We start from the raw sequence: 57,671 nt of genomic DNA, 5'->3' as shown, positions 1-57,671 counted from the left end.
CATCAACTTCTTTGCTTGTATTAGTCAATAAATTTCCTTCTTCATCAAAGTATTTTAAATCTTCTTTATACACTTCAATAACAATTTCTTTAGAATCATTTATATTTTTATCATATGATTTTACTTGGAATGTTCCTAAATTATTTTCTACTGTGTATATGATTTCTGAACCTAGTGGCTCCACGTTTAATACATTTGCCATAAAAAATAGAGAGTCTTCTCTACTAGGATGATTTACTATGTGGGAGTCTTCTGGTCTAAAACCAACAAATTTTATTTTTTCATCACTAGTTTCATAATATTTTTTTGCTTGCTCATCTAAAGTTATGATGTTCATAGGAGGTGATCCTATAAATTTAGCTGTGAAAATGTTTGATGGATTTTTATAAACTTCTTCTGGAGTAGTATCTTGCATAACCTCTCCACCATTCATAACAATAATTTGTGTTCCCATACTCATAGCTTCAACTTGATCATGGGTTACGTAAATAAATGTTGTTCCTAATCTTTCGTGAATTTTCTTAAGTTCAGTTCTCATTTGTACTCTAAGCTTAGCATCAAGGTTTGAAAGTGGCTCATCCAAAATAAATATATCTGGTTTTTTTACCATAGCACGTGCTAGGGCTACTCTTTGTCTTTGACCACCAGATAGGTTAGATGGGCGTCTATCCATATATTCATCTAGTGAAACTATTTGACTAATTTCTCTGATAAGTCTTTCTCTTTCTTCTTTTGGTACTTTATTATTTATAAGTCCAAATTCGATATTTTCACGAACGGTCATAGTTGGATAAAGTGCATAGTTTTGAAAAACCATAGCAACTTTTCTATCTCCAGGAGCTACATTATTTACTAATCTATCTCCTATATAAATATTTCCATCTGTGATATCTTCAAGCCCTGCTATCATTCTTAGAGTAGTAGACTTTCCACATCCTGATGGACCTACAAAAACAGCAAAAGCTCCATCAGGGATGTATAGTGATACATCCCTGACAGAATAGTTTTCATTGCCTTCATATTTTTTATATATGTTTTCTAATTTTACACTCGCCATTATTTATCCTAACTAAAATGACAATATAGATTGTGCTTGATTTTGTAAGTTGTCATAAATTTGATCAACATCAGCACCTTGTGTTGTTGTGTTTGTAACACCTTCATAAAGCATTTTTTCCATTTCAGGCCATCCTTTAGCAATTGGTCTTGCTTGTGCATGTTCTAATTGGTCAAAAGCTGTTTTATATTGAGGAACTTCTTTGTGAAGTTTTTGAATTTTATCAGTTTCTACTGAAGAATATCTTGTTGGTAGGTATCCTGTATATTCTGAAGCAAACACGTTTTGATCTGTTGCTGTCATAAATTTAAGGAATTTCCAAGCAGCTTCTTGTTTTTCTTTATCAAGACCACTAGTCATAACAATGTTACATCCACCTGTTGGAACTGCATAATGCTTATTGCCAGGTACAAAAGATGTATCAAGTTCAAATCCATTTTCTTTAGCTAATGGTAATAAAGATGATAGGCCTGCAGTAGATGTGAAATATAAAGCAGAGTTTTGGTTTACAAAATCTTGTCTTTGTGTATCACCTGATTGTTCACCTAAAACTACTTTGATTAGATCTTCATCTGCAAGTTCTTGTAAAAATCTAGCTGGTTCTCTTGTTCCTTCTTGATCAAAACCAACTTTACCATCTTTTGCATAGAATCCATCAGATGAATAAACCCAAGCTTCTAAAAACCATGGATCTAGGTTAAATGTCATTGCATATTTATCATTATCTTTATCTCTTAATTTTTTAGCATATTCTTTAAATTCTTTCCAATCTCTAGGACCTTCTGGATCAAGGCCTGCAGCTTTTAGCATATCAACATTTTTGTACATAATTGGTGTTGATCTATAGAAAGGAAGTCCGTAAAGATCTTCATCTATATAAGCTTCATGCATTAAACCTTCATTAAAATCATCAATATTTACTTCATCATCGATAAATGGTGTAAGATTTTCTATCATGCCGCCCTTACCCATTGTGTACATGTTTGCAATTTCAACTTCAAATATTTCTGGAGCATTGTTTGCAGCTTTTGCAGCTTGAGTTTTTGATGAAAGTTCATCATATGAACCTTGGTATGCTGCTTCAACTACAATTTCGTCTTGAGATTCGTTAAATTGTTTTACTAATTCTTCTTTAGATTCGCCGATTTTATCTTTCCATGCATACCAATATGTAAGGTGGATTTTGCCATCATCTGTATTTGCTGATGTTTTATCATCTGAAGTTTTTTCTGCTGGAGCATCACTAGTTTCTTCTGCCTTATCACCTGCATTTTCTGTGTTAGCAGTTTCTGTTTGCGCTGGTTTATTATCTGTAGTAGCGTCATTATTATTCGCACCACAAGCTGTAAAGCCTAGTAACATTGACATTGATAAAGCTAGGCCAAATATTTTTTTTGTATTAAACATACATCCTCCTAAAAGTTTAATGTAGGTACATTTTAATCAGTTTGTATAAAATATATTTATTAAATTTGTAATAGTTTGGTAAATTTTGGCAATTATTTTTTAAATATTTTTTACAAAAATTTCAAAATACTTATAAGATCTTTATAAATAAGCTATCTATTAAATTTATATAAATTTTACAAATACTTAACAAAGAAAAAAGCATACCCTAAGTATGCTAATCTAAAAAATTTTTCACTATATCTGGATAATCGGTTATAAGGCCACTTGGTTTACATGGAAGATATATACTGTAATCATAGTCTGCTTTTCCAAACCAAATATTTAAGCCAATGTTATTTTCAGCAAATTTTTCAGCTATTTCCTTATTCACAACAAAATTCATTGGGTGATAATATTCCATGCCAAGATTTTTTACATATTCCCATGGTTTATGAAGTCTTGATGATTCCAATACTCCACATTTGATATGAGGGGCTATTTCTTTAAATTTTACTAAAGCATTATGATTAAAAGATGATATTATTATTTTTTCATCCAACTTATATTCTTTTATCAAATCATAAACTTTTCCTTCGATACCTGGATAGTCAATTATGGATGTTTTTAGCTCTATATTTGTAATAATGTCCTTGTCTTTAGCAAATTCGAAATATTCTCTAAGGGTTGGGATTTTTTGAACTTCAAAATCTGGAAATAATTTTGAAGCATTTAGTTTTTGTAATTGCTCAAGAGTTTTTTCGCAAACTAAACCATTTCCATCCGTTGTCCTATCTAGTGTTTCATCATGAATTATTACTAAATGACCATCCTTTGACAAATGTACATCAAATTCTATGCCATCCGCACCAGCTTCAATTGCTTTTTCAAATCCTAGCATAGTATTTTCCGGATATTTTCCTTTAAATCCTCTGTGGGCAAAATTTATCATATATTCCTCCTAAATTTTTACATCTATGATACAAAATAAATGTTTTGATTTTATTTTTATTTTGTAAATTATTGCTTACATTATTTTCCACTAAAAAAGGAACTATATTTATAGCCCCTAATAATTTTTATTTATTTATATCTAATGTTTCTTTGTAGTTTATGTAGCCAAATATGTAAATTAACACTGCAACTATATAAAAATAGTTGTGGTCAAAATATGAGCTAACTGATAGACTACCTGATAATTTAAAATCTAGGAAGTATTTTGCTATTAAAGCCATTATCCCAATTATTAATCCTTTTGGTGAATATAAAGTGTCTCGATTCATGAGATCTCCTTATTTCATAAAAACTAATTAGAAACAGTGGTCTGTAGCACCTTTAATTGCCCACCAACCACCGTCGATTGTCTTTTTTAAGTTTTTCACAATGCTAGCTTTCTTCTATCTTTAAATATTACTTTCAAATATGTCTTGGCTAGCCGTTAATTTGTTACCCGATGAAAAGGTATCTAATCATACTTTTAGAAAAAATATAAATATTTTATAAGTTTTGCTAGCAACTTGCTATTATATTTCTCGAATTAATCTGATATAATACCATAAAAGACTCTAAGGAAATACTATGAATACTAATAATAACGAAAAATTAAATACTAACGATGGTTTTACAAGCAAGCTTGGATTTACCCTAGCCTCAATAGGCTCTGCAGTGGGCATGGGCAATATCTGGCGTTTTCCTGTAATGGTTTCGCTATTTGGTGGAATGAGTTTCTTGTTGCCCTATTTTTTATTTGTAATACTAATTGCATCAACTGGAGCTATAGAAGAATTTGCCTTAGGTAGGCTTACTGGATTTGGACCGGTTCATGCATTTTCCTTTGCAACCGCCCAAAGGGGCAAGGAAAAAATTGGTAGAAAATTAGGTTTTATACCTGTCTTGGGATCTCTTGCCTTGGCTATTGGCTATACTGCAGTTATGGGATGGATTTTTAGATACAATTTCTTGGCCATAAATGGTAGTCTTAGTAGTTTTGCCAATGATTTTTCTCTAATTGGAGCTACCTTTGAACAAACTGCTAGCACCTTTGCCAATAATTTTTGGATAATTGTTGCTGGAATTTCCTCAATGATTATAATGTCTTTTGGAATTGCAAGAGGTATTGAAAGAGCAAATAAATTTTTGATGCCACTTTTATTTATATTACTTCTTGGTCTTGCAATTTATATTGGGACAAATCCTGCTGCTAGCAAGGGCTATAAATATATTTTTAACCTTAATTTTAGCAAACTAGCTGATATAAAACTATGGGTTTTTGCTTTTGGTCAGGCATTTTTCTCCCTTTCTATTGCGGGTAATGGTTCTGTGATTTATGGATCATATTTGCCAAAAAATGAGGATATTCCTTCTTCTGCAAAAAACATTGCATTTTTTGACACACTTGCAGCTCTTCTTGCAGCTTTTGTAATAATTCCAGCAATGGCCATTGGAAATGCTGACCTTAACGAAGGCGGCCCAGGACTGATGTTTATTTATTTAGTAAATGTTTTTAATAAGATTGAGGGCGGAAATATTTTGATGATTATATTTTATCTTGCCATACTTTTTGCTGGATTTTCTTCAATTATTAATCTTTATGAAGCACCGGTTGCTTATATCCAAGAAAATTTTGGATGTAGTCGAAAAATGTCAGCATTTCTTATAAATGCTTTTGGTATTGTAGCGGCAATATTTATCCAAGGCATTGTTGGATCTTGGATGGATTTTGTTTCTATAATAATAGCTCCCCTAGGAGCGCTTTTAGCTGGAATAATGTTTTTCTGGATACTTGATAAAAAACTAGCTATTAATGAAGTAAATAAGGGACGTAAAAAGCCTCTTGGAAATTGGTTTTATCCACTTGGAAAATATTTATACTGTGCCTTAAGCTTTCTTGCCCTAGTACTAGGCATAATTTTTGGTGGTATTGGATAAAAATAAGTATGAAAAAAGAGTAGAATTTAATCTACTCTTTTTATTTGCCTACATTATTGCTTTTCTTAAATCTTCTAAAGCTTCACGAGCTACATCCATAGCCTTTTGCATAGCATCTTTATTTGTCATATCAACGCCTGCTTTTTTAAGAACATCAATTGGATATTCACTTTCACCAGCTTTTAGATAATCGAGATATGCTTTTCTATCTTCATCTCTTCCATTTAGGATTTTTTGGCTAAGGGCTACTGCTGACATAAATCCTGTTGCATATTGGAATACATAATAGAACATATAAAAGTGTGGGATTCTTGCCCATTCTGCAGAAATATATTCATCTACTTTAATATCATCACCAAAGTAATCTCGGTTTAAGTCACCGTAAATTTGGTCAAGTTTTGCTGCTGGGATAGGCTCTCCATCTGCAACTAATTTATTTACTTCATGTTCAAATTCTGCAAACATTGTTTGTCTAAATACTGTTGATTTAAATTGGTTTACAAAATAATTCAATAAATATGCAGTTTCTTCTTCGCTTTGGCTATTTTTTAGCATATAATCTAAGAGTAAAAGCTCATTAGTTGTTGATGCAATTTCTGCAAGGAAGATTGAATATGACCCGTAAATATATGGTTGGTTTTTTCTTGTATAGTAGGAGTGCATGGAGTGGCCAAGTTCGTGGGCAATTGTAAATACATCACCAATTGTATTTGTGTGGTTTAACAAAATGTATGGTTGGGTATCGTATGATCCTGAAGAATATGCACCTGATCTTTTCCCCTCATTTGGCATAACATCAAACCATCTTTGTTCAAATCCCTTGCGGGCTACTTCTACGTATTCTTCTCCAAGTGGTTTGATTGCTTCAAGTACTATTTCGCGTGCTTCATCAAATTCGATCTCTCTTTCATAATCTTTTACTAATGGCACATAAATATCATGGAAACCTAGGTCATCTACCCCTAAAAATTCTTTACGAAGGCTAGTGTAGTCTCTGTGGATGTCCATATTTTCGTGAACTATTTCTAGTAGATTATCATAGATTTCTTCATCTAAGTTATTTGCTGAAAGACTCATTTGGCGAGCTGAATTATATTTTCTAAGTTTTGATTCTATATTGTGACTAGTAATTTCCCCGTCAAGTAAGGATGCAGCTGTATTTTCAAATTGTTTATAAACTCCATAATAAGTTTCATAAACCCTACGTCTAAAATCACGGTCCTTATCTTCTTCAAGAGTTGTGAAGTTTGCATCTGATAGAGCAACTTCTTCACCGCCTTTTTCTACAGCTGGGAATTTCATATCAGCATTTGAGAAAACCATATAAGTAGAAACTGGATTTTGACTTAATTTTGAAAAGCTAGCTAGGATTTTTTCTTCATTTTCACTTAGAACATGGTCTTTATTTCTAAATAAGTCTTCAAAATAATGGTCATATGCCTTTAATTCTTCTTTTTCACCTAGCATTTTTTTGATATCTTCATAGTCAGCTGCTAGAATTTCTGGTATAATAAATGATAATTTTTCAGAAATTTCTGCTCCAGCAATAGATGTTGTTTGGCTCATTTGTTGATAAGTGCTATCAGCTGTATTTTCATCTGATTTTAAATGGCCATAAACTCCTGCCTTGTGAAATTTTCTCATTAGATTTTCATAATCTTTTAGAAAATTTAAAAGCGAATCTGCATTTTCAGTGATTTTGCCTTTGTAGTCTGCTAGCTTATCAGTTAGTTCTCTAGCTTGTTTTACCTCACTATAATATTCATCATCACTTGCATAAATTAAAGAGGTATCCCACTTTAATTTTTCATCTATCTCATTTCTTTTCATTATTTTCTCCTTATTTTTCTATATCTATATTCATGCCCATATTTTGAGTACTGTTTGTGGTTCTTGTAACTAGTATGCGATTTTCGCCAGTAATATCTGGTAAATATCCCATATCTATTTCTTTATTTTGATAAAGGCTTGTAAGTGGCCTATATTTTACGCCATAAATATCTAGCATAGACGGTAAATATCTATCTTCTGTATTCATGCGATTTGTTATAGCCTGATTTAAATCACCAGCCACAGCTTGATCAGTGTATTCTACTACATCTCCTAGCCTTTCAACGCTTGGCATAATATTTTCTGTGGAGGCTTTAAATACCAAATAATCCATCAGACTCATAAATTTGTTAAAAAGATAGTATGCGCTATATGTTTCGCCATTATTTATGCTAACTTGGCTAACTAAAAGCATAGGTCCAGACTCAGAGCTTATTTTATCGAAAGTTACAGTTGTATTTATTCCACTTACTCCTGCAACGGGTCCAAATTCTCGTTCGGTAAGTTCATTATTTCTCTTATAAGAAAGTATAGTAGAATAAGCATCCTGCATTTGACTAGAGGGTCTTAGGGAAATACCAAACTGGCTATCACCTATATTTGTATCAATGATATTACCCACTGCATCTTGGGGATTTAAATTTTTACCATTTTTACCAGTACCATATAAATTTATTAAATCCAAATCATCTTCTGATTTTTCTTTTGGACTAGTATTCTCTTCTTCGCCGGCCTTTTGGTAGGTGATTTTTGGCATAGCAACGTTTTTGTCTTCTTTTTTATCAGCATCAGATAGCCCCTTTTCAAAATCAGCTCGTGATTGAAAATCACAAGCTGAAAGTGAAAGTAGAATCGCAAATATTGCAAAAAATTTCTTTTTCATAAGTGTTCTATACCGCCGTCCTTAATCCAATTATTACAAAAAGTATAGACAAGGCCACAAAGGCTGTCACACTTATAACTTGGGTACTTGTAGCCAGGCTACGATTTATAATTGGGAAAACACCCGTTAAAATCACTCCAGCAAGCAAGCCCCCAAGATGGCCAAGCAATCCTACACTAGGACTTAGTAACGAATAAACTATATTTATTGCAATTACTGATAAGAAACTTGCCCCAAAACTAGATAGCATGCTATCTCCCCTGTAATTTAGCATAATACCTAAGGCTAAACCAAAAAGTCCATATAGGGATGTAGAAGCACCTGCGCTAACCGTAGATGGATTTCCAAAAGCAAAACTTACAAGGTTTCCCATAATCCCTGCTAAAATATAGATTATTAAGAAGTTACGACTGCCATAAAGTCCTTCAAAAACTGGTCCTATCTGATACAAAAAGTACATATTAAATAAAATATGTGGTAATCCTATGTGGATAAAGCTAGCTGTAAAAAGTCTCCACCATTGACCATTTGCAATATCACTCTTTACAACAGCACCAAATCTAATTAGATTTGATATATTTTCGCTGCCTCCAGTAAAGGACATAATTACAAATACAATAATATTTACTATAAGTAAGAGACTCGTTACCCTACTTGATCCTAAATTTCTAAAACTATTCATAGTTTTATTATACTTTTTTTTCCCATTTTATCTGCTAAAGTAATTTTGACTAAGGTCTTTAGCCAAGGCTCTTATAGCATCTTTCATCTGGTCGCGGTCAAAATTATCTGAAATGTGATATTCATATATAAAATCAAATTTATCTCTTTGCCCAATTTTTTTTCCATCTTTATCTTCTAAAAATATTATTTTAAGATTTTCCTTATATGATTTGGCTACATTTGCTACATTTATGGAGCTTAGGCCATCAAATTGGTCCACATTTTCTCCTAAGATTAGAAAATCATAGTTTTTTATCATGGTATCAAAATCTATTTTTTCTAAGATAACATCCATAGATTTTGAAATCTTTGTCTTAAAAAATGTGTAAAGAGCCCAGGCAACTCCTCCACCAGAACCAAGGGTCGGCAGATCCAATGGATTTATTCCTAAAGTTTGCTCAATTTTTTCCTTAAAATTCTTAGAGCCCTTGTATAAAAACGCAATGTCTTCGATAGATGCACCCTTTCTGTAAACCCTGCTTTCCAGAAAAGAATTTTCTCCAAACAGTGTCATATCAGTGCTAGTTGCAATAGTAATATCCGCATCAAAAATTCTGTGGTCCATGTTTGAAATATCGATTGTTTCGACATTTACCATATTTTTTGCAATAGGATTTAATTCATTACCTTCATCATCAAAAAATCTAGCACCTAAAGAATAAAGCATACCCATGCCAAGATCATTTGTTGCAGTATCTCCAATTCCTATGTAAAAAGATTTGGCACCTGCATTTAGACCATCTACCAACATTTCACCAAAGCCTAGGGAAGAAGAATTCATCACATCAAGTTCTTCTTTATATAATAATCTTAAACCAGATGACTGGGCCATTTCCATGACTGCATAATTTTCTCTCATGACATATCTTGCAGTTATAACGTCATTTTTGGGATTATGGACATTGACATAATGATAGTCTCCATTTAAAAAAGCCTGCATGGCTTCAACAGTACCCTCTCCTCCATCTAAAAAGGGGATAATATCTGCATTACTTCCCAGTTCTTCTTTAAATATATTTCCAATCTCTATTGAGTTTTCGTAATTTTTTATAGAATCAATTGCTACTAAAATTTTCATCTTCCGCCTTCTTTTCTATTTACTCCTTATAAAATCTTACCCTAAATGCTGTTAAAATAGCATAAATTAAAGCTTTACAAATGATTAGCATATGTTATAATAAACTAGAAAGTTTATACTTTCGCTGTTTAACTCATGGAATCCTAAGGGATTTCACCCATCAAAGGCCATCACGATGTCGTGATGGTTTTTTATTTAACAATTTCTTAGATATATGTTATGATTTTATTAATGATTTGCAAATGGGGTGCTAAATTTAGCTGAGATTATACCCAATAACCTGAACTAGGTAATGCTAGCGGAGGGATTTTTCTCAATTTTTAGCTCCTTATATGGAGGTTCTTATGCAAAATTCTAAAAACTTACGTAAATTTGTCTTACTTGCAATGCTTGTGGCAATTGGTGTAGTTATTTCTCCTATCCTTAGGGTCCATGGCTTTGCTCCCACCCAGCATTTTATAAATGTAGTTTGCTCAGTTTTACTAGGACCAATCTATTCATTAGCATGTGCGACCTTAATTGGTCTTATCCGCATGAGCCTGATGGGGATTTCTCCACTGGCCTTAACAGGTGCAGTTTTTGGAGCCTTTTTATCTGGAGTGCTTTACAATAGATACAAAACTTTTTTATCAGCTTGTATTGGTGAAGTAATAGGTACAGGAATTATCGGGTCTATGATTTCTTTTCCAGTTATGAAATTTATAGCAGGAGATAGCAAGGTGGCCTTATTTACCTTTACACCAAGCTTTATAATTGCAACTATAATCGGATCTTCAGTTGCATATATTTTCTTAAAGGCCCTTGAAAAAAATGGCAGCCTTTCAAAAATGCAGGAGTCATTAAATGATTGAATTTGAAAATATTTTGGACAATATGCATGAAAACACCCACACTATCCATGCTATTGTCAGCCCTCTTGCTTCAAATGATATGGCAAATGTGCTTTTAAGCTTAAACCAAGCGCCATTTTTGGCGGAATATCATAATGAAGTTTATGAAGTAACCCAAAATTCCCATGCACTTTTAATAAATATGGGCACAATAAACGAAAGTAAATTAAAAGGAATCAAGGAATCTTTAAAATCAGCCAAGGAAAATAATATTCCTATCATCCTAGATCCGGTTGGTGCATCTGCAACAAAAGTCAGACTTGAATCTAGCCTTCATTATCTAGAAAATTATCCTATAAAAGTTTTAAAGGGTAATTACAGCGAAATCTATTCCATATACCACAAAAAACTTTCAACCAGAGGTGTTGATTCTAAGACTATCAAAAAAGAAGAGATTGTAAATATTTGTAAAAACTTATCTACTATGTATAACACAATAGTGGTTGCTAGTGGTAAGGAAGATATAGTCTCTGATGGAAATGAAGTTTTGATTTTAAAAAACGGCAGTCCTCTTTTGCCAAAATTAACTGGCACTGGATGCATATTAGGTGGCATTATTGCTGCAGCTTATTCTTTTGATAATAGCATAAATGCAATAGCTCTTGCTATAAGTATACTAAATATAGGAGCCGAACTTGCCCAAAAAGATAAGGGCATGGCTACTTTTAAAATCTCACTTTTAGATGAAATTTCACTTATAGATAGCAAAAAAATAAGGGAGAAAATAGATTATGAAAAACTTTGATTTAAGCCTATATCTAGTTACAAATAGAGATAAGCTAAGTGATGAAGATTTTTTTGATGTAATAGAAAAGTCCTTAAAAGGAGGGGTAAGCCTAGTCCAACTTAGAGAAAAAACTGCCCCAGCCCGAGAAGTCATAGAACTTGCCAAAAAATTAAAAGAACTTTGCCATTCCTATAATGTGCCACTTTTGGTAGATGACAGAGTAGATATTGCCCTAGCAGCAGATCTAGATGGCGTTCATTTAGGAAATGATGATATGGATGTAGCGGATGCTAGAAAAATCTTAGGCGATGAAAAAATTATAGGATCAACTGCAAAAAATCTAGATTGGGCGATAGCAGAAGAAAAAAAAGGTGCAGACTACCTAGGAGTAGGTGCAATTTTTGAAACCAAAACCCACGTAAAAACCAAACGCACCAGTGTAGAAACATTAAGGGAAATAAATGATAATATATCTATCTCAACAGTAGCTATAGGTGGCCTTAACTATGAAAATATAGATATCCTAAAAAATTCCGGAGCATCTGGTGTATCAGTTGTAAGGGCTATTATGGATAGTGAAAATCCTTTTGAAGATAGTAGGAAATTAAGAGAAAAAATTGTAGATGTATTAGATTTACATTAAATATTATCTTTATATATTAAAAATTAATTTATTAATGCAGAGGCTAAGCTAAGCTCTCTGCTTTTTTTATGCATCTTTAAAATTCGAAATTACCTATTTTATCTTTTTTATATTACATATAATCAATATATATCCACAAAAATGTGGGTTTTAACCATCCATAAATTTTGATATCATTAAATTAAGTAAAAGAAAGGAGGTAATTATTAATTATTGATAGCTATTACATCCTCATTACTATACAAGAGCTATCAATATTTATTAAAATACGTTGCATATCTAATTCAAAACAAATTATAAGAAAAATCGTATATATTATTAAAATATTTATCTAAGGAGCATTGAATGAAAAAATTTATTACTGTTCTCTTATCTCTAGTGTTATTATCTTTTTATCCTATAGATGCATACGCATCGTCGCAAGCTAAGCCAGATAATGAAGCTATAACAGATACTCAATTAAGTGAAATCTGGTTAGAAAGTGAAAAAACTTTGAATACAGATCAAAGTATAGAAGGTGAATTTTATTCTACAACCCTAAAGCTAAATGACAAAACCTACGAAGTAGAAGACACTATAAGTGAGGACCTATCAGAGGTAAATAGTAAATTTTATAAGATTGAAGATAAGCAAAAAATTTATATAGGATCTATGGTAACCGTTTTAAATAACGATAATGATTTACTAAATGTAGATATATATGAAAATGGTAAAATTATTAGTCAAGAAAAGGTAAATATCCCTACCAATGATGTAAAATCTAATAACCTAAATACAAATAATAACTTAAATCCAGCCATGTATAGTGCATCAGCTAATAGTGCAAATTGCAAAATGGAATATAAATGGAGTAATCCAGATACTAGCTATGGTTCTACAAAAATTCTAAAATATACAACTGGTGCAATAATTGCTGTACTAGCTACAGCTGCTGGTAGTCCTCTAGCTGCCGGTTTAGGAAATCTAGCCAATTCCATAATCCAAGATAAAATTCCTCTAGTTTATACAAAAATGACAATATGGACATATCTTGAAAGATCTTCTTGTAGCCCTATATATCCTCACTGGATACCTGCAGGTAAATATAAGTACCACACCAAGTACTATTCAGATAAAAATAGGACACAATTAATTAACGAAACTAATTATATAGATGGTTAGTATTTAGAATATAGGAAGATAGTTATGAATAAAGTAAAAAAGTTTTTTTTAACTTATATAATAGTAACTTTATTAATTCTAATTTATTTCTTTATTAGAGATAAACAAATAAATTATGATTATCTAAAATCAGTGCTTGTACAACTGGTTGTAATGGTTATTGTTTTTTACCTCTCTAAAAAAGACTTAGATAAGTAAAAGTATGAAATAAAGGCTGATTTGTATAATTATTATTCTAACTAGCTAGGATTTACTTATGCAAAACAGCCATTTTTACTATTTAACAATGAGTTTGTATAGATAATTTTAATCAATCTTATGGATTTTAAGCAAACAAAAAGCCCCAAGATGGGGCAAACAAAAACATTTTATTATTCTTAAGGGCTCTTTTTTATTAATTTTATCTTTATACTTATCTGATTGACATGTAATTTATTGTGTATTCTACCGGGTAGTCTTGACCGTTTTTTGTAACGCCTGATACTTTAACTTGTAGTTTTGTACCAGCTTCACAGTTCATTCCGTATCCAAATGTGATTGCTTTTACGTTTCCTTTAAAGCTATCGTCTACGTTTGCTGCTGTGTTAACTTCACCTGTTTCTAGGTCTGTTACTTCTACTTGAGCGTTTGTTAGGTCAAAGTTTTCACCAAACATTAGTGAAAGGCTTGATCCTTCTGATTGGAATTCGCTGATTGCTGTTTCGCCTGGGTAAGCGTAAACTGTGTTAGCATTTTCTCCAGCGTAGTTATTGTTGTTTACAAACATTGCGTTGAATTCGTCTGTTTGACCGAATCCTACAAGACTAGCTTGTGGGTTTAGTACCCATCTTCTGTGTCCAACTTCTAATTGATTTTCATTTCCTAGGTCATCTTGTAGGTATTCTACAACTGAATCAAGAATGTTAAAGCTTGCTGCAAGGTTTGAGTTTTCTGCACCGTATGCTCCGTTTACATATTCTACTGAGTCAGAAGCAAGTCCTGTTGGAAGTGCTGGATTGTGGCTAACTTGTAGGTTAAGTCTATTTACCATTGTTGCTGCTTGAGCAAATTGTGCTTGATCAGATCCAAGTGATAATTCATTTGTGATACCTGATGCAAATCTTGCTGTATTTGCAATGTGTAGTGCGTCTTCTTGGGCAGCTAGTGATACTTCACCAAGATTTAGTGCGTTTAAATCAGCGTTTGGTGCGCTTAGGAAAGCTTCTTGGCTTTCTGGGTTAATTAGGTTAAGTCCTAAGAAATCTTTAGTGTCTGTTGCTTGTGATTCATAGTTTAACCAGTAAGCTTTTACTTCTTCAGCTGATGGGCTAGCAATTGTAAGACCACCAGCTACCTCGTCAGATTCTACTGTGTTAACTTCTAATCTATCAACATCTGCTGATGCTACGTTTTCTTCAACGGCATTTGGTAGTGATACTGATTTTGATGTTTCTGTAACTGCATCAATATCTGAATTTTCATTTTCGTTTGCTTTTGCAACTTCTTGTGTTTCTTCTACTGCTACTTCAACTTCGTTTTCTTCAGCAACTTCTTGTGTTGTTTCTTCTTCTACTGTTTCTTGAGCTTCTTTATCTTCTTTGTTTTCTTCTTTTAGTTCAACTGTTTGTGGGATTAGGTAGTTTCTGTTATCTTCTTTTTCAATTTTTACTGCATCTGCTTTTGGTGTAGCAACATTTGCTACTTTTTTTTCTTTAGTTTCTACAACTTGTATTTGTCCAGCTTTTGTTTCTTCTGCTTGTGTTACTTTTGCTTCATTTGATCCACATGCTGTTGTTGTTAATAATGCTAGTGCTAATGTTAGTGCTTTGAATTGTTTTTTCATTGTTGACCCCTTTAAGATGTATGTTTAAGTTTGTTTAAGTTTTTGTTGTTCTTTATTATGTATCTAGTATAAGATGTGGTCTTTAGCTTAATTTTTTTTGAAATTCACTTTTTACTTTTGCTTGATGTTTCCCTCACCTTTATTCTGATTACATTATAGAGGGGACTTTCGGGCTCGATTTTTTTAGAAATTCATTTTAGATTTTAGCTAAAATCAGCCATTTTTAGACAAAAAAATACCAGACCTAGGATTTTTTTAAATCCTAAGTCTGGTTTAAATCTTATTTGCTATTAAATTTTATCATTTTTTAGGTCTTTAATTATTTTTTCTGTCTCTTCTTGCTCTTTTTGATCAAAAGTTGGGCATTGAGGATTTATTGCTTCTATTGCATCAATTAGAGCGATAGTTGCAATTTTTCTTGATAGCCATGGGTTATCAGCTGGTAATACATACCAGGGAGCATCTTCTGATGCAGTGTTGTTTAGCATTTCTTCAAAGGCCTTTTGATACTTATCCCAATTTTTTCTATCATCTATATCAGAAAATGAAAATTCGTGGTTTCTCTCTTTTTTCTCTAATCTATCCAAAAACCTTTCTTTTTGCTCATCTTTTGACATATGGAAGTAAAATTTCATAACTGGAAAGCCATTTTCTTTCATGTATTCTTCAAAATTATTGATTTGCTTATATCTTTTATTCCACAACTCTGGGTCATCTTTAATATTTTCTGGTAAATGATCTAGGGTATCATAAATCTTTGGAGAAATAATATCTTCATAATAGGATCTATTTAAGATTGCAATTTCGCCACGCTCTGGCAGACCCTTATGCATTCTCCATAGATAATCATGGGCGTTTTCTTCATCTGTTGGTTTGCCATAACTTGTATTTTTAAGTCCTTGAGGCATAAGATTTGAGAAAATATATTTTATAATTTCATCTTTACCAGCAGCATCTAATGCTTGAAGAACAACCAAAATTCCATATTTGCTTTCGGCATTTAATTTTTCATGTAGCTTTCTAAGTCTTGGTACCAATTCATAATATAATTCTTTTTCTATATCTTCATCTTTTTCATCACTTAATAAGTAGCTATCTATATCATTTATATCAATTTTTTGTCCTGTCAATTTAAATTTGTTTTTATCCATTGTGTACTCCTTATTTTTCTACTATATAAGTACCCAATAAAAAAGCCGGATATATGATCCGGCAATTTTTAAAATTTATGGTGTCTGTAAATAAATTTATTGATATTTTCTTGGTTATTTTTATAGTCTATGGCATCAGCAGTTTCTAAAGCTAACTTTCTATATTTTTTTGCTAAATCATCTTTGCCCCAAAGCACATATAGCTCAGCAAGATTGTTGTAGCTTACCATTAGCCTTTCTATATTTTCTACTGATTCGTGATAGTCAATATGTCCTCATTTTCTAAAACATAGGCTAGAAAATATAGGGTTATCAGTCTAGATCGCGTGATTTGAGAAATCTTATCCTTTTCTATGATGGCATTTAAGTTTTCATGCTTAATCTTTGTGTCTTTTAATAAATCATCAAGTGCCTTGATTTGATCTTCTGGCAAGCTTGTGTCATCTGTTGATATTATAGCTTCTCCATTATACATAAAAACACTTGTTTTATAATAAATATACTTTACTCGCAATTTTACTACATTAAAGTAAATTTTAAAATTAATTTAAATTTTCTAATTATCTAATTATACATTTGTCCTATAAATCAATATTTAATTTCCTAGTACTTGGGTAATATAGATAATGTAAGATTATTATAATCAGCAACTACTTTAGGTTGACTTTTATTTTAGAATGATTATAATAATTGTGTAACTAATAGTAATAACACATTAAATTAAAAAGGAGAATTAACATGGCATTTATTGGTAAAACTCTACCACAATTTGAACTTGACGCATATAATCCAGCAAAAGACGAATTTACAACAGTTTCTAGCGAAGATTTAAAAGGGAACTGGAAAGTTCTTATCTTCTACCCAGCAGACTTCACATTTGTTTGCCCAACAGAACTAGAAGATATGCAAGATAACTACCAAGCACTTAAAGAACTAGGTGCAGAAGTTTACTCAGTATCAGTTGATACACACTTCGTTCACAAGGCATGGCATGATAATTCAGAAAGAATTAGCAAATTACAATACACAATGCTTTCTGACTCTAATAAAGAATTAGCAAGAGAATTAGACATCCTTGATGAATCAGGAAAAGCTCTAAGAGCAACATTTGTAGTTGACCCAGAAAATGTAATCCAAACAGTAGAAATCAACGCTGACGGTATCGGACGTAAAGCTGGCGTAAATATAGATAAAATCAAAGCTGCAAAATACGTTGCAGAGCACCCAGGTGAAGCATGTCCTGCAAAATGGCAAGAAGAAGGCGATGAAGTCCTAACTCCAGGCCTTGACCTTGTAGGTAAGCTATAAGATTTGCTTAAGGAAATATAATAGATGCTAGAAAATAATTTAAAGCAACAGTTAGCCCAATATTTTGACTTACTAAAAACAGAAGTCACTATTGGGCTTTCTGTTACTAATGATGAGAAATCAACAAAAGTTAAAGAATTTGTTACAGAAGTAGCAGAACTGTCAGATAAAATAAAAGTAGAAGAGAAAGATTTAGAATACAAGCCATCATTTGAAGTAAAGGGTGCATTTGACCATGGTAAAATAGTTTTTGCTGGTGTGCCTTTAGGCCATGAATTTGCATCATTTGCCCTAGCAATGCTTCAAGCAGGTGGAGTAGCTCCAAAAGTAGATGAGAGCACCCAAAAGAGAATTGAATCTATGGAGGGCGCTGACTTTGAAACCATAGTTTCACTATCCTGTCACAACTGCCCAGAAGTAGTCCAAGCCCTAAACATAATGGCAATCCTAAATCCAAATATCAACCACACAATGATTGAAGGATCTATGTTCCAAGACATAGCAGATAGCCGTGATGTCCTAGCAGTACCAGCCATCTTTAAAAATGGAGAATTTTTCGAAGGTGGTAAGCAAAGCATGGATAGTCTACTAAATAAACTTGCAGATGGTAAATCAGCAGATGATTTTGCTGATAAGGCAGCCTTTGATGTCCTAATCATCGGTGGAGGACCTGCAGCAGCAACCGCAGCAGTGTATGCAGCTAGAAAAGGTGTATCAACAGGACTAATAGCAAGTGAATTTGGTGGACAAGTAGTAGAAACCCTAGGAATTGAAAATATTCCTGGTTTTAAATACACAGAAGGTCCTTCATTTATGGGACAAATGGAAGACCAAGTTAAGGCCCTAGGTGTAGACATCATGACAGGTGCCCTTGCAGAAAATATCAAAGAAAGCGAAAACTCATCCCAAGACCTACGTCTAATCAAAGTAGAGCTTGATAACGGAGCAAAACTAGAAGCTAGATCAGTAATAATTGCAACTGGTGCAAGATGGAGACTATTAGGTATCCCAGGCGAAACAGAATTTAGAAACAAGGGTGTAGCATATTGTACCCACTGCGACGGACCATTATTTAAAGGCAAAAAAGTAGCAGTAATCGGTGGTGGAAACTCAGGAATCGAAGCTGCCATAGACCTTGCCGCAATGGTAGAGCACGTTACAGTTATAGAATTCTTACCAGAACTAAAAGCAGACCAAGTTTTACAAGATAAACTATTTAGCCTAGATAACGTAGAAGTAGTAAAAAACGCTCAAACAACAGGACTTTACGGGGAAAACAAATTAGAAAGACTAGAATACACAGACCGTGAAACAAATGAAGAACACGCCATAGATGTAGAAGGCTGCTTCATCCAAGTAGGGCTAGTGCCAAACACAGACTGGCTAAAAGAAAGCGATGTTGAACTAACAGACAGGGGCGAAATAATAGTAAACCCAGACGGATCAACAAGCCTAGAGTCAGTATACGCAGCAGGAGATGCAACAACCAGCCTATTCAAGCAAATAGTAATAGCAGCAGGATCAGGCGCAACAGCAGCACTTGGTGCATTTAATTATTTGATGAGAAACTAAAAATAAATAAAGAAAAACGCCCATTTTGGGCGTTTTTTTTATTTAAATAAGCAGTATTAGCAGCCGCAAGTACCACCAGAACCACAGTCACATCCACCTTCATCATCCATATCTTCTAGGTCAGAGTCTGGGAATAGGTGTTCGTAGAACTCATCATTTGCTGGATATCTTCGAGTGATAATTACTTCTTTGTTTAGCATAGTAATGGGAAGTACATCCTCTCCATTTTCTTCTAAAAATCTTTTTACAATCATGTTTTCATCAAACTTGTCTTTTGCTTGATCTAAATTGTATCTAGTAATGCCAGCCCCTACATTTGTAAGGTGGTTTACAATCTCATCAACTCTTTCAAGCTCTTTGCTATCAACAGCGCTTGGTGATGATTCGTATATATATAAATTTCTCATTAATCCCTCCATTGAAATTGATTATCATTATATATTTATAATACCGTATGACTATTAAAAATCATGTAAAGTAGAAATAAAATTTGAAATTTTATCTAAATTAGATATGAAAATATTTTAGAAAAAATGTATTAAAAATTTATAGCTATCGACTATAGATTTGCATTTTTGAATCATTGATTGCAAATTTGATATACTCATCGTATAAATCATAAATAATAGTCAATTATAAAAATCAGCCCTAGTATAACTAAGGCTGATCTTTTATGATAATTTTTAAAAATTATTTATACACTTATCTGTTAAACTTATATTCCATTGAGTTTGCAATTCTTACTAGCAAGAGCATTACTGGTACCTCTACCAAAACTCCCACCACTGTTGCAAGTGTTGCACCAGATGATAGGCCAAATAGTGAAATAGCAACAGCTACAGATAGTTCGAAGAAGTTAGATGCTCCTATCATTCCACATGGAGCAGCTATAGAATAAGGCAATTTTGCAAGATATGCCATGCCAAAGGTTATAGCAAATATCAGGAAGGTTTGAAGTATAAGTGGTACTGCTATAAGAGCAATATTTAGAGGTTGGTCTATGATTTTCATCCCTTGGAATGAAAATATAATTATCAAAGTTAGTAATAATCCAACCATAGTATACTTATCAAATGATGGGATAAATTCATTATTTAAGTAATCTTCACCCTTATTTTTTATCACATAGTTTCTAGTAATCATACTTAGGATAAGGGGAACTACTATAAATAGTACGATGGATAAAAGTAGGGTCCCCCAAGGTATATTGATATTGCCTCTCTTTAGTAAAAAGCTTACTATTGGTATGTAGGCAATTAATATAATAAGGTCATTGCTCGCCACTTGAACTAGGGTATAGGCACTATTCCCTCTTGTTAGCTTACTCCATACAAAAACCATGGCTGTACATGGAGCTGCTCCTAATAAAACTGCTCCTGTTAGGTATTCTGATGCTAGATTTTCGTTAATGATATTTTTGTAAATACCAAAGAAAAATAAGCTAGCTATTAGGTACATAGTAAAGGGTTTGATAATCCAGTTGGCAATCCATGTTATAAACAGTCCCTTGGGATTGTTTTTGATATTTTTTATACTCTTAAAATCAATTTTGAGCATCATTGGATAGATCATGATCCATAAAAGTATGGTTGTTGGTATGGATACATTGTAAAACTCAAATTCTCCCAAAGTCTCTGGAATAGCAGGTATGAAGCGTCCAATTAAAACACCTATAACCATGCATATCAAGACCCAAAATGTAAGATTTCTTTCAAAAAAGCTTATATCTTCTTGTTTTTTCATTTAGCTAACTCCTCATCTATTTCACTGATTAAGTCCTTTAATTTTCCTTCGATTTCATCTATTACTTTGATAAATTCCTCATCAGACTTACCAGTAGGGTCTTCTATGCCCCAGTCATACTTTTTGTGCTTGAAAGGAAGGAATGGGCATACTACATTGCAACCCATAGAAATGACATAGTCTACTTCAGGTAGGTCATCTATGAGCTTGGAATACTGGTCTTTTTCCATATCTATACCGTGTATTTCTTTCATAAACCTTACAGCATCTTGGTTTATCTGATCTACTAGCTCAGTTCCTGCAGAGTAAAAATCTATTTGTTCTCCAGCAAATTTCTTGCCAAGGGCCTCAGCTATCTGAGACCTGCAAGAATTGTGAACGCATATAAATGCAACTTTTGTTTTTTCTGTCATAATATACCTACTTAATTAATTTATCTAAATTAGATCCCTTGATTTGGTCACTAGACCATGGGATTATTGTGAAGCTTCCATCTGTGCGCTCGTCAACCTTATTTATCCATTCTAGCTCACTATTAGCCTTAGCTTGTAGGGTCTTATTAGTAGAGCCAGTTTTGTATATGGATGAGTTTATAATCCACCACTTGCTATAAATTCCTGCTCTTTTTAGGTCTTCTTCAAGTCTCTTAGACTCATAGAAAGGAGTAGGTTCTGCAAGTGTTACAATTAGCACTTCTGTTTCCTCACTATTTTTTAGTCTAGGTAGAAGTTTTTTTGCTGATTCTGGAACATTACCTTGGTTTTTTTCTATCTCTTGGTTGTAGGATTCTGTAGAATCTAGAAGCAGAAGTGTATGGCCTGTTGGAGCTGTATCTATAACAACAACTTCACTATCAGCCTTATCCACCACATCTGCAAAGGCTCTAAATACGGCAATCTCTTGAGTACATGGTGATCTTAAGTCTTCTTTTACATACTCTAAGTCATCATAAGACATGGTTTTTTTAGCATTTTCTAGAACTTCTTCTTGGTATTTTTTAAGCTCTTGATCTTCATCTATATGGCTTATAGTTAATAAGTCATCTTCTTCAATCATGCCAGTCAAATGGTTGGCTGGGTCGGTTGTAGTTAGGTGGACCTTTTGTCCCTTATCTGCAAGTCCTTTGGCAATAGCAGATGCCATAGTAGTCTTTCCTACACCACCTTTTCCCATGGTAAAGATAACTTTTTTCTCATTCTTATATAGATCATCTATTATATCTTTTAGGCTAGGGGTTTCATCTATGCTAATATCTACATCACTAGTATAGTCCTTATCCTCAATCAGAAGTGATCTTAGGTTTTCGATACTATTTAAGTTGTATCCCCTAAGTGGGATAAAGAAAGTTTCAAGATCCTTAAGACCTTCTGGCATCGCATCTAGGGATTCTTTTTGTTTTTTATAGAAAGCTTCAGAAACTTCATCATCATGGCCACTTAATAGACCATTTATGATAAGAATTTGATTGTTAATACCTAATTCTGATAGTTCATTAGATGCTCTATTTGCTTCAAGAAGAGGAGTTTCCTCAGGTCTTGCAACTAATACTAAGCTTGTAAGCTTGCCATCAGCTAGAGTATCTACAGCAAATTTGTATGTTTCTTTCTCTTCTTCTAGACCTGATAATTGACCTAGGCATGAAGCTCCGTGAGTACTTTCGCTGATAAAGTCAGTCCAAGCAGAAGGAAGTTGGAGCATCCTTAGGGTATGGCCAGTTGGCGCAGTATCAAATATTATATAATCATATTTATCTTTAAGGTCTGGAGCAGTTATAAACTTAGAAAATTCATTGAAGGCAGCTATCTCAACAGTACAAGATCCGGATAATTGCTCTTCCATATTTTCTATTACACTATCAGGTAACTGTCCTCTGTAGGGAGCAACTACGCTTTCCTTGTACTCATTGGCTGCTTCTATAGGATCTAAGTTTGCAACAGTAAGCCCATCTACACCTTCTATCCTCACACCCTTATTATCAAGCTCTGTTTCAAAGACATCTTGAAGGTTTGAAGCAGGGTCAGTACTAATTAATAGGACTTCATTGCCCTCATCAGCTAGGCTTATTGCACTAGCACAAGCAGTAGAAGTCTTTCCTACTCCTCCCTTTCCTGTGAAAAATAAGTATTTAGTTAGGTCAATTTGCTTAATATCAAATTGTTTCATTTAGACTCATCTCCTTTTTCTTATTGCTATTAGCAGCATCCACTGCCAGAACAGCAAGATCCACCATCATTACTTGTTTCTTCCTTAGCTTCATCAGATATAAATAACATTTCATAAAATTCTTCATTGCTAGGATACTTACCTGTCATAACAATTTCATCATTAACCATTACAACTGGTAGGATATCTCTACCTTTTTCTCCTAAGAGACCATTAATAGTTTTGTTTTCTACAAACTCTTTAGTATTGCTAGTTAGGTTATATCTTTCAATGCTAGCTCCACTTTTTGTAAGTTTATCTATCAAAGTAGATACTCTCATCAACTCTTCATCTGGGCTTGGTCCACATACACCTGTTGAGCAACACATAGCATCTTCATAAATATACATCTTTTTCATAAAATCCTCCCTTAAATTAAAATCATAATATATGTAAAAAATACATATAGACATATTCAAATACTTCTATATGTTTTAGAAAAAATATTTGCCTAGGATTTTATACCTTGCAAATACAGTCATCTTGGATATGAAATATGAGCTTTAAACCATCCTCAATCTCATCTAAACGATCCTTATTTAAAGAGTAGTAAGTATTCTTACCCTCTCTTCTGCTAGCCACAAGACCAACCTCTTCTAGCTTTCTCATATCATGAGATAAGGTAGGTTGGCTTATATCAAATTTTTCAAGTATCTCACAAGCACAAAGCTCATCGCAAGATAACATATCTATAATCTTAAGCCTCTTAGGATCAGAAATTGCCTTTAACTTTTTAGATATATTTTCATAATCAACACTCATAATCCACCTCATATAGAAATATTTCTATATGTTATGATACCGGTGGATTTTGTGGTGTCAAATGGGTTTTTAATAAAAAACAAAGTTAAGAAATAAATTCTTAACTTTGCTTTATCATACTTTATTTTTTTCTATATATATCTATAGGTTTACCATCCCTATTCTTCCAATCTATCCATCCGTTTGCATTTTTGCCAACTAGTATCCAAGCTGCCATTGAAGGAGAGCTGCATATTAAATCTTCAACTAGAACTCCATTTTCAATAGGAGCAGACTTTACCACTTCTGGCGGATTTTTATGGCTGATAGGTGCACAAATGGCACCCTCTTTTAAAGTCAATTCGCCATCTTCTACAACTAGTTTACCTTCTACTTTACCAAACCCTCTTACGTTTCTTGATAGATAGTACTCACCGTTTGGAATTAAATCTATCCCAGATTTGGCTTCTAATTCTCTAGTGGAACTGATGAATACTTCTTTTTTGCTTTCTTCTTTTGGATAGACTTGTAGACCTTCAAATGAAGACAATAACTGCACCACCAGATCGACATCAAGGGCAAATAACTCAGTCCCTGGAACTCTGCTCTTAGAAAAGATCTCATCCAAAAGTTTCTCTTTTTCATCGTATTGTTCAACTTCTATAGCAAATTTTCTCTTAAGTCCAGTTACATTTGCATAGCCATGTCTTTCCAAATTGTACATCCTGCTATCAAAATTATTCAAATCAGTCTTCCCAATCTTTATTAGACCAGGAACAACTGTTGTCATTACGTATATTATTCCTTTTGGCATATTCTCATTTCTTATTATATTACTATTATCCTATTTCTATATCCCAATATTTATGAAAATGAGAAGTTGATTCTTCCTTTTCAAAACACTCTTTCATCATCTTCATTATATCATTCTTAGTTCTGCCATTTAATTCTGCCTCTAGGTCATCTATAGAGTGAGAATTTACATTAAATAATTTTTCTGCACCTAAGACATTACCAAGCATTTTTGTTTTGTTAATACCATTAAATTTTGTAAATGTTTCTATTATCCTCCTTATAGGATTTAAAAGCATAGACTCACTAGGAGCACACTCATAAATAAAAATAAGTTCTTGCCATAATGCTTCGTAATTGGTTTTAAAATCCTCCTCTTTGTTATTTAATATACGAATATTGGATTGATAGCCATCAGACTCTAATCTAATAAAATTATTATCAATATAGCTATTTATTCTAAGGCTATATTTATATTTCATATTTAAATAAAAATGGTTGTTATGAGTTAAAATAATTATTCTATCATTGTTTCTTATATCTTCCTTTATAACCCTATTTAATTCTTCAATAATTAGGTATTGCATTGTATCATCATTTGAAGTCATAGGATCATCAAATACTACTATTTTGTTTAGATGGCTATTAGGATTATTAATATCATTTAATTTATGAGTAAAATAAAGAAAAGCTATAATATTTTTTTCACCTGTAGATAATTCTGTTATATTTCTTATCTTATTAGTATGGACCGAACGTATTTTATAGTAACCTTTGAAATTGTCATCTTTCAAATACTCCAATTTAAAATTAACGTATAAATATAATTTCTCATTTATCTTTTTTGCTAATAATTCTTCGCTCTTTGTTTCAGACTGTAATATCAATATTTCTTCTTTTATATCTCTAATCTCGTTATTTAATTCCTTAATCTCTCTTTCTTTTTTTTCTACTAAGGATTTATTGCTTTCATAATTTGTTTCTAGTTTGTTTAAGTTTATTATCTTCTCATCATAATTAAACTCATCTAGATAAATTTTAACATTATGTAATCTCAAAAGCTCTTTAGCTTCTTCTATTTTATTAATTATATTATTCGAATTATTCTCTTCAGCCTTATTATTGTAAGATTTTATTAACCCTCTTATATTATCAGGAATTTGGATCTCTAGTTCGGGGGATGAATTAAATATATCTTTTAATTTTTCTTCACTAGCTTTCTTCAGTTCAATTAAAAACTTACTAATTGAATGTTTACTATTATTTATCTTATCTTTAATTACTATGACCTCTTCATAATACTGTGGATAAAACTCATTTATATTAATATTAATTTGATTAATTTCCTCTATGCATCCATCTAAAGCTTTTATATGACCAGTAATTTCGGATTTAAACGAAGTAACATCGTCAGCAGAGAAATATCTTAATAGCTTTTTATACCTTTCTTCACTAATAATATTTCCACAAAAAGCGCAAGAATCTCCTGATTTATGTATTTCTAATCCTTTTTCCGCAAACATTCTTTTATTATGGTCACCAGATATTTCTAAAATTTCTTCTCTCTCCTCTACTTTATCTAATAAAATTTCATTAGTTTTTCTAAGTAAGTCATTAAGGTTAATATCTATATTAGTAATATATTCTGCTGTTTTTTCATCTGATTTTATAACTTCTTTATTTTTAACTACCTCATCTTCCGATATTAATCTAGCCCTATATATCTCTGATTTAAATTTAGTGCTATTGTATGATGTAGGGGATATTTGAGGATTAGTTTTATTTTTTATTTTCTTTGCTGATTGTGAATAGAATTTTTCAATTTTATTTTTGAAATCTTCATATTCTTTTTTAGACTTTGATAAGTGAAAATATAGGTTATCTTTATTTTCAATATTTTCCTCTATATCATTTTCAATCTCTTTAATTTTAATATTTGTATTTTCAATTTGTAGTTCTAGTTCTTTAATTTTTTGATCAATATCATTATTTTTCTCTCCTAAAACCACAGCATTGAGTTTACCATATCCCCCGACGATTCCTTCAAATCCTTGAAAAATATTAACATCATAATCATTTGATTGCTCACTTATAATTGAAGTTAAGGTTGACTTACCGGTTCCATTCTTGCCAAATATGAACGATATTCTTTTATCAATTATTAACTTATCATCTGAAAATATCGTGTTATCTTCTAAGTTTAGCTCTAATCTTTCCACTTTTTATTCCTTTGATTATTTTTTTCTTTTTATTATTCTTTACTTTTATAACTATTTCTATATCATATAGCTATAAAAAATTATTAGTTTAAAATCTAAGTTTATTTTTGCTTTAAATATACATTCTTAATAAGTATATTTATTATTATTATACGTTAATTAAAAATAATAAATCATATCTTATACAGAATTTATATCCATTTCTTATTTAATTTAAATAAATTATTTCATATTCCAGTTTCAATTCTTCACTAAAACCTGATACAATATTATTAATAGCTAGTTTTTACTACATTAGATTCGAGGTTTTTTATGACACAACCGTTAATAGATTTTAATTTTTATCCTGTTAGGCTTACTCTAAAGAGTCTGCTAAAGGATAAATCTACTAAAAAAAATATAATATGGGCTACCAATACTTATGAGTACTTGGGAGCTAGTTTTGATGATAGGTCCGAAATGAAGGAAGGTTCTTTTACTCATGGATTTGCTCTAAATCCTAGGACTAGCAAGAGTGCAGAAATACAGCTTGATCGAACCAGGAAAAAGGCTGAGGTCTATACCCCATCTTGGGTTGTAAATTATATGAATAATTATTGCGATGAGGTCTGGTTTGGTAGAGAAAATGTCTTTAATATCCAAAATGGTGAAGCTTGGGAACCTGTAAGGGATATAATATCCTTCCCCGAAGGCAAGACTTGGCAAGACTATGTAGAGTCTAGAAGATTAGAAATCACTTGTGGAGAGGCGCCCTACTTGGTGTCAAGGTATGATGCAGCAACTAGCGAGCCTATAAGACATACTATAGATAGGATAGGTATCCTTGATAGGAAACTTAGGATAGTTAATGAAAACACAAATACTAAGGAAGAATGGATTTTGTGGGCTACTAAGGCTGTTATGTCTTGCTATGGATATGAATACCAGGGCGATAGCCTACTTTTAGCTAGGATAAATGTTCTGCTGACCTTTGTAGAGTACTTTGAAAGGCGCTGGGATGAGGATGTAGATAAGAAAACACTCAAAAAACTATCCAATATTATATCTTGGAATCTATGGCAGATGGATGGTCTAACAGATAATGTGCCTTTTGGGGCACCGATTGGTGAAGATAACCAGATTAGTATGTCAGAGGTCGATAAAATGGTAGAAGTAGAAAAGGAAGAACCAGTAGCATGTAGAATATATGATTGGAAAGCAAACAAGTCCCAGACTTTTGAATCATTAAAGGAGAGTGTATGAAAAAATTTGATTTTGTTGTGGGTAATCCCCCTTATCAAGAAGAAACAATAAGCAATCCAAAGGGAAACAATCAAAAAAGAACAAAAAATATTTTTCCCCTATTCCAAGAACAAGCTGATAAGATTTCAAATATATCATCTGTATTAATTTATCCTGGCGCAAGATGGATTCACAGATCAGGTAAAGGAACAAGTACTTTCGGATTAGAACAGATTAATGATAGTAAATTATCAACTTTAATCTACTACCCTGATGCAAATGAGGTATTCGAACAAGTTCAGATTTTTGATGGAATATCAATTGTATCTAAGGTTTACTCTAAGAAAGATAAAGGATTTAAATATATTTATAAAAATAAAAATGAATCATTAAGTATTTTCTCTGAAAATCCAGGCGATAACTTACTACCTCTCTATCCAAAAGATAACATTATTAATAATAAGATTGAGCAATTTGTTAAAAATAATAATTTAAGATTTATAAATGACAGAGTACTTCCTCAAAAATTTTTTGGAATAGAAAGTAATTTCATAGAAGATAATTTAGATAAGAGCAGACCATTGTCCGGAAACGAAAATACCATTAATTATGATACTGAAATAAAACTTTTTGCAAACGACAAATCAGGAAAAGCTGGTAGAACAAAATGGTTTATTGTCAATAAAAATTTAATTGAAAAAAACAAAGAATTTATAAAAAAATGGAAAGTAGTTGTATCTAGCGCAAATGCTGGTGGTCAAAAAAGAGATAATCAAATAGAAATAATTGATAATAAATCTGCATTTGCTAGATCTAGAGTTGGACTGGGAATATTTGAGACCGAAAAAGAAGCAATAAACTTTTTTAATTATTGTAATTCCTATATAATAAGATACTGTTTTTTAATGACAGATGAAAATCTCTCATCTTTAGCCAAGAGAGTACCTGACATATTAGATTATACTAGTAAAAATCAATTTGTAGATTTTGATAAAAATATAGATAAGCAGCTAAAAAAACTAATGTTCCTATCCTCAGATGAGATGGAATATATAGTCACTAGAGTTGATAATATAAGGAGTAGCAATAATGAATAAAGCTAAGATAGATACTACAAAACCTGCTGTCCCTGTTTGCTATGCCTATACTACACCTGGGGTTACCTACCATGAGGGATGGACTAAGATTGGATATACTGAAAGGGATGTTGAAAAGAGGATTAGAGAACAAGTAGCTACTGCTGGCATTAGATATAAGATAGAATGGGCTAATGACGCTAAATACGAAAGAATCAATCAAACATTCAAGGATACTGACTTTCACAAATACCTTATAAATATGGGTATAGAAAAAGAAGATGGAAAAGAATGGTTTAAAATCGATCCTGATTCGGCTGAGTTAAATTTTTTTAAGTTTAGAAAAAAAGAATTTTCCTATGATGATTTAGATCAAGCTATCCCATATAAGCTAAGAGCAGAGCAAGAGGATGCAGTAAACAAAACTATTGAGTATTTCAAAAGTCATAATAATCCAGAGTTTTTGTGGAATGCTAAGCCACGTTTCGGTAAGACTCTGGCTTCCTACGACCTATGTATGAGGATGGGCTTTGAGAAAATACTTATAGTTACAAATAGACCTGCCATTGCTGATTCTTGGTACAATGACTATCTTAAGTTTATAGGACCAAAAAGTGGATACTTTTTTGTAAGCCGCGTAAGTGGTATTAAGAATGAAAAGTATGTTTTTTCAAGAGATGAGTACATGGATTTACTCAATCCTGATACAAGTAAGGGTTGTATAGAATTTGTAAGTCTACAAGACCTAAAAGGTTCAATACATTTTGGTGGTGATAAGCCGAAACTTGAAGAAGTAGCTAAGACAGACTGGGATATACTCATAATAGATGAGGCTCACGAAGGTGTGGATACTTATAAGACTGACCAAGCCTTTAATCAGATTACTAGGTCTCATACCCTTCACCTTTCTGGAACACCTTTTAAGGCCTTAGCTAATTTTAAATTCGAAGATAATGCTATATATAATTGGACCTATGCTGATGAGCAAAAAGCAAAAAGAGACTACAAAAGCAAAGAGCTAGAAGAAAATCCCTATGAAACTCTACCTAAACTTAATCTTTTTACTTATCAGATGTCAGATATAATAAGAGATGAACTTGACGATGGTATAAACTTAGATGGAGAAATGGTTGAGTATGCCTTTGACCTAAATGAGTTCTTCTCGACTAATAATAGTGGGTCCTTTGTCTATGGCAAGGATGTAGATAAATTTTTAGATGCACTGACAGATGAAAAAAGAACTAAGTTTCCATTCTCTACCCCAGAACTCAGGGAAGAGATTAAGCATTCTTTTTGGATTCTAAATAGGGTTGACTCTGCAAGAGCTCTTAAAAGTAAATTGGAAAAAAATCCTATATTTAGAGATTATAAAATAATACTTGCTGCAGGAGATGGCAAAACTGATGATGAGATTATTACAAAAGATAATTTAGAGAAAGTAAAGTATGCTATAAAGAAATACGATAAGACTATTACCTTATCAGTAGGCCAGCTTACAACTGGGGTAACCATACCTGAATGGACAGCTGTTCTTATGCTAGCAAATATGAAGTCTCCATCCTTGTATATGCAGGCTGCTTTTAGGGCACAAAACCCATGCTTGTTTAAAAATGGAAATGAATACCTAAGAAAGAAAAATGCCTATGTATTTGACTTTGACCCTGCTAGGACCCTGGATATTTTTGAGAAATTTGCCAATGACCTAATCCCTACTACAAGTGGTGGCGGTGGAAATGAGGAAACTAGGAAAGATCAAGTCAGAGAGCTATTAAACTTCTTCCCTGTATATGGTGAAGATGAAAACGGAATTATGATTGAGCTTGATGCTGAAAAAGTTATGAGTATTCCTAGAAAAATAAAGTCAGTTGAAGTTGTAAACAGTGGCTTTATGTCAAACTTCTTATTTGCAAATATATCTAATATATTTAGAGCACCAGAAGTGGTTAGAGAAACTCTAAACAAATTTAAACCTTATAAAGAAAATAAGAAATATGATCCTGTTGATATAGATGATGATACAGCTGATAGTCTGGACCTTGATGAAAACGGAGATGTGAATATATCAGAAGCTAAAATTATTGGAAAGGCCCAGGATGTATTTGGGCAAAAAATCTACGCTGATGTAGAAGATAATTTCAAAAAAGCGGAAGAAGAAATATCTAATATAAAAGAATCTTCTAAAAATGAGATGGAAAAGTTCGTAGATGCATATAGCAAATCAATTAGCCAACCTATGGTTGATGCTGCTAAGGAAACCTACAAAGACCAGATATCCAAATCTTTAGAAAAACAGATCAAAAAATCTATAGAAGATAGAGTTGAAGCAACCGTCAAAAAAGAATATGCAAGCTATGAAATAAAGAAAAATGAACTATCATATTTAAAGGAAGAAGAATTAGAATATTCAACATCTTCAAAAGAATCAAGCCTAATAGAGGAAAAATTTAAAAATTTATTAGAACAACAAAAAGAGGAATTTAGCAAAAATATTAATCAAGCTTTCAATGACCTAGATATAATAGAACAATCCAAAAATACTACAGTAGATATTATAGAAAATGATGTTAGAGAAAAACAAAAAAAGACTATAGAAGATGATATTAGAGATAGGCTTAGAGGTTTTTCTAGAACTATCCCATCCTTCCTCATGGCCTATGGAGATTACAATACCAGATTATCTAATATTGATTTGATAATACCGAACGATGTATTTTTGGAAATGACAGGTATAAGCATTGAGGAATTTAAAGAACTAAGGGATGGTTTCGACTATGAAGATGAAGAGAGCGGAGAAATTAGACATTATGATGGTAATCTTTTTGACCAGAGAGTTTTTGATGATTCAGTTAAAGAATTCTTGGACAAGAAAGAAAGCCTAGCCAACTACTTTGATGAGGATGTAAAAAGAGACATTTTTGATTATATCCCACCACAAAAAACTAACCAAATATTTACGCCAAGAAAAGTAGTTAATCAAATGTTAGACCTGCTTGAAGAGGAGAATCCAGGATGTTTCGACAATCCAGAATTTACCTTCATGGATCCTTACATGAAGTCTGGTCTATATATCGCTGAGATTGTTAAAAGATTGTATAGAAGTGATAATATAAATAAGACTTATCCAGACCAAAAAGATAGGCTAAATCATATCTTTAATAAGCAGGTGTATGGATTAGCTCCAACAGAAATTATCTACAGAATAGCTACAAATTATATCCTAGGATTTAGTAAAGATATAAAAATAGATAAACATAATCTAAGACTTCTTGATTCTCTAGATAGTATACAAAAAGATAGATTTGAAGAAAATTTAGTAAAAATTTTTCCAGAATTAGATAACTAATAAAATTAACTTTATGATTTCCTTAGAATAGGTATATACAAATAAGGAATCTGACTTTATATAAAAAGTCAGATTCCTTTTCTTTTCTATAATTCTTAATTACTCATATCAGGATATATTTCTAGTATCTATAAAAAATACTATTTATTTCTGTGCATAAATATTTTATAATATCCATATTAATTTTATAGAGAGTTTTGAAAATTATAAATTGAAAATCATTCAGGAATTAGAACCTCACAAATCTGTTCATTCTTCGATATGGGTACCCATACTTCTCTAATATGCTTATTCATAATTTCTAAGCCGTAGAAAGAACCCGCTAGCTCAATTGCAGAATCTATATTATTTTCATTTAACTCATCTTGCTTAAATTCTTTCGCATTTTGGTATAATTCACCATTTATTTCATTACTATTTAAGAAAGCATTCTTCTTCTCTTGAAAAGAATTGAAGCCTTTATACTTCTCTTTAATCCTAAATTTTCCTAGATATTTAAAGGCTTCTTCAATTGATAAATCTGATAAATTGAAATAACCATAATCTTCCTGTATATAATTAAATAAACTTTGATTTCTTGTTTCTGGTTGTTTTAATAAAAATATATATAGATAATCTTTCTTACTTTCTTCTAACTCTAGAATTTTATTAAATCCAACTTTACTAAATGATGCAATGTATGGACTAGATGATGTTTTAAATTCATTATCAGTTTGGAATGATGGGGCTACAACACTAAATAATTTAGATCCTGAACTATAGTCTAAATTTTTAATTTCATTATATTTACAATACAACCTATTATTCTTATTATAAACATTTAATAAATACAATGCTGCCATCGATTCCAATAGGGCTTTAATATTACCTTTAGATATATTTTTGTATCTATTATGCTTTAATTCTTGATAGGTTTTTTTCCATAAAGTTTTATACTTAATATGAGCATCCTTTAAAGGAAATAGTATTGAGTTCTCATCAGATAAATCAAAATTTAGTGACACTATATTTACCTGTTTATTAGTGAAGTTCCATTTATTATGTAATAATTTTATACAATCCGAATCAAATTTTAAATAATGCTCTTTTTTCTTCGGTTCTCCCCCATTTTTAAAATATAACTCTTTAGAAATGGCTTCTATTTCTACCCCACATCTTACTATTAAGTCTGCTATGTAAGGAGAATATACATATAGTTGATTGAAACTAAACTCATCTAAATCATTTTTTATTTGAACCATCTTATCACTTATGTATATATGGTGTGAAAGATCTACTAATTCATTTTCTAGTTTTATATACGTTTGCCAATATAGGTCTGACTCTCTCATAGCATCTCCTTTACAATAATATTCTGTGTCTAATAGGTGATTTTCTATCCTCATTGGCATCCATCTGTCTACGCAAATCATCAGAGGCATCCCAAAATATTTGGTAAAGATTAATAGTAACTTCCATATTCCACTTCTTATTAGTACAATTTAACAAAAATAGTCAATTAGAAATAGAAATTTAGCTATTAATTCCGATTGCCTATTTAATATACAATATATATTGATGTCCACGATTGTGGATTAGTATTGTATCAGAATATAGTATAGAGCTATATATGTAATAGTTTGTAGTGAGGTTATTTATGTGATGGTCAAGTATCTTGTACTATCACAATTTTTTGAGAACTTTTTTATATTTAATAAGAATCAAGTAGAAATCTGATTCGAATTAGTTAGTTATAAGTGATTTTAAAAATCACTTCACGAGAATTATTATATTAATTTATTAGAAGTTAAATTATTCATTAAGTTCATTAACAATCTCTTCTCGGAGTTTTTTATATTTATCCTGATCAAATTTATGTTCTTTACCATAAATATCCGAAACTATACTCCAAAAATCTTCAGCTTTATTTTTATCATATAAATCAAGTCGAGATTTTATATCTACAGCAGATATAACTTGTTCTTTAATCCATTCATCGTTAACATCTTCAATCATTGTATTTTCCAACCCAAACTTAGGGCTTTCACTTATAAAAGCTATTTTTTCCAAGTATACAATAACATCTGTATAAGTATTAGCCTTTCTATCCGTTACAGCAATATTCTTACTGATAAATATAGCCAAGATTGAAACAATTAATGCTACAATAGCTACTAATAATCCGACTATTTCAATAATGTTTAATTCATTTATATCATTAAATTTCATATATATCTACCTCAAATAAATTTTAATTATATTTTAACTTTTACTGATTTAATTATATACCCAGACACAATAAACAGAATATATAATCATACATTTTTTTATATTCTTTTATAGTATTCACTGATTAAGTTATACCCACATTCTCTATGTAAATTATACCATATATATTAGGAACTATTCCGATGGAAGTAATTTAATTGTTCTATGTTGATTTTCCCGACTAAAGGCTCCTCTATCTTAAATACTACATGTCTTACAGACTGTATCTCTATCTTGGGAAAATTTAAAACTATAATACTATATCTAGGTTTTAGTCTATAATATAAAAAGATACAGATATAAAGAAACTATAATATTTAGCCAATTGCGGCTAAACTCCTCTATTCAACTTATCCAAAATTTTTTTGACTCGGATTCGGATATAAGGTTATCATTCTCAGATTCATAGCTTAACACAAATGTAGCTAGCTTAATTTTTTCTTCTTTATTAAACTTATCTAGATCCTCTTTGCCCCAATCCTGAATAGTGTTATATATTTGATTATCTGATACAAATTTTTTATATATTTCATTGTAGAATTCCCATCCGCCTTCTCCATTTCCATACCATCGATGAGCTAGATTGCACACAAATCGCAGCATGAATTGTTCATCTGACATCAAGGCCGATAAAAACTTATATTGTCCTTCTTTATCTATTATTTCCCATTCACCTAAAAAGAAAGGAAATTCCAGTATTTCAAACATTGCTTCTGGTGGATTGATATTATAAATTTTATCTAGATACTCACTTTCTAGTAAGTCTAATTGTTCAGAACTTATAATTTGATTTTCTGGATTTTGCGGACTATGTTCTATTCTTCCAAAAGCATACCCTTGATTGTTGATTATAAAAGAGAAGAATCCCAAAGCTTTTATATTCATATTTTTTAATGATGTTTTTAAAACATCAAATCTTTCATCGTTTGTTTTGATTCTTTCAAATGAGCTATATACAAATCTTTCAGCTGAGCGAATTTCAGATCTAGGAGAATCAATTGTTTCTAAGTATCCCATATTCTCTATAACTGATTTGGTAATTATTTCAAGACGGTTATAAGATATTTGCTCTACCATTGAAGTCAATTCATCTAACAAGTATTTGATATTACCTGAAGAGGTAATGCTCTTTATAGTTTCTTGCAATGAGTCCTTATCATATTTATTTATGATGTTCTCAATTTCTGCATTCGAAACTTTTACGCTATCTAAATCAAAACTAAAGTATAAATTAAATTTTTCTGGATGGGCAAGTCTTTTTTGTCGTCTTAATTCTGATTCTGATTCAAATATTGAATAATTTTTATTTAAATCTTTATCAAAAGTTTGGAATAATGAAGCCACACTTTTTATAGATGTGTCTGGATTAAGCTCTAAATCTATAAATTCATTTATATATATTTTTTCAAAATCAGGCTGTTCTTTAACACTGAGTATATAATTTGATGATTGGTTATATACTAGATTATTCTTGTTAATCCTAATCCACTTGTACAAATCTGGCTCTAAGACCTCAATAGTAGATAATGCTAGTAAATCAACTACACATGTTTCTTCCTTTAGAGCGTAGTACTTAAATTGAAAAATATTTATCACCCTATTCATATCTCTAAGTGTACTAATATAAGGCTTTATGCAATATTGAAATATACGATCCCAGTATGCTGTACTGATTGTTATATCTGCATCATCTATGATAGCATTAACCTTGTCAATAAATAAATTTTCTACCTTAACTTTATCTAGTTCTGGAATTTCAAAAGGTACTTGAATAATTTTTTCTAAATAAGAATTACCATCAATATTATGAACTTCTGTAAGTGCTCTAGAAACTATTTCCTTATCCATTAATAGTATATATATTATATTAGGAAAGTCTCCTACTTGTTTAACTAGTTGGAATATATCTCTTATTTGGCTATTAGATAATCGATCAATATCATCAATTACTACAATAATCTTTTGAGATGATTGGCTTAAAGCTTCTTCCAGTTCACTTTTAGTTTCCTCTAGGCTAGGTAATTTATTCAAATCCGATTCCATATATTCAGCTCCAGATTTTAATAAAAGTGAGAGACTAGAACCAATTGTAGGAATTAGAGATAGGATATCTAGTGTGTCTTTGTATTTAACTAGTACTTTACCTAATTTCTTCTTTAAACTATCATTTGCTTTTTTATTTATTTGGGCTTCTAAATCGTTAAAAAATAAGCTTATGAGATTGTTTTTATCAGAATAATTCCAAGGTGAAAACTTAATTATAATAGGTTTATTTATATCGCTAGCAGAGGATTGTTCAATTCTACTAATTGCCATATTAGCAATCGAGGATTTTCCTGATCCCCATTTTCCATATAAGCCAATAACCAACCCGTCTTTACTATCGTAATTCATAATAGAGTTAGCAAGATAATTTGCAAATGTTGACCTTCCTAGAGAATCCTGATAGTCAGATTCAATTGGTTTGTCTGTGCTAAAGTTCAATTTTCTATCCTCCATATATTTATGTACAAATCAATATTTCATAATATTAAGTTATTGATAATATACTATTAATAATTTAATATTATACCTACTATTTATAAATAACTATATTGCTGGTTCAGTTATAATATTTACTAATCTTTTTGACTATACTTATTTTTGTTCTTTATCTATTCAAATCTGTATATAAATCCTTACACTTTCCTTACACTTATATATAGCAAAACCCCAGGAATCTTCCCGGGGTTTTTAATGGTTTATTTATAAACTAATTATTTAAGTGTAGCATACATGATTGCTTTGATTGTATGCATTCTGTTTTCTGCTTCGTCAAATACTTTTGATTGGTGTGATAAGAATACTTCTTCAGAAACTTCTTGACCATTTAGTTCGTATTTGTCACCAAATTTGTCATTGATTTCTTTACCAATTGTTGTGTTTAGGTCGTGGAATGATGGTAGGCAGTGCATGAAGATTGCATCTTCTCTAGCATTGTCCATTGCTGCTTTGTTTACTTGGTATGGGTGAAGTTGTTCAATTCTTTCTGCCCAAACTTCTTCTGGTTCTCCCATTGATACCCAAATGTCTGTGTAGATTACGTGTGCATCTGTTGTAGCTTCTTTTACATCTTCTGTAAAGTGTACTTTTGATCCGTGTACTTCAGATAGTTCACGTGCTAGGTCTTGTACGTCTTGTTCTGGCCATAGGTCTTTTGGACCACATCCTGTGAAGTTTACACCTAGTTTAGCACATGTTACTGCTAATGAGTTTGCCATGTTGTTTCTGCAGTCACCCATGTATACAAAGTTGATGCCTCTAAGTTTACCAAAGTTTTCTTTGATTGTTAGCATATCAGCGATCATTTGTGTTGGGTGCCATTTGTCTGTAAGACCATTCCATACTGGTACTCCAGCGTTTTCTCCTAGTTCTTCTACTAGGTCTTGGTCAAATCCTCTGTATTCGATACCATCATAGAATCTACCTAATACTTTTGCTGTATCTGCGATTGATTCTTTTTTACCCATTTGGCTTGAACCTGGATCTAAGTATGTTACTCCCATTCCTAGGTCATATCCTGCTACTTCGAATGAACATCTTGTTCTTGTTGATGTTTTTTCGAATAATAGTGCGATGTTTTTGCCTTCTAGGTATTTGTGTGGTGTTCCTGCAAGTTTTAATCTTTTGAATTGTTCTGATAGTTGGATTAGGTAAAGTACTTCATCTTCTGTGAAGTCTTTGATTGCCATTAAATTACGTCCTCTTAAGTTAACTCCCATTTTAAATCTCCTTTATACTTTCTAAAATATTACTTAATATATATTACAAAATGCTTTATTTTGCATTTTATAAGCGTGTTACCTTTATTTTGTTACCCATCTATTTTGCTTTTAATCACGGGTGGCTTAGCCGTTTATGATTTTTGTTCCTACTTCTCCTGATAGAGCATATGCTGCTTTTTCAAGAGATGTGATGATTGCTGTTCCGTTTGGATTTTCTTCGATAAATTTGATGCATGCTTCTACTTTTGGTAGCATTGATCCAGCATGGAATTGATTGTCTTCGATGTGTTTTTTGATTTCACTTACTGTGATTTCGCGAAGTTCTTCTTGGTTTTCTTTACCAAAGTTAATGTATACTGAATCTACGGCTGTTAGTATTAATAGTGTATCTGCACCGATATCTGATGAGATTCTGCTTGCTACAAAGTCTTTATCGATTACTGCATCTACCCCTTTTAGTTCGCCATTTTCATTTAGAACTGGGATTCCGCCACCACCACCTGTGATTACTACACCATCATTGTCTAGGTGGTTTGTCACTGTTGATAGTTCTACTACTCTTTGTGGTTTTGGGCTTGGAACTACTCTTCTAAATCCACGACCTGCATCTTCTTTAAATGTGTATCCATCTTTTTTGCTAATTGCATCTGCTTCTTCTTCTGTGTAGAAGTTACCTATTGGTTTTGTTGGATTTTCAAATGCTGGGTCTTTTGGATCTACTTCAACTTGTGTTACTACTGTTGCTACTTTTTTGTCTATATTTCGAGTTGCTAATTCATTTTCGATAGCTTGTTGTAGGTGGTATCCTATATAGCCTTGGCTCATTGCCACACATTCCACTAATGGGAATTCTGGGATTGTTGAGTCTTCTTTTGCTGCTAAGGATAATGCAAGATTGATTACTCCTACTTGTGGTCCATTTCCGTGAACTACTGCTACTTTATCATATGTTTCAATGATGTCTGCAATTGATTTTGATGAACCTTTTACAGCTTCTAATTGTTCTTTTGGGCTATTGCCTAGGGCATTTCCACCTAGGGCTACTACGATTGATTTCATGTATCCTCCTGAAAGTTAATAATGGTTTGTAAATAATTTATACTATTTGTTTAATGAATCATCGTCTGATTCAAATGTTAAAGTTTCACCTTCTGAAACTTCTTTGGTTTTTGTTGTTGTAGTTGTTGTGACTTTTTCTTCTACTGGTCTAGTTGTAGTTGTTGCTTTTACTTTGCCAGTATCTAGTCTGTAGTATTTGTCTGATTTAAAGAAGTCATCAGCGATTTCTTTTACTTCGCCACTCATCATTATCAGACCAATCAAGTTTGGTATTACTACAAGTCCTAGTGTAAAGTCAAGGAATACTCCAGCATTATCAAATGATACGAATAATGCTAAAAGAATCATAAGTGATGCAACTACCCTCATAATTTTACCCACTTTTGTTCCAAATAAATACTCAGCTTGTTTTTCACAGTAAAATACGATTACTATGATTGTTGAAAGTACAAATAGGAATAAGCAGATTGAGATAATTATTGACCCCCATTGGCCAAATAATGTATTAAATGATCTTTCTACAGCAATTGATCTAACTGCAGCCATGTCAGCTTCACTCATACCTGGTTGCCATGTGCCTGTAAGGATTACTACAAGTGATGAGATTGTACAAACTATGATAGTATCAGCAAATACTTCAAATACTCCCCAAAGACCTTGTCTAGCAGGGTGATCTGTTGTAGCTGCAGCGTGTCCATAACCTGCAGAACCCATACCAGCCTCGTTTGAGTAAACCCCACGAGCTACCCCTTGAGAAATTACTTTTGAAAGTGCAATACCAGTTACACCACCCATAACAGCCTTAGGATCAAATGCACCTTGGATAATGTGGCCAAATGCTGCTGGTACTTCGCCAATGTGCATAATTATAATCAATAGTCCACATATAATATAAAATGCTGCCATGATTGGAACTAGTTTTTCAGTTACCTTACCAATTTGTTTTACCCCACCAAATACAACTATAGATACTAGAATAAAAATACCAATAATAGCGATTCTTTTAGCAACTAGTTCATCTACTGCAAGTGGTTTAAATACACTTTGGATTGGGTTAACAGCTGATAAAGTTTGAAGTGTGATTGATGGAAGGATTTCTATCATAAAGAAAAATGCTGCAAGGGAACCTAGGACTTTACCAAGATTGCCTTTAAGACCATTTTTTAGCATGTATGAACATCCACCAACGTGTTCTCCCTCTGCGTTTAGCTCTCTATATTTGATAGAAAGTGCTACTTCAGAGAATTTTGTTGCTTGACCAATGATTGCAGCAATCCACATCCAGAATATTGCTCCAGGTCCTGCAATGAAAATAATTGTAGGTGCTACTACAATATTTGCAGCCCCTATTGATGAAGCAAGTGCTGTTGTCATAGCTTGGAAAGCAGAAACTGTTCCATCACCTTGATTTTCTTTGGAAAACATTTTTCCAAAAGTTTGGCTCATTATGTAGCCAAAATGGCGCACTTGGAAAAATCCTGTTCTGATAGAAAGAAGCAATCCGCCGCCCATTAATAATACTAATAGAGGCCAGCTCCACAACCAATCAGTAAAGCGTGATATAGTATCTAACATAATTTTCTCCTTTTTTATAAGTTCGATATGACTTATAAATATTTACAAACCATCATCTTGATAAAAGTATATCATAATGAAAAATAGATATGGGACATATTCTGCCAAAAAAATTGTAAATTTAAGGCAAATGTTTTCATAAAATGGCACTAATTAAAATTTATAAATATGGCACTGATGAGTATTTTACAGACTTTGACCCAATATTTTTATGCTTTAATCTAACAAAATGTGATATAATAGTATAAAGTACTATATGTAAAAAGGAGGGATTAGTATTAAAAATCAGACAAATATCCAAGATGAATCAACATATTTTCAAGCGGATTTTAACCAATCAGTTTTAATAGACATGGGCAATGAGATTTGCTCCCTTGCCACAGATCCCCTCCTTCATACCAACGCCAGATTTTGGTATCTACGAAAAGGAGAGGCAGTTTTTAATATCCAAGGCGAAGACTACACCCTAAAAGAGGGCATGCTTGTTGGAATATTACCTTGGTACTACACTCAAATTATGGAAGTAAGAGAGCCTATCGAGCTTGATGTGATTGTTTTTGATATAGAGCTTATAAACATTTTCTTAAAAAAGACCAACGAAATGTTTGGCTCAGCCATGCAAATTGCAAATTCTATATCAGAAAATGCCTATGTGCTTTTAAATGAGGATGATAAAAAAACTGTAGAAACTATAATAAAAACCCTCAACCAAGAGCTTCACGCATTTAAAAACGGCAAGGCCTATGCCAATCAAATGATATGCATAAAGCTGATGGAACTTTCTCTCATCTTTGAAAAATCAACAGGCCAGGGTAAAAAAAAACTCCAAAAGTATAACAAAATAGAAATTTTCCACTATATATGGGCCCATTTGGACGAAAAATTGACTCTATCAAGACTAGCCCATATCTTCTACCTATCCGAGTCAAACATTTCAAAGTACATCAAGGAAGAAATTGGCCTAACTTTTACTAGCCTTACATCATTGATGAAGCTTACAAAACTAATGGGCTATCTAAATTTTTCTGAGAAAAGCTTGGAAGAACTTTCAGTCATTTTAGGATTTAAAGATGCCTCCCATCTTCTAAAATTTTTTAAGGCCAAAACAGGGCTTAATTCAAAAGATTATAAAAATTCCTATCATACAATAGAAAATAGTGACCAAGTCATAGACTACAATCAAATGGCTGAAATCATAGGTTTCTTGGTCAAAAATTATTATACAGACTTAGATATAGATCAAATTTGCGATAAATTTGACATTACTCCAAACAGTCTAAATAAGTCACTAAAATTTTATGTGGACAAGTCTTTTGATGAGTACATCAACTACATGATGGTTATAAATGCTGCAAGACTTTTGTTACAAACAGATGATTTGGTTTCAGTAATAGCCTATAAGGTTGGCTTTAATACAACCAAGACCTTTTACAGAAATTTTAAGAAAATTTACAAAATAAATCCAAACGATTTTAGAAAAAAAATAAATTACCAATTGGTAAATGTATAAATTTACCAAAACAAAAATCATTCCTAAAAAAGGAATGATTTTTTAAAGGTTATTTTCTTTTAATTTTTCATTCCCTAAGGCCTTTATGGTATCATCATGCATTTTTTTCTTGATATTTTTATCTTCATTTACAAAAAATGTATACAAGAGATCTACCATTATAGATAAGGGAAATTGGGGACTGATAACATTACCGTAGTTTAAATGTTTTAGGGAAGGAACCAAAATCAATTCGTCACAATATTCTTTAATTTCTTCTCTATTTTGAGAAGTTATTAAAACTGTTTTGGCGTTTTTTTCGTGGGCTTCTTTTAGAAAATACAAAACTTCCTTGGTCTCTCCACTGATGCTTAGGCAAATTACCAGATTATTTTCATTGTGAAAAACCGCCCTCATTTTCATATGGTCTGTGTCAGTTATGGAGTCAATATTTACCCCTATCCTCATAAAACGCATTTCCATCTCATTTGCAGCAAGGCCTGATGACCCCTTGCCACAAACAAAAACTTTTTGGGCAGTATTCATGTATTTTATTACCCTTTGGATCTGACTTTCATCTATGAGTGAGTAAGTTTTGTTTAATAGTTCTTGGTAGGTTTTTAGGACTTGGCTGACCTTGTCTGTGATCTCGTCCTTTCTTTCTATAAAATTTTGACTATATTCATATATAAACTCTCTATAACCTCTAAATCCGCATTTTTGGGCAAATCTTGATAGGGAGGCTTCTGATACAAAAAGCTTATCTGCTAATTTTTTTGCAGAAAAATCTCCCTTTTTATCATTATGGATGAAAAAATCTGCTATGTTTTTTTCTGTGGGTGTGAAGTTTTCGTAGTTTGATTCTATTGTTTCAATTACTGATTTTACATAATAGGGCATAAAAGCTCCTTAGCCTCTAGCTGTTTTATTTTTAAAATTATAAAAGGCTCCTAGCATACCTGCTGCATTTTGCTGGCTTGCAAATTTAAGGCTCACTGCATCATAAAGTGGTTTTTCCAAATATTTTTCTAGATTTTTATCGATTTTTTCATACAAATATTCCTCTTGAGCCATAATGCCGCCACCTAGGATAACTGTATCTGGGTTTAGTACATAAACCATATTTGATATTCCTATTGCTAGGACTTCGCACATTTCATCAATGGCTTTTATGCAGATTTCATCTCCGTTTTTTGCTAGGTCAAATACTTTTTTGCCATCCCAATCTTCTACGTTTTCATCTTTTAAGTCAGCAACTTTTTCTACTAAGGTTTTTGCAGAAGCTAGGGTCTCAAAAGTGCTATTTTGCATATTCATATATCCAATTTCCATAGCAGATCCAGAAACTCCATGGTAAACTTCTCCATTTATTATTGCACAACCGCCTATGCCTGTTCCAATTGTAAGGATTAGGGCAACTTCACTATCTTTTCCAGCACCTGATTTATATTCGGCAAGGCCTGCACAGTTTACATCGTTTTCTACATAGCATGGCAAATCATATTTTTCTTTTATAGGGTCTTTAAAATTAATTCCTGTATAGCCTGGGATAAGTTCTGAGGCATAGCGGATAGATCCATTTTTTGTATCCACCATACCTGCTGTGGATATGGCAACTCCTTCTACTTGATGATTATTTTTATAATCTCCCACAATTTTTAAGGTCTTTTCTAAGATTTGTTTACCACCTTTATTAGCTTCTGTAACAAGTTCGTGTTTTTCTAAGATTTCCCCATTTTCATTTATAAGGCCATATTTTATAAAGGTCCCGCCTATGTCTATGCTTATATACTTTTTCATATTTTCTCCTATTTATAGTTTTAAAAAGGCATAAGATCTATTGTCTCATGCCTTTGTTTAATTATATTTTGATTTTAAATATCGCTTTTTTTGTATAAACTGGGTCATTGATTTGTAAGGCTGTCATATGCACATCATTTGGATAGCAAACTAGAAAATCTCCCACCTTTAAATCTACTGAAGAATTTCTCTCGCCCTCTGCTGCTTGAAAGTCTTTTTGCTCATCATAGTCACCTAAGTCCATATCTTTTAAGAAGTTTAGGTCAATTCTTTCTTCTCCTAAAAGCATTAGGTGAAGGTCTAGGTATTCTTTGTGAGCTTCCCAAAATCTATTTTCTACTGTTGTTGTGTCATATTCTACTATATTTACAAAAAAGTCATCACCATTGATTTTGTGGATGCCTGCTTCCATGTTTTCCATATCATTTTCTTTGTAGTAGTCAAAGCAAGCTTTGATTTTATCTTCTAAGTAAGCGTATTCTTCTACATTAGTAATATTTCCAAATATCATATTATTCTCCTATTGTTGATTATAAACTGTTGAGTTTACTGCTGGTACATCTTTTATACCCTTTACCTTATTATAAATTATAGATCCAATTACTCCAACTACTAATGACACAGCTATAGAAATAATTGAGTAAGACCAGAAAGAAACTTTGGCTGGATCTACAAAATATTTTATATAAACCATTACTAAAGAAGCTACTATAAAGGCAAGGGTTGCTCCAAATTTATTAGCTACTTTTGTAAAGGCACCTAGGATAAAGATACCAACTAGGATTCCTAATACCAATCCCATAAATCCGTTAAACCATTCGTAAGCTGATTTTACTTCTCCATGAGCTAAGATGATTGAAACAACTATGGCAAAAACACCAACTAATAAAGAAACTCTTTGGCCGATTTTAGTTTGTCTTTCAAATGACATTTCTTTTTTATTTAGTGTTGATTGGATATCAAGGGCCCAGCTTGATGCAACTGAGTTAAGTCCTGTTGATAGGGTTGATTGGGCTGCTGCATAAATAGCTGCAAGTAATAAACCTGTAACTCCTACTGGAAGCTCATATGCAATCCATGATGCAAAAATTTGGTCTTGTTGAGCATTTGGTGGTAGTGGATTGCCTTGGACTTGGTAGAAAACATATAGTCCTGTACCTATTAGGTAAAACACAGTAGCTATAAATATTGATAAACATCCATTACCAATCATCATTTTTCTTAATTGTTTTGAATCATTTGTTGTTGTAAATCTTTGTACAATATCTTGACTTGATACATAAGAACCTATTGTATTTATACCAGCTCCTACAATTAATAAAAATACACTGTCTCTTAGGATATTTGCATCAAACATTGGTTGGTCTACTGCTAAAAATTTATTATTTGTAAATAGTTCGTGGCTTATAGCGCCCATGCCACCATTGATATTGCTAATTAGGTAGATTAAACCAAAAGTAACCCCAATTAGTAAAACAGATCCTTGGATAAAGTCTGTCCATAAAACAGATTTAAGTCCACCTGAATAGGAATAAATAATTGCTATTACTCCCATAATAATTATAAGAATATCTACATTTATGCCCATAAGGCTAGATAAAACCATACATGGCAGATACATAATGATAGACATCCTACCAATTTGATAGATGATAAACATGATTGCCCCAAGGACTCTAAGGCCCTTAGATTTATATCTTATTTCTAGATATTGGTATGCTGTATCTATATCTAATTTTGCATAAATTGGCAAAAAGAATTTTATAGTAAATGGTATAGCAATTAGCATCCCCAATTGAGCAAACCACATTATCCATGTGCCTGCATAGGAGTTTCCTGCAAGTGATAAAAAGGATATAGGACTTAGTAGGGTAGCAAAAATAGATACTGATGTTACCCACCAAGGAATAGATCCGTCACCCCTAAAGTATTCCTTGCCCTCCATTTTCTTTTTTGAAAAGTGAAGTCCTGCAAAAAGTACTGCTCCTAGATAAACTATAAGTATTATTAAGTCAATTGTTGTAAAACCCTGCATATTTTCTCCTACTTAGCCAATATATTTTTCTTTTGCATCTCTTATCATAGATGCTGCTTCTTTTACAATTTTTTCATCTTCATCATTTAATTCAGCTAATGGTTTTCTAACAGAGCCTATATCTAGATCTTCATTTTCTCTTAAAATTGCTTTTATAACTGCATACATATTGCCATGACCTGAAACCATTTTATAAATTATTGCATTTATATCGTATTGGATACTGCGAGCTTGCTCTAAATTTCCATTTTCAAAGTGTTCATTCATTTTTAAGAATAATTCTGGCATTGCCCCATAAGTTCCACCTATACCGGCTTCAGCTCCGATTAATCTTCCTGAGATAAATTGTTCATCTGGGCCGTTGAAGATTATGTAATCTTCTCCCGCATCTTGTTTAAAGATTTGAATGTCTTGGACTGGCATTGATGAATTTTTTACACCGATTACATTAGGATTTTTTCTCATCTCTGCAAATAAACTTGGTGTTAGGGCAACTCCTGCAAGTTGTGGGATATTATAAATTACAAAATCTGTATTTGGTGCTGCAGATGAAATATCATTCCAATATTCTGCAATAGCGTATTCTGGAAGTCTAAAATAAATTGGAGGTATAGCTGCAATAGCATCTACTCCCAGGCTTTCTGCATGGGCTGCAAGTTCCATAGAATCTTTAGTATTATTACAAGCAACATGGGCAATTACCGTTAATTTGCCTTTTGCTTCTTTCATAACATTTTCTAAAACGATTTTTTTATCTTCAACACTTTGGTAGATGCACTCTCCAGAAGAGCCGTTTACATAAACACCCTTTACACCTTTTTCTATAAAGTATTTGATTAAGTCTCTAACTCTTTCTGGGCTGATGTTTCCCTCATCATCATAGCAAGCATAAAATGCTGGGATAACACCTTTGTATTTGTCTAAATTTCTCATAATTACGTTTTCCTCCTGTTTAAAATTTTTATTTTTTAGTTTTCTGAAAGTTTTTCAACAAAGTTTTTGGTAATCACTTGTGGTCTGGTGATTATTGATCCTACTACTACACTATGAGCACCAAGTTCTATAACTCTTTTTGCCTTTTCTGGAGTATTTATATTGCCCTCAGCTATGACTTTTCCATTTGCCTTTTCAATTATTTTTCTTAAAATTTCAAAGTCATTTGCCTCAATCTTATCCCCTTTTGATTGGTCAGTGTAGCCAACTAAAGTTGTGCCAATAAAATCAAAACCTAGTTCATCTGCATGGAGTGCTTCTTCTACTGTCGAGCAATCTGCCATTAGCAGTTGATTTGGATATTTTTCTTTGATTTCATTATAAAAATCATCGATACTCTTCCCATTTGGTCTTAAGTCACTTGTGGCATCTAGGGCTATGATTTCTACTCCAGTTGCTGCTAGCTCATCGATTTCATCCATAGTTGGAGTTATGTACACCTTAGAATCGTCATAATCTTTTTTTACAATTCCTATAATAGGTAAATCCACTTCTTTTTGAATTTCTTTTATGTCCGCTGCAGTATTTGCTCTGATACCACTTGCCCCGCCTTGCTTTGCAGCTTTTGCCATGCGACCCATTATAAATGAAGAATGCAATGGTTCATCTGGCAAAGCTTGGCAAGAGACTATTAACTTTCCCTTTAAAGCTTCAATCTTATTATCGATCATTTTGCCCTCCTAATTCATGAAAACTATATCCTAAATTGAATTTATTTTCAATATATAATCATAAATCAGAAATTAATTTCAACGCCTACTTTCTTATGATAACATTTTCCTGTTTTCCCTCAATTTTTTGAAAGTATATTCAAAATTTTACTAAAAACAGAAATAAAAAACAGTAGCAAAGCTACTGTTTAAATTTATTCCCCATCTAAAACTGTATCTGAAAACACTATAAAAATATCAAATCCTGGTGTTTTTTTAAGGGATAGGTATCCGTATTCTACAAGATTTATTTGAGGATTTTCCTTATAACGCTTATCAGGACTGCCGTCTTTATTGGCATGTTCATATGATTTGCCCAGAACTGTCGCATCTGCTGGAAGATTTTGATCTTCTAAAAATGTCATTTTTCCTAAGTCTATTTCCATCTCATTAAAGGATAGGGCAGACATTTTTGAACCCTTTTTGATAAATACTGAATCTGGCAAGAAAATTAATTTTATTTGCCCAGCATCCAGAGTGAAGGTTTCAGCATTTGTTTCTATCTCATCATTGCCCTTAAAATAGGAAATATTTTCTCGGGAAATAATTTTCATATCGGCCCCGCTTGTCTCTGGCAAATCTTCTGCTTCATTTACAAGCCATACTTGATCTGACTCCATGATGCCTTCTAGCAAGTTATTTGTAACTTCTAATTCTTTTTTTGCATCCTCGCTCATCTCATAATCAAGCCTAATAGTCTGATTGTTTTTGTTATATATCCAAAAAATCACTCCTAGAATAGAAATTATTACAAAAAACGGATTGATAATTGCAAGAAGTATGCCGATTGCAATCAATCCAATGGCAATATAAGTGTTGGTGCGATTTTTATTACTTGCAACTAGGACATCTTTCATATCATTTGAGCGAATATTAGTCAAATCATTATCAAAAGTTTTTGTGTTTGCACTTTGTGTTTTGCTTCTACCAGCTGTATTTGTATTTTTTTTGCCTGTAATTTTTTTATGAGGATTGCCAAAATCTTTTTGGTAGCCAATCCCAGTTCCCGGTATATAAGCTGATCCTCTGATATTTCCATTGGCAGTGCGGGTTATACGAAATCCCTTGCCTCCCCAAGAAAATCCTGGCCCAGACTTACTCATATTTATCCTAAATCCCTTGCCAAGATTTATACTTTTTCTAAATCTAAATCCCATAATATTCTCCTTAAAAATATTATACCAAAGATAATATTTTTTATTAAATCTTACAATATTTAACTTGACTTTTAATATTATCAAGTATAATATAAGTGTAAATAAATTTTATTAAAACCTATTTTAAGAAAGGGGTTTAAATGACAAAATTTAATAAAATTAGAACATCAATTCCAGCTTTTTTTAATGCTTTAAAAAATAAAAATACACCAATCCCAGCAAAAATTGCAGTAGCAGTTGCAATTGCCTATGCATTCATGCCTGCAGATGTTGTAGTAGATGCCATTCCATTTTTAGGATGGTTTGATGATGCCCTTGTAATGACAATATTATTTGCCATCGCAAACAAAATGATCCCTGACTATGTAATGGATAAGGAAAAAAATGAAATTATCGATGATGTAAATTATGAAGTAATGGACTAAAAAATAACCCAAGCCTGAGGCTTGGGTTATTTTCATTTTAAAGACTTACTAGTATATTTAAAATTATAGCTAGGACTACTGATATAGCAAACATTAAAGGAATTACAAGGCCTATAAATCTTTCTCCCTTAATCTTATCAAAGCTTTTATTTACTATATAATAAGAGGAAAAATAAGCTAGGGTAACTACTGTAAAAAACGAGCTTATAAATACCAGATCATAATCTCTCATCATATATCCTGATATTAAAAATATAAGTGTAGGTATGTAAAGATATCCTAGCCCATTTAAAAATGTCATGCTTTTCTTATTTACTTTTACTTCTTTCAATTCTTTCCCTCCTTTTGATTTTACTATTTTGCTCACTATCCTTAGTTACTTTGATTATTTCAAAGCATTTTTCTTTTGTTTTTATAGTTTTTGCTAATAATTCTTTCTATTATGGTTATAGCAACTATAAAAAACTTAAATCAGGCTATGTGGCCTGCTTTAAGATGTGATTTTTTATATATAAATATTTAATCAACTCTTCTATCAAAAATATTCCTGTAATGGCATATAGACCAATAAGTTTATTATATTCCCACAAAGATGCCTTATCTAAATTAAAAATCAATCCAGATTCAAAAATAAAAGATGAAACTAAAAAGATCAAGGCTTCTATTACAAATGATGCTACACTTAGTAAAACTTTTTTCTTTAAATTAAGTTCAGGCCTAAATCCATTATTTAAAAGTAAAATAGGAATCCATGCTAAGATCATTAACGTTATTATCACAATATTATTCATTGGTATGTAATTTACAAAAAAGTTTACAAAAAGAAATATTACTCCAATTAATAATGTAAATATTTTTCTTACCATGCTTCTATATACCCGTTATTAGGATGAGCATCATTTATATTTACTATTTCTGCAATTATTGTTCTTGAATCAGCTGCCCACATTTTTTCCTCATAAATTCTCTTTTAATATTACAACTTTCTTTACATATTTAATATTATATAGTTATAAAATATTGAATTCAATAAAAATTAATAATATGTATTTATAAAATATTAAACTATCAAAAATAGTATTACATATAAATTTGATAAATAAAAAATGTTTACATTTTATTCTTTTGATCTTTTTTGACTAAGTAGAGTATACCCTATTTAGTCTGTTAAAATATACATATAAAATAACTATTGTTTAAATAATCTATTAAAATTAATTAAATTTAGTATTTAAAACATATCTTTTTGGGTACATCTTGATTGAAAGGTGTTAATTAAACAATAACAAAGGAAGGTTATGGATAATAAAATTAGAGCAATAGCTGATGCTATATTAATAATTATATTTATTGCACAAGGTGTTTATTTGAGAGATAAATATAATATATTATCAAAAAAAGTAGATAATTTAAGTAAATTAATATCAGAAATGAGTGGCGATGTCGATTACAAAACCTTGAAAAAATTAAATTTAACAGATGAAGATATAGCAAAAATAATTAAACTCATTAATGATGGAAATAAATTAGAAGCAATAGAGTATCTGAATGATTTAAAAAATCTAAGCCATATCGAAGCATACAATATTATTAATAATTTAATTGGAAGTCAAGGTGAATAATTCTTTATCAATATTGAAAGACAAGTTACTTAAAATAGCATCTAGTATATTATTAATTGGATTTATATTCTAGTTTTCAAATCCATTGATCTCACAAGCTAAAGCTATAGATGAAATTGAAAAATGTACAAATGAATATTCTCAGATAGAAAATTTAAGTATGGATGATTTATCTGATTACGTTTACAGAGTAATTTTATCAGAAAAAGAAATATATGATAAAAACTTAGTAGATAATCAAAGCGAGATGGCATTAGTTTATAGAAATAATGGTATAGATGTTGGTCAAATCGAAGATAAAGCAAATGATAGCTCATCTGTAAGTACTAGATCAATCACTATTAATGGAAGTTGTGTTTGGGCTGTAACAAAAGCTTTAGGAAAAATAGGCTTAATAGCTGCTGGTGGATACGCAGTAGGTAAATTAACTGCAATAGCAGAAACATTGGGCAGTTTAAAAGATGCCGCTTACTTAATAGCTTTAGCTATCAAAGATCGTAATTTAAAATCCTATTTACAAGGTGTTGGAATCTCAAATTCAGATAAAATAGATATTATAATTGGAGCTGCGACTCAAATAGCATTATCTGTTACTGGAGTAGGTGAAGTAAAGAAAAATTGTTGGAATTGATTTATAAACAACAATAATTTTAATATATGATAAAAATATAAGAGGGTAAAATGAGCTGAACCCCAAAATCCGGAATACGGATGGAGGGGTTCAGCTCATAAAATCCTGCTTTTTTTGAAACTATCAATATACCCTTAGAATCAGGTAAATAAAAAACCCAAGTTTACGATAAAACTATTTTCTAATGGTTATTTTAAAATCGTCTGGTCTGTTACGCGTGTTTGCGATTTCAAAAACTTCCTTATCCAATAGTCTTAAAAACTTGGGTTCAGTGTTTAATTTAAAAGCAAATTTCTTTAATTACTCTTATTATAAGCAAATTTTGAAACTGGAGTGTGGTACTCACTTTTTCTTTCAGAGTTTCAAAGCGAAATGCTTTTTATATTTATCTCAATATCTAATATTTTTATTAAAGAAGATTTTCTTTTGCGTATTCAATTATATCGTCAGATTCGTACATTGCTTTTCCATCTACAACTAGACATGGTACTTGTACCTTACCTCCGACTTCTTCTAATTTACGAGCATTTTCCTCGCCGCAGGTTACATCTTCTATATTATAGGATGGAAACTTGATGATGTCATTATCTCTAAAAAAGTCTAACACCTTCAAGCAGAATGGACAATCTGGCTTAAAGTAAAGTTCAAAATCGTGTTCTCTTTCCATTGGACTATCCTCCTATCTTTCTAGTTGAAAATATATTTTCTTATTAATATAATACCCAGGAATTTTTATTCTAAACATCGTTTTCCTATTTTTTTAATGTTTTCGCTTAATTAAAATATTTGACAATATATTTTCAAAAACTATAATTTAAATATAATTTTATTTATGGAGGTTATTATGGATTACATAGAACTTGCAAGGGCTAATGAAGACCTTTGTATAGAAATGAGACGTGAGTTACATAAAATTCCTGAATTGGAATTAGAATTACCAAAAACTGTTGCCTATGTAAAATCAAAATTAGATGATTTTGGCATCGAATACAAGGAATATGTAAATGGCAATGGTCTTTCTGCCCTAATAGAAGGAAGTGAAGCTGGCAAATGTCTTGCAATTAGAGCTGACATGGATGCTTTGCCAGTTGCTGAAGAAACAGGACTTGAGTTTGCATCTACCCACCCAGGCAAGATGCACGCATGTGGTCATGATTCTCACACAGCAATAGCCTTAACTGCTGCAAAAATTTTAAATGAAAACAAGGATAAATTAAAAGGATCTGTAAAATTTATCTTCCAACCAGGAGAAGAAATCCCAGGTGGTGCAAAACCAATGATTGATGAAGGAGTTTTAGAAAATCCAAAAGTTGATTTCATAATCGGTATGCACGGAGGACATTTGGCAGAAATTCCACGCGGATCTATTGCCTTTAAGGAAAATGAAATGATGGCTGCTATGGATAAGTTTACTATAGAAGTAAATGGTAAAGGCGGACATGGAGCAAGCCCACATCTTGCTATCGATCCAATTGTAATTTCTGGGGAAATCCTAATGGGACTTCAAAAAATTATTTCAAGAGAAATAGCTCCAGTAGATTCTGCCCTAGTTTCTGTTTGTAAAATAAACGGTGGTTTTACCCAAAATATCATTCCAGACAAGGTAGAAATGATGGGAACAGCGAGATCTCTTAGCGAAGATGTAAGGGATATTGTAGAAAAAAGAGTTATTGAAATCTCAGAAGGCATTGCAAAAACTTACGGCGGATCTGCTGATGTAAATTACGAAAGATTTTACCCAGTACTTAACAATGACCCAGAGTTTACCGGTCAAATTAAAAATATTGTAAGCGACATACTTCCAGAAGATGTATTTGACCTTAGAAAACCAGTTATGGGTGGAGAAGACATGGCCTTTTACCAACAAGAAGTTCCTGGCTGCTTTATGTTTTTATCAAACCTAGGAGAGCACTCAGATGGCGTTTGCTATCCAAACCACAACTCCAAATTTAACCTAGATGAGTCCCTATTCTACAAGGGGGTTGCTACATTTATTGCATCTGCCTTTGAAATATTAAAATAGGAAGAGATTTTATGCACAAATTTAAAATAAAAGATGACCTAGGCATGCATATTACAGTCCTGATTTTGGCTATAATAAGCATCCTAATCGGTCCAAAAAACTTAAATGTCGGAGGAATAACAATAGTATTTTCTCCCCTGATTTGGGCAATGGTTCTATCATTTGCCGTTTATATGTCACCAATTAAAACTTTAACAGAAAAAGAAGCTCCAGCTGCAAACTCTATGATGAGTATCATGCTTGCAATTTTAATTGCAAAACTAGGAGTAGCTAGTGGATCACAACTTGAAGCTATCAAAGAAGCTGGCCTTGCCCTTGTTTTACAAAACTTTGGTAACTTGGGTACAATTCTTATTTCTCTTCCAATTGCCATGCTTCTTGGCCTAAAAAGAGAATCTATCGGTATGTGCCACGCCCTAAGTAGGGAATCAAACGTAGGTCTTATCCAAGATAATTATGGGGCTCAATCTCCAGAATTTAGGGGAGTAATGGCAGTTTATATTATAGGAACAATTTTAGGGCCTATAATTTTAAGTATCATTACATCAATTACAATTTCTCTAGGAATAGTTAGCCCACAGGCAGCAGCCATGGGAACTGGAGCAGGGTCTGCTTCTATGATGACAGCAGGACTTTCTGCACTGATTGCAAACTATCCGCAATATGAGGCAGAAATGACAGCCTTTGCTGGACTTTCAAACCTAATTTCCAGTGTAATTGCTCTACCACTTGGTATATTTTTGGGATTGCCGCTTACAGAATTTTTATACAAGAGATTTGATAAGCTAAGAGGAGGAAAAAATGCAAAAGTTCAAAACTGATTTTCCATCCATATTAATAGCCCTATTTTTTACAATAATTGCTTGTACTGTTGCAAATATGATTGGCTATGAAAGTCTGGGCAATTCTCTGCCAGGCATCTTAGTTTTGTCAGCTATTACCCTAGGAGGATATTTCTTATCCTATGTAGTACCACTTAAAAAAGTTTCGGCAGTACTTTGGATTTCAATTATTGCAATCCTTATTTCAAGCCCAATCTCACCAATATCTGATTTTGTTGTAACAAGTGTCGATAGTCTAAATATCAACGCAATTATTACACCAATCCTAGCCTACGCCGGAGTTATAATCGGTAAAGACTGGGGAGCATTTAAGTCAGTTGGGATAAAGGGAGTGATAGTTTCTATTTTTGTAATCATAGGAACATTTTTAATCTCAGCCCTACTAGGTGACTTCTTTATGGGTATTTTCAACTAAAAAAATCGCTAAGTTTTATCCTTAGCGATTTTTTTTACTTTATTCACTTTCAAATGTTCTAGAAAAATCAGAAAACCACTTTAATTCTTCTGCAGTTTTCTCATCCCAGCCGTATTGGTCAATTAGAAATTCTTTAAAATTTTCTACACTTGATAAATCTGCGTCCAAAGGCTCACTTTTTAATGCGCCCCAATGATCTATGGCTAGCTGGCCATTTTTATTACATATATCTTTTATTTTAAAATCCATATCATAATCCTTTGCTACAATATAGATACTCAAATAAATTTTATAGGTCTACCGGTGCCATCAAAACTTTTCCAGATCCCCTGTATACATTTACAAAACCTTCACCACTGGCAGCGGATCCTATTAATGACCTTGTTGTTCGCTCAACAGTAAATTTAAGTGAAGAAGACCAAGCTATTGCAAAAGATCCGTCTATCCTTAGCTCATCATTATCAAGTTCAACCTCAATTAGCTCATTTCTTGCGACTGGTGATTCCAAAGCCACCACTCCATTACCAAATAAACCTAAGTTAAACAATCCTTCTCCACCAGCAACTGCAGATGAAATTGAAGATCTGGCTACTGTTTTGTGGTCTAGGGATGATTCGCAAGCTAGAAAATATCCGTCTTCTAAAACTAGGCCACCATCCCAATTATCAACATCTAGTAAAATTATGTATTTATAAGTTGGTTCTAAAACTACCATACCTGAGCCGTGGTATTCTGGCTTTATGGCTGATTCGTTGGTTACAGATGATCTTATACTTTTGCTAAAAAAATCTCCCACACCCTTGATACCTGTACCAGCATTTACATCACCAACCATCCATTGCATAGCTCCTTGTTGGAGGGTAACTGGATTTACTGATAAGTCACAAACTAATTGTTTAAGCCTAACCCCCATTTGGGCGGCAAAATATTCTTTTTGGGCAGTTTCTTTAGTAACTGATAAGTCTCTTTTGTATTCTGCTATCCTAAAAGCTCCCTGTTGGTCAGTAATCATTATGTCATCATTATCTATAAAATTATTAATCTTAAACACATCTGCCTCCTTTTGCTTTTATTGTACCAAAAATTTGTTAATTTTGTATATAACTTAACTTTAAACAAAAATGCATTTTACTTAATATTTGATTTTAATATTATTCAAGTGTATATTGAATATAATTAAAGGAGAGATATATGGCTATAGATGTAATTCCTGACTGGATGAGTAATTTAGATGATGAAGATATAAATTTTATTAAAAACTTTTTACTTGCATCGGGTTCTTTAAAAGAAATAGCAAAGCAGTATGAGGTTACTTACCCTACTGTAAGGCTTAGATTGGATAAACTTATCCAAAAGATTGAGATTAATGAAGATAATGCCCAAGATCCATATGTGGGTCTGGTTAAAAAACTTGCTGTAAATGACAAAATTGATTTTGATACAGCGAAGATTCTAATAAATGAATATAGGAAAAGGAAAGGAGTCTAGTATGCGAAATACTAATTTTTACTTATTGATAACTTTGTTAGTTTTTATAGGAGTTATATTTGTTCAAGTTAAACTTTCATCTACTGATAGTAAGTTCTTTGGTTTGATATTGCCTGGTATAAGCTTTATATTATTATCTTTAGGTTCACTAACATACGATAGCATTGGAGTAAGTAATAATAGTAGTATTTTAGGTCAATTCTTTGGTTTTTTGATTGCAAATATCCCAACATTTATATTATTAGCAATATACTTTGGAGTGCGCGAGAAAAATCGTGTTAATAAGCAAATAGAAAAAATGAATATAAAAGATTTATAAATAAAAAAGACGAACCTCGAAGTTAGGGTTCGTCTTTTTTAATATCAATAATAAGACTGGCAAAAGCACTCTATTATTGCTAATTTGTTCCTATAATATTATTCTTTACCTTTAAATCACAAGGATAAGTGGGAATTTATCTTTAAGTATATAAATTTAGCAGCATCTTATTAGTCAATTATCATATACCAATCGTTAGATTTAATATTTTCAAAATTTATTTTATTATTAGAAAAAATTTTACCATTAAATGGAATCTCATAGCTTAATTTTTTTCCAAGATGAACTATGTTTATGATAGCCTTGTTATCCCTGGTATCAAAATTTAAAGATTCTATTTCATTTGCTGGTAGCAAGCTGAAGTCTCCCTTAGTGGAATTAGAAATTTCTTTTTCGTATATACCCTTGCTAGTAAAATTTATTATAAATGTTCTATTAGAATCAAAAACATTGTAGCTTGTTGAAGCTAAGAGTTTAACCAGCCCTTTGATTGGTCCATTGTGCTTTATAGCAACTAAGTAAGCATCATTTTTTCCAAAATTTTCTAATACTTTATTATCTATATTATTTTTGTCATTGAA

At 32.1% G+C, this 57,671-nt stretch carries 58 protein-coding genes and 1 riboswitch (2 of these 59 cut by a window edge); of the genes, 19 read left to right on the top strand and 39 right to left on the bottom strand.

Features of this window, described 5'->3' with window-relative positions:
- The 4 genes from ACKRLN_RS08035 to ACKRLN_RS08020 form a co-directional block, all read right to left on the bottom strand.
- On the bottom strand, positions 1-1,057 hold the 5' portion of the coding sequence (locus ACKRLN_RS08035) for an ABC transporter ATP-binding protein (protein ID WP_203127666.1). The gene continues 101 nt to the left of window position 1, outside the view; only the first 1,057 of its 1,158 coding nucleotides appear in the window; it begins with the start codon at positions 1,055-1,057; its stop codon lies beyond the left edge, outside the window.
- A 12-nt stretch (positions 1,058-1,069) separates the two neighbouring features.
- On the bottom strand, positions 1,070-2,464 hold the full coding sequence (locus ACKRLN_RS08030; RefSeq protein ID WP_416334828.1) for an ABC transporter substrate-binding protein: 1,395 nt from the start codon (positions 2,462-2,464) through the stop codon (positions 1,070-1,072).
- A gap of 217 nt (positions 2,465-2,681) precedes the next feature.
- Entirely contained in the window at positions 2,682-3,395 is a 714-nt protein-coding gene (locus tag ACKRLN_RS08025) for a glycerophosphodiester phosphodiesterase (protein ID WP_416334827.1), read from the bottom strand.
- Between the two features lie 127 nt (positions 3,396-3,522).
- Positions 3,523-3,726, bottom strand: a complete 204-nt coding sequence (locus tag ACKRLN_RS08020; protein ID WP_416334826.1) for a hypothetical protein — start codon at positions 3,724-3,726, stop codon at positions 3,523-3,525.
- A gap of 295 nt (positions 3,727-4,021) precedes the next feature.
- Between ACKRLN_RS08020 and ACKRLN_RS08015 the strand changes: the two genes are divergently transcribed.
- Positions 4,022-5,371 carry a sodium-dependent transporter gene (locus ACKRLN_RS08015; protein WP_416334825.1) on the top strand — a complete coding sequence of 450 codons (1,350 nt, stop codon included), beginning with the start codon at positions 4,022-4,024 and terminating at the stop codon, positions 5,369-5,371.
- A 48-nt stretch (positions 5,372-5,419) separates the two neighbouring features.
- Here the strand turns inward: ACKRLN_RS08015 and pepF are convergent, their stop codons facing one another.
- Genes pepF through ACKRLN_RS07995 form a run of 4 tightly spaced genes read right to left on the bottom strand, consistent with a single transcriptional unit; the run spans position 5,420 to position 9,885 of the window.
- Positions 5,420-7,201: an oligoendopeptidase F gene (gene pepF / locus ACKRLN_RS08010; RefSeq protein WP_416334824.1), complete on the bottom strand. Its 1,782-nt coding sequence runs from the start codon at positions 7,199-7,201 to the stop codon at positions 5,420-5,422.
- Between the two features lie 10 nt (positions 7,202-7,211).
- Entirely contained in the window at positions 7,212-8,084 is an 873-nt protein-coding gene (locus tag ACKRLN_RS08005) for a hypothetical protein (protein WP_416334823.1), read from the bottom strand.
- Positions 8,085-8,091: 7 nt separating this feature from the next.
- On the bottom strand, positions 8,092-8,766 hold the full coding sequence (locus ACKRLN_RS08000; protein WP_416334822.1) for a rhomboid family intramembrane serine protease: 675 nt from the start codon (positions 8,764-8,766) through the stop codon (positions 8,092-8,094).
- A 27-nt stretch (positions 8,767-8,793) separates the two neighbouring features.
- A complete protein-coding gene (locus tag ACKRLN_RS07995; protein ID WP_416334821.1) occupies positions 8,794-9,885 on the bottom strand; it encodes a glycerate kinase in 1,092 nt (363 codons plus the stop codon).
- A gap of 233 nt (positions 9,886-10,118) precedes the next feature.
- A riboswitch (TPP riboswitch) is annotated at positions 10,119-10,209 on the top strand.
- 20 nt (positions 10,210-10,229) lie between these two features.
- Here ACKRLN_RS07995 and thiW point away from each other — a divergent pair.
- The 4 genes from thiW (at position 10,230) to ACKRLN_RS07975 (ending at position 13,306) form a co-directional block, all read left to right on the top strand.
- Positions 10,230-10,736, top strand: a complete 507-nt coding sequence (gene thiW, locus ACKRLN_RS07990) for an energy coupling factor transporter S component ThiW (RefSeq protein WP_203127656.1) — start codon at positions 10,230-10,232, stop codon at positions 10,734-10,736.
- The gene (gene thiM, locus ACKRLN_RS07985; protein WP_416334820.1) at positions 10,729-11,520 is read left to right on the top strand and encodes a hydroxyethylthiazole kinase; all 792 of its coding nucleotides are present in this window, start codon (positions 10,729-10,731) and stop codon (positions 11,518-11,520) included. Before thiW ends, thiM begins: the two co-directional genes overlap by 8 nt.
- A complete protein-coding gene (gene thiE / locus ACKRLN_RS07980) occupies positions 11,504-12,145 on the top strand; it encodes a thiamine phosphate synthase (protein WP_416335392.1) in 642 nt (213 codons plus the stop codon). Before thiM ends, thiE begins: the two co-directional genes overlap by 17 nt.
- A gap of 345 nt (positions 12,146-12,490) precedes the next feature.
- Complete coding sequence (locus ACKRLN_RS07975; RefSeq protein WP_416334819.1) at positions 12,491-13,306, top strand: hypothetical protein; 816 nt, start codon at positions 12,491-12,493, stop codon at positions 13,304-13,306.
- Between the two features lie 412 nt (positions 13,307-13,718).
- Here ACKRLN_RS07975 and ACKRLN_RS07970 read toward each other — a convergent pair whose 3' ends face one another.
- From ACKRLN_RS07970 to ACKRLN_RS07955, 4 genes are all read right to left on the bottom strand, one after another.
- Complete coding sequence (locus tag ACKRLN_RS07970) at positions 13,719-15,128, bottom strand: hypothetical protein (protein WP_416334818.1); 1,410 nt, start codon at positions 15,126-15,128, stop codon at positions 13,719-13,721.
- Between the two features lie 290 nt (positions 15,129-15,418).
- A complete protein-coding gene (locus ACKRLN_RS07965; RefSeq protein WP_416334817.1) occupies positions 15,419-16,279 on the bottom strand; it encodes a PPK2 family polyphosphate kinase in 861 nt (286 codons plus the stop codon).
- A gap of 68 nt (positions 16,280-16,347) precedes the next feature.
- Complete coding sequence (locus tag ACKRLN_RS07960; protein ID WP_296142923.1) at positions 16,348-16,509, bottom strand: hypothetical protein; 162 nt, start codon at positions 16,507-16,509, stop codon at positions 16,348-16,350.
- 17 nt (positions 16,510-16,526) lie between these two features.
- Positions 16,527-16,754: a hypothetical protein gene (locus ACKRLN_RS07955; RefSeq protein ID WP_416334816.1), complete on the bottom strand. Its 228-nt coding sequence runs from the start codon at positions 16,752-16,754 to the stop codon at positions 16,527-16,529.
- 263 nt (positions 16,755-17,017) lie between these two features.
- On the opposite strand from ACKRLN_RS07955, the gene ahpC reads away from it, so the two are divergent.
- Both ahpC and ahpF read left to right on the top strand, forming a co-directional pair.
- Positions 17,018-17,587, top strand: a complete 570-nt coding sequence (gene ahpC, locus ACKRLN_RS07950; RefSeq protein ID WP_416334815.1) for an alkyl hydroperoxide reductase subunit C — start codon at positions 17,018-17,020, stop codon at positions 17,585-17,587.
- A gap of 24 nt (positions 17,588-17,611) precedes the next feature.
- Positions 17,612-19,159, top strand: a complete 1,548-nt coding sequence (gene ahpF, locus ACKRLN_RS07945) for an alkyl hydroperoxide reductase subunit F (RefSeq protein ID WP_416334814.1) — start codon at positions 17,612-17,614, stop codon at positions 19,157-19,159.
- 56 nt (positions 19,160-19,215) lie between these two features.
- On the opposite strand, the gene ACKRLN_RS07940 is transcribed toward ahpF, so the two are convergent.
- From ACKRLN_RS07940 to ACKRLN_RS07905, 8 genes are all read right to left on the bottom strand, one after another.
- Positions 19,216-19,566 (bottom strand): arsenic metallochaperone ArsD family protein, encoded by a 351-nt coding sequence (locus tag ACKRLN_RS07940; protein ID WP_416334813.1) that lies wholly within the window; start codon positions 19,564-19,566, stop codon positions 19,216-19,218.
- A 295-nt stretch (positions 19,567-19,861) separates the two neighbouring features.
- Complete coding sequence (gene arsB / locus ACKRLN_RS07935) at positions 19,862-20,902, bottom strand: ACR3 family arsenite efflux transporter (protein WP_416334812.1); 1,041 nt, start codon at positions 20,900-20,902, stop codon at positions 19,862-19,864.
- On the bottom strand, positions 20,899-21,315 hold the full coding sequence (locus tag ACKRLN_RS07930; protein ID WP_416334811.1) for an arsenate reductase ArsC: 417 nt from the start codon (positions 21,313-21,315) through the stop codon (positions 20,899-20,901). Before ACKRLN_RS07930 ends, arsB begins: the two co-directional genes overlap by 4 nt.
- A 7-nt stretch (positions 21,316-21,322) precedes the next feature.
- Positions 21,323-23,065 (bottom strand): arsenical pump-driving ATPase, encoded by a 1,743-nt coding sequence (gene arsA, locus ACKRLN_RS07925; protein ID WP_416334810.1) that lies wholly within the window; start codon positions 23,063-23,065, stop codon positions 21,323-21,325.
- 29 nt (positions 23,066-23,094) lie between these two features.
- Positions 23,095-23,463 carry an arsenite efflux transporter metallochaperone ArsD gene (gene arsD / locus ACKRLN_RS07920; protein WP_416334809.1) on the bottom strand — a complete coding sequence of 123 codons (369 nt, stop codon included), beginning with the start codon at positions 23,461-23,463 and terminating at the stop codon, positions 23,095-23,097.
- A 100-nt stretch (positions 23,464-23,563) separates the two neighbouring features.
- Complete coding sequence (locus ACKRLN_RS07915; protein WP_410031570.1) at positions 23,564-23,866, bottom strand: ArsR/SmtB family transcription factor; 303 nt, start codon at positions 23,864-23,866, stop codon at positions 23,564-23,566.
- 121 nt (positions 23,867-23,987) lie between these two features.
- The gene (locus tag ACKRLN_RS07910) at positions 23,988-24,659 is read right to left on the bottom strand and encodes a DUF4357 domain-containing protein (protein WP_416334808.1); all 672 of its coding nucleotides are present in this window, start codon (positions 24,657-24,659) and stop codon (positions 23,988-23,990) included.
- A gap of 25 nt (positions 24,660-24,684) precedes the next feature.
- Complete coding sequence (locus ACKRLN_RS07905; RefSeq protein WP_416334807.1) at positions 24,685-26,856, bottom strand: AAA family ATPase; 2,172 nt, start codon at positions 26,854-26,856, stop codon at positions 24,685-24,687.
- Between the two features lie 312 nt (positions 26,857-27,168).
- Here ACKRLN_RS07905 and ACKRLN_RS07900 point away from each other — a divergent pair, with 312 nt between their 5' ends.
- Genes ACKRLN_RS07900 through ACKRLN_RS07890 form a run of 3 tightly spaced genes read left to right on the top strand, consistent with a single transcriptional unit; the run spans position 27,169 to position 32,496 of the window.
- Positions 27,169-28,098 carry a restriction endonuclease subunit M gene (locus ACKRLN_RS07900; RefSeq protein ID WP_416334806.1) on the top strand — a complete coding sequence of 310 codons (930 nt, stop codon included), beginning with the start codon at positions 27,169-27,171 and terminating at the stop codon, positions 28,096-28,098.
- Entirely contained in the window at positions 28,095-29,174 is a 1,080-nt protein-coding gene (locus tag ACKRLN_RS07895) for an Eco57I restriction-modification methylase domain-containing protein (protein ID WP_416334805.1), read from the top strand. The genes ACKRLN_RS07900 and ACKRLN_RS07895 overlap by 4 nt, the downstream gene beginning before the upstream one ends.
- Positions 29,167-32,496: a DEAD/DEAH box helicase family protein gene (locus tag ACKRLN_RS07890; RefSeq protein ID WP_416334804.1), complete on the top strand. Its 3,330-nt coding sequence runs from the start codon at positions 29,167-29,169 to the stop codon at positions 32,494-32,496. Before ACKRLN_RS07895 ends, ACKRLN_RS07890 begins: the two co-directional genes overlap by 8 nt.
- A 218-nt stretch (positions 32,497-32,714) precedes the next feature.
- Here ACKRLN_RS07890 and ACKRLN_RS07885 read toward each other — a convergent pair whose 3' ends face one another.
- From ACKRLN_RS07885 to ACKRLN_RS07860, 6 genes are all read right to left on the bottom strand, one after another.
- Positions 32,715-33,827, bottom strand: a complete 1,113-nt coding sequence (locus tag ACKRLN_RS07885) for a hypothetical protein (protein WP_416334803.1) — start codon at positions 33,825-33,827, stop codon at positions 32,715-32,717.
- Positions 33,828-34,287: 460 nt separating this feature from the next.
- Positions 34,288-34,704, bottom strand: a complete 417-nt coding sequence (locus tag ACKRLN_RS07880; RefSeq protein ID WP_416334802.1) for a hypothetical protein — start codon at positions 34,702-34,704, stop codon at positions 34,288-34,290.
- A gap of 384 nt (positions 34,705-35,088) precedes the next feature.
- On the bottom strand, positions 35,089-37,242 hold the full coding sequence (locus tag ACKRLN_RS07875) for a KAP family P-loop NTPase fold protein (RefSeq protein WP_416334801.1): 2,154 nt from the start codon (positions 37,240-37,242) through the stop codon (positions 35,089-35,091).
- Positions 37,243-37,499: 257 nt separating this feature from the next.
- On the bottom strand, positions 37,500-38,504 hold the full coding sequence (argF, locus tag ACKRLN_RS07870; RefSeq protein WP_416334800.1) for an ornithine carbamoyltransferase: 1,005 nt from the start codon (positions 38,502-38,504) through the stop codon (positions 37,500-37,502).
- Between the two features lie 126 nt (positions 38,505-38,630).
- On the bottom strand, positions 38,631-39,566 hold the full coding sequence (gene arcC, locus ACKRLN_RS07865) for a carbamate kinase (protein ID WP_416334799.1): 936 nt from the start codon (positions 39,564-39,566) through the stop codon (positions 38,631-38,633).
- A gap of 42 nt (positions 39,567-39,608) precedes the next feature.
- Positions 39,609-41,141, bottom strand: coding sequence for an alanine/glycine:cation symporter family protein (locus ACKRLN_RS07860; protein ID WP_416334798.1), 1,533 nt, complete (start codon positions 41,139-41,141; stop codon positions 39,609-39,611).
- 352 nt (positions 41,142-41,493) lie between these two features.
- Here ACKRLN_RS07860 and ACKRLN_RS07855 point away from each other — a divergent pair, with 352 nt between their 5' ends.
- Positions 41,494-42,651 carry a helix-turn-helix transcriptional regulator gene (locus ACKRLN_RS07855; RefSeq protein WP_416334797.1) on the top strand — a complete coding sequence of 386 codons (1,158 nt, stop codon included), beginning with the start codon at positions 41,494-41,496 and terminating at the stop codon, positions 42,649-42,651.
- 42 nt (positions 42,652-42,693) lie between these two features.
- On the opposite strand, the gene ACKRLN_RS07850 is transcribed toward ACKRLN_RS07855, so the two are convergent.
- The 7 genes from ACKRLN_RS07850 to ACKRLN_RS07820 all read right to left on the bottom strand — a co-directional run bounded on the left by ACKRLN_RS07850 (position 42,694) and on the right by ACKRLN_RS07820 (position 49,325).
- A complete protein-coding gene (locus ACKRLN_RS07850; RefSeq protein WP_416334796.1) occupies positions 42,694-43,530 on the bottom strand; it encodes a MurR/RpiR family transcriptional regulator in 837 nt (278 codons plus the stop codon).
- Positions 43,531-43,539: 9 nt separating this feature from the next.
- Complete coding sequence (locus ACKRLN_RS07845; protein ID WP_416334795.1) at positions 43,540-44,430, bottom strand: ROK family protein; 891 nt, start codon at positions 44,428-44,430, stop codon at positions 43,540-43,542.
- Positions 44,431-44,491: 61 nt separating this feature from the next.
- A complete protein-coding gene (locus tag ACKRLN_RS07840; RefSeq protein WP_416334794.1) occupies positions 44,492-44,941 on the bottom strand; it encodes a YhcH/YjgK/YiaL family protein in 450 nt (149 codons plus the stop codon).
- Between the two features lie 9 nt (positions 44,942-44,950).
- Positions 44,951-46,465, bottom strand: coding sequence for a sodium:solute symporter (locus tag ACKRLN_RS07835; protein WP_416334793.1), 1,515 nt, complete (start codon positions 46,463-46,465; stop codon positions 44,951-44,953).
- A gap of 12 nt (positions 46,466-46,477) precedes the next feature.
- Entirely contained in the window at positions 46,478-47,398 is a 921-nt protein-coding gene (locus ACKRLN_RS07830) for a dihydrodipicolinate synthase family protein (RefSeq protein ID WP_416334792.1), read from the bottom strand.
- A 35-nt stretch (positions 47,399-47,433) separates the two neighbouring features.
- Positions 47,434-48,129, bottom strand: a complete 696-nt coding sequence (locus ACKRLN_RS07825) for an N-acetylmannosamine-6-phosphate 2-epimerase (protein WP_416334791.1) — start codon at positions 48,127-48,129, stop codon at positions 47,434-47,436.
- Positions 48,130-48,323: 194 nt separating this feature from the next.
- Complete coding sequence (locus ACKRLN_RS07820; RefSeq protein WP_416334790.1) at positions 48,324-49,325, bottom strand: DUF4236 domain-containing protein; 1,002 nt, start codon at positions 49,323-49,325, stop codon at positions 48,324-48,326.
- Positions 49,326-49,465: 140 nt separating this feature from the next.
- Between ACKRLN_RS07820 and ACKRLN_RS07815 the strand changes: the two genes are divergently transcribed.
- Entirely contained in the window at positions 49,466-49,750 is a 285-nt protein-coding gene (locus ACKRLN_RS07815) for a YkvA family protein (RefSeq protein ID WP_416334789.1), read from the top strand.
- Between the two features lie 37 nt (positions 49,751-49,787).
- Here ACKRLN_RS07815 and ACKRLN_RS07810 read toward each other — a convergent pair whose 3' ends face one another.
- Both ACKRLN_RS07810 and ACKRLN_RS07805 read right to left on the bottom strand, forming a co-directional pair.
- Entirely contained in the window at positions 49,788-50,081 is a 294-nt protein-coding gene (locus ACKRLN_RS07810; protein WP_416334788.1) for a hypothetical protein, read from the bottom strand.
- A gap of 145 nt (positions 50,082-50,226) precedes the next feature.
- Positions 50,227-50,529: a hypothetical protein gene (locus ACKRLN_RS07805; protein WP_416334787.1), complete on the bottom strand. Its 303-nt coding sequence runs from the start codon at positions 50,527-50,529 to the stop codon at positions 50,227-50,229.
- A gap of 519 nt (positions 50,530-51,048) precedes the next feature.
- Between ACKRLN_RS07805 and ACKRLN_RS07800 the strand changes: the two genes are divergently transcribed.
- On the top strand, positions 51,049-51,372 hold the full coding sequence (locus ACKRLN_RS07800; protein WP_203127120.1) for a hypothetical protein: 324 nt from the start codon (positions 51,049-51,051) through the stop codon (positions 51,370-51,372).
- A gap of 85 nt (positions 51,373-51,457) precedes the next feature.
- Entirely contained in the window at positions 51,458-52,003 is a 546-nt protein-coding gene (locus ACKRLN_RS07795) for a hypothetical protein (protein WP_416334786.1), read from the top strand.
- A gap of 409 nt (positions 52,004-52,412) precedes the next feature.
- Here ACKRLN_RS07795 and ACKRLN_RS07790 read toward each other — a convergent pair whose 3' ends face one another.
- On the bottom strand, positions 52,413-52,670 hold the full coding sequence (locus ACKRLN_RS07790) for a glutaredoxin family protein (protein WP_203127122.1): 258 nt from the start codon (positions 52,668-52,670) through the stop codon (positions 52,413-52,415).
- A 177-nt stretch (positions 52,671-52,847) separates the two neighbouring features.
- Here ACKRLN_RS07790 and ACKRLN_RS07785 point away from each other — a divergent pair, with 177 nt between their 5' ends.
- From ACKRLN_RS07785 to ACKRLN_RS07775, 3 genes are read left to right on the top strand one after another with little or no spacing between them, the layout of a single operon-like run.
- On the top strand, positions 52,848-54,026 hold the full coding sequence (locus tag ACKRLN_RS07785; protein WP_416334785.1) for a M20 metallopeptidase family protein: 1,179 nt from the start codon (positions 52,848-52,850) through the stop codon (positions 54,024-54,026).
- A gap of 11 nt (positions 54,027-54,037) precedes the next feature.
- Positions 54,038-54,847, top strand: coding sequence for a DUF3100 domain-containing protein (locus ACKRLN_RS07780; protein WP_416334784.1), 810 nt, complete (start codon positions 54,038-54,040; stop codon positions 54,845-54,847).
- A complete protein-coding gene (locus ACKRLN_RS07775; RefSeq protein ID WP_416334783.1) occupies positions 54,828-55,283 on the top strand; it encodes a hypothetical protein in 456 nt (151 codons plus the stop codon). The genes ACKRLN_RS07780 and ACKRLN_RS07775 overlap by 20 nt, the downstream gene beginning before the upstream one ends.
- A 39-nt stretch (positions 55,284-55,322) precedes the next feature.
- Here ACKRLN_RS07775 and ACKRLN_RS07770 read toward each other — a convergent pair whose 3' ends face one another.
- Positions 55,323-55,532 carry a hypothetical protein gene (locus ACKRLN_RS07770; protein WP_416334782.1) on the bottom strand — a complete coding sequence of 70 codons (210 nt, stop codon included), beginning with the start codon at positions 55,530-55,532 and terminating at the stop codon, positions 55,323-55,325.
- A gap of 40 nt (positions 55,533-55,572) precedes the next feature.
- Positions 55,573-56,334 (bottom strand): AIM24 family protein, encoded by a 762-nt coding sequence (locus ACKRLN_RS07765; protein ID WP_416334781.1) that lies wholly within the window; start codon positions 56,332-56,334, stop codon positions 55,573-55,575.
- Positions 56,335-56,474: 140 nt separating this feature from the next.
- Here ACKRLN_RS07765 and ACKRLN_RS07760 point away from each other — a divergent pair, with 140 nt between their 5' ends.
- Together ACKRLN_RS07760 and ACKRLN_RS07755 are read left to right on the top strand one after the other, a co-directional pair.
- Positions 56,475-56,771, top strand: coding sequence for a DUF2089 family protein (locus ACKRLN_RS07760; RefSeq protein WP_238390468.1), 297 nt, complete (start codon positions 56,475-56,477; stop codon positions 56,769-56,771).
- Position 56,772: 1 nt separating this feature from the next.
- Positions 56,773-57,090 (top strand): hypothetical protein, encoded by a 318-nt coding sequence (locus tag ACKRLN_RS07755; protein ID WP_296143309.1) that lies wholly within the window; start codon positions 56,773-56,775, stop codon positions 57,088-57,090.
- A 170-nt stretch (positions 57,091-57,260) separates the two neighbouring features.
- On the opposite strand, the gene ACKRLN_RS07750 is transcribed toward ACKRLN_RS07755, so the two are convergent.
- Positions 57,261-57,671, bottom strand: the 3' portion of a protein-coding gene (locus ACKRLN_RS07750) for a histidine kinase (RefSeq protein WP_416334780.1). It continues 12 nt past the right edge of the window; 411 of the gene's 423 nt are visible here — the last part of the coding sequence; its start codon lies off the right edge, out of view; it ends in the stop codon at positions 57,261-57,263.

Origin of the sequence: Anaerococcus sp. AH8042_DFU013_CI05, assembly GCF_047936775.1 — a bacterium.
Taxonomy (GTDB): domain Bacteria; phylum Bacillota; class Clostridia; order Tissierellales; family Peptoniphilaceae; genus Anaerococcus.
The sequence above is the reverse complement of the archived record's forward strand: the minus strand, read 5'-3'. Positions and strand labels throughout refer to the sequence as shown.

What these genes read in the sequence shown, in the direction of transcription:
- ACKRLN_RS08030 (WP_416334828.1), bottom strand. Translation starts at nt 2,464, where the DNA reads ATGTTTAATACAAAAAAAATATTTGGCCTAGCTTTATCAATGTCAATG.
- ACKRLN_RS08025 (WP_416334827.1), bottom strand. Translation starts at nt 3,395, where the DNA reads ATGATAAATTTTGCCCACAGAGGATTTAAAGGAAAATATCCGGAAAAT.
- ACKRLN_RS08020 (WP_416334826.1), bottom strand. Translation starts at nt 3,726, where the DNA reads ATGAATCGAGACACTTTATATTCACCAAAAGGATTAATAATTGGGATA.
- ACKRLN_RS08015 (WP_416334825.1), top strand. Translation starts at nt 4,022, where the DNA reads ATGAATACTAATAATAACGAAAAATTAAATACTAACGATGGTTTTACA.
- pepF (WP_416334824.1), bottom strand. Translation starts at nt 7,201, where the DNA reads ATGAAAAGAAATGAGATAGATGAAAAATTAAAGTGGGATACCTCTTTA.
- ACKRLN_RS08005 (WP_416334823.1), bottom strand. Translation starts at nt 8,084, where the DNA reads ATGAAAAAGAAATTTTTTGCAATATTTGCGATTCTACTTTCACTTTCA.
- ACKRLN_RS08000 (WP_416334822.1), bottom strand. Translation starts at nt 8,766, where the DNA reads ATGAATAGTTTTAGAAATTTAGGATCAAGTAGGGTAACGAGTCTCTTA.
- ACKRLN_RS07995 (WP_416334821.1), bottom strand. Translation starts at nt 9,885, where the DNA reads ATGAAAATTTTAGTAGCAATTGATTCTATAAAAAATTACGAAAACTCA.
- thiW (WP_203127656.1), top strand. Translation starts at nt 10,230, where the DNA reads ATGCAAAATTCTAAAAACTTACGTAAATTTGTCTTACTTGCAATGCTT.
- thiM (WP_416334820.1), top strand. Translation starts at nt 10,729, where the DNA reads ATGATTGAATTTGAAAATATTTTGGACAATATGCATGAAAACACCCAC.
- ACKRLN_RS07975 (WP_416334819.1), top strand. Translation starts at nt 12,491, where the DNA reads ATGAAAAAATTTATTACTGTTCTCTTATCTCTAGTGTTATTATCTTTT.
- ACKRLN_RS07970 (WP_416334818.1), bottom strand. Translation starts at nt 15,128, where the DNA reads ATGAAAAAACAATTCAAAGCACTAACATTAGCACTAGCATTATTAACA.
- ACKRLN_RS07965 (WP_416334817.1), bottom strand. Translation starts at nt 16,279, where the DNA reads ATGGATAAAAACAAATTTAAATTGACAGGACAAAAAATTGATATAAAT.
- ACKRLN_RS07960 (WP_296142923.1), bottom strand. Translation starts at nt 16,509, where the DNA reads ATGGTAAGCTACAACAATCTTGCTGAGCTATATGTGCTTTGGGGCAAA.
- ACKRLN_RS07955 (WP_416334816.1), bottom strand. Translation starts at nt 16,754, where the DNA reads ATGTATAATGGAGAAGCTATAATATCAACAGATGACACAAGCTTGCCA.
- ahpC (WP_416334815.1), top strand. Translation starts at nt 17,018, where the DNA reads ATGGCATTTATTGGTAAAACTCTACCACAATTTGAACTTGACGCATAT.
- ahpF (WP_416334814.1), top strand. Translation starts at nt 17,612, where the DNA reads ATGCTAGAAAATAATTTAAAGCAACAGTTAGCCCAATATTTTGACTTA.
- ACKRLN_RS07940 (WP_416334813.1), bottom strand. Translation starts at nt 19,566, where the DNA reads ATGAGAAATTTATATATATACGAATCATCACCAAGCGCTGTTGATAGC.
- arsB (WP_416334812.1), bottom strand. Translation starts at nt 20,902, where the DNA reads ATGAAAAAACAAGAAGATATAAGCTTTTTTGAAAGAAATCTTACATTT.
- ACKRLN_RS07930 (WP_416334811.1), bottom strand. Translation starts at nt 21,315, where the DNA reads ATGACAGAAAAAACAAAAGTTGCATTTATATGCGTTCACAATTCTTGC.
- arsA (WP_416334810.1), bottom strand. Translation starts at nt 23,065, where the DNA reads ATGAAACAATTTGATATTAAGCAAATTGACCTAACTAAATACTTATTT.
- arsD (WP_416334809.1), bottom strand. Translation starts at nt 23,463, where the DNA reads ATGAAAAAGATGTATATTTATGAAGATGCTATGTGTTGCTCAACAGGT.
- ACKRLN_RS07915 (WP_410031570.1), bottom strand. Translation starts at nt 23,866, where the DNA reads ATGAGTGTTGATTATGAAAATATATCTAAAAAGTTAAAGGCAATTTCT.
- ACKRLN_RS07910 (WP_416334808.1), bottom strand. Translation starts at nt 24,659, where the DNA reads ATGCCAAAAGGAATAATATACGTAATGACAACAGTTGTTCCTGGTCTA.
- ACKRLN_RS07900 (WP_416334806.1), top strand. Translation starts at nt 27,169, where the DNA reads ATGACACAACCGTTAATAGATTTTAATTTTTATCCTGTTAGGCTTACT.
- ACKRLN_RS07895 (WP_416334805.1), top strand. Translation starts at nt 28,095, where the DNA reads ATGAAAAAATTTGATTTTGTTGTGGGTAATCCCCCTTATCAAGAAGAA.
- ACKRLN_RS07890 (WP_416334804.1), top strand. Translation starts at nt 29,167, where the DNA reads ATGAATAAAGCTAAGATAGATACTACAAAACCTGCTGTCCCTGTTTGC.
- ACKRLN_RS07885 (WP_416334803.1), bottom strand. Translation starts at nt 33,827, where the DNA reads ATGAGAGAGTCAGACCTATATTGGCAAACGTATATAAAACTAGAAAAT.
- ACKRLN_RS07880 (WP_416334802.1), bottom strand. Translation starts at nt 34,704, where the DNA reads ATGAAATTTAATGATATAAATGAATTAAACATTATTGAAATAGTCGGA.
- ACKRLN_RS07875 (WP_416334801.1), bottom strand. Translation starts at nt 37,242, where the DNA reads ATGGAGGATAGAAAATTGAACTTTAGCACAGACAAACCAATTGAATCT.
- argF (WP_416334800.1), bottom strand. Translation starts at nt 38,504, where the DNA reads ATGGGAGTTAACTTAAGAGGACGTAATTTAATGGCAATCAAAGACTTC.
- arcC (WP_416334799.1), bottom strand. Translation starts at nt 39,566, where the DNA reads ATGAAATCAATCGTAGTAGCCCTAGGTGGAAATGCCCTAGGCAATAGC.
- ACKRLN_RS07860 (WP_416334798.1), bottom strand. Translation starts at nt 41,141, where the DNA reads ATGTTAGATACTATATCACGCTTTACTGATTGGTTGTGGAGCTGGCCT.
- ACKRLN_RS07855 (WP_416334797.1), top strand. Translation starts at nt 41,494, where the DNA reads ATGGGCAATGAGATTTGCTCCCTTGCCACAGATCCCCTCCTTCATACC.
- ACKRLN_RS07850 (WP_416334796.1), bottom strand. Translation starts at nt 43,530, where the DNA reads ATGCCCTATTATGTAAAATCAGTAATTGAAACAATAGAATCAAACTAC.
- ACKRLN_RS07845 (WP_416334795.1), bottom strand. Translation starts at nt 44,430, where the DNA reads ATGAAAAAGTATATAAGCATAGACATAGGCGGGACCTTTATAAAATAT.
- ACKRLN_RS07840 (WP_416334794.1), bottom strand. Translation starts at nt 44,941, where the DNA reads ATGATATTTGGAAATATTACTAATGTAGAAGAATACGCTTACTTAGAA.
- ACKRLN_RS07835 (WP_416334793.1), bottom strand. Translation starts at nt 46,465, where the DNA reads ATGCAGGGTTTTACAACAATTGACTTAATAATACTTATAGTTTATCTA.
- ACKRLN_RS07830 (WP_416334792.1), bottom strand. Translation starts at nt 47,398, where the DNA reads ATGAGAAATTTAGACAAATACAAAGGTGTTATCCCAGCATTTTATGCT.
- ACKRLN_RS07825 (WP_416334791.1), bottom strand. Translation starts at nt 48,129, where the DNA reads ATGATCGATAATAAGATTGAAGCTTTAAAGGGAAAGTTAATAGTCTCT.
- ACKRLN_RS07820 (WP_416334790.1), bottom strand. Translation starts at nt 49,325, where the DNA reads ATGGGATTTAGATTTAGAAAAAGTATAAATCTTGGCAAGGGATTTAGG.
- ACKRLN_RS07815 (WP_416334789.1), top strand. Translation starts at nt 49,466, where the DNA reads ATGACAAAATTTAATAAAATTAGAACATCAATTCCAGCTTTTTTTAAT.
- ACKRLN_RS07800 (WP_203127120.1), top strand. Translation starts at nt 51,049, where the DNA reads ATGGATAATAAAATTAGAGCAATAGCTGATGCTATATTAATAATTATA.
- ACKRLN_RS07790 (WP_203127122.1), bottom strand. Translation starts at nt 52,670, where the DNA reads ATGGAAAGAGAACACGATTTTGAACTTTACTTTAAGCCAGATTGTCCA.
- ACKRLN_RS07785 (WP_416334785.1), top strand. Translation starts at nt 52,848, where the DNA reads ATGGATTACATAGAACTTGCAAGGGCTAATGAAGACCTTTGTATAGAA.
- ACKRLN_RS07780 (WP_416334784.1), top strand. Translation starts at nt 54,038, where the DNA reads ATGCACAAATTTAAAATAAAAGATGACCTAGGCATGCATATTACAGTC.
- ACKRLN_RS07775 (WP_416334783.1), top strand. Translation starts at nt 54,828, where the DNA reads ATGCAAAAGTTCAAAACTGATTTTCCATCCATATTAATAGCCCTATTT.
- ACKRLN_RS07770 (WP_416334782.1), bottom strand. Translation starts at nt 55,532, where the DNA reads ATGGATTTTAAAATAAAAGATATATGTAATAAAAATGGCCAGCTAGCC.
- ACKRLN_RS07760 (WP_238390468.1), top strand. Translation starts at nt 56,475, where the DNA reads ATGGCTATAGATGTAATTCCTGACTGGATGAGTAATTTAGATGATGAA.
- ACKRLN_RS07755 (WP_296143309.1), top strand. Translation starts at nt 56,773, where the DNA reads ATGCGAAATACTAATTTTTACTTATTGATAACTTTGTTAGTTTTTATA.